This is a genomic window from Pseudoalteromonas rubra (genome assembly GCF_005886805.2).
GTDB classification, from domain to species: Bacteria; Pseudomonadota; Gammaproteobacteria; order Enterobacterales; family Alteromonadaceae; genus Pseudoalteromonas; species Pseudoalteromonas rubra_D.
Map to the genome: position 1 here is coordinate 57,672 of NZ_CP045429.1, position 57,671 is coordinate 115,342.

A 57,671-nucleotide genomic window follows, 5' to 3' on the forward strand; every position below is an offset into this window, starting at 1 on the left:
GTCATCGATATGCTGCTGGGGTTATGTCAGGCCAATGATGTAAATTACGCTCAGATGCTGGTGGATAAGTTCCTGTATATGATGCCCGAGGATCAGGCCACTTTGCGCGAATGTATGCGCTTGCCCAATCTGATGGATGCGTTTGTGGCAGCAGGGTCGCAGCATCACACCAGTGGCTGGTATCAGGAGGCGGTGAGTGCTTTTGTACAAGTGTGCAAACTACATGGCGATACCGCTATTCAGCATCATAATCAGCTGGTAGAAAAATACATTGCACAGCCTTCGGGCGATATGAATACGCAGCATCTGGACAAAGTCACCGCCAGTGGGCCACCTTTACCTGTGTTGCTGAACCAACTGGCTTTATTGCGAGACAAACGGGCGGCGGCAAAACGTGAAGATGTCTTTACCCGCTTTGATGATTTAAATACGCTGCGTCGCAGCATAGCAAAGGACACACAATGAAACAGGCCGATTTCTCGTTACCACAGGGCCATTATTTACTCAGCCACTCGGTAGGCCGGCCACTGAAGACGGCCAGGCAGGACTTTATGACGCGCTATTTTGACCCCTGGTCAGGTGATAATCATGAGCCCTGGTATCAGTGGATCGACGGCATACAACAATTTACCGCAGCCCTGGCACGGTTATTCAATAGCCAGGCGGAGTATTTTTGTCCGCAAAGTAACCTTTCCAGCGGCTTGACGAAGTGGGTAATGAGCCTGCCGGAAACAGGCAAGCAAACCGTGCGAGTGCTGATGAGTGAAAGTGACTTTCCCAGCATGGGCTTTGTGTTGCAGCAAGCCGTACCTGATGTTGAGATCCGCTTTATTCCTGCGGCGCTGGATATGTCAGACTTAAGCGTCTGGCAGCAGCATCTGGATGATGATATTGACTGGGTGTTTGTGAGTCAGGTGTACTCCAATACAGGGCAACAAGCACCGGTTGAAGACATTACCCAGCTGGCCAAAGCACAGGGCTGTCGGGTGATCGTCGATGTGGCTCAGGCAGCAGGGGTGATCCCAATTGACCTGTCAGCCAGTGCTGCGGATTGTGTGCTGGGTTCTTGTGTTAAATGGCTGTGTGGCGGGCCAGGTGCCGGGTTTATCTGGGTGAATCCCAGCATTATTGAGGTGTGTCAGCCTAAAGATGTCGGCTGGTTCTCACATCAAAATCCTTTGGAATTTGATATTCATCATTTTACACCCCATCAAACTGCGTTGAGGTTTTGGGGAGGCACACCGTCCGTGGCAGCCTATATTTTTGCCGCACACAGCATCCAGTATTTTGCTGAACTGGGGGTTGAGCAGGTGCGGGCACACAATCTGGCATTGCTGGCGCGTTTGCAGGCTGAACTGGCACCCTGGTACATTGCCCCGACGGATGCGAAGCGCTGCTCAGGCACGGCTATCCTCAATGTGGGAGATAAACAGGATAAGGTGCTGGCGGCGTTACGGGAGGCCGGTATCGCGGTCGATGCCCGTAAGCTGGGGATCCGTGTCTCTCCGCATATTTACACCACTGTGGATGACATCGACGTCTTTATCCGGGTATTCAAAAGCGCACTATCGGGATGAGATGTGGCTCAGCCCCAGCGCTTTTCTGGTCTTAGTTTTGACTGAGCGCCAGTGAGTCACCGGTTGTGTGGGCGCGCGCTGTAACAGCTGCTCAAAATCTATGTCGGTAAAGGCAATTTCACTGTGGTGTGCCAGCATCACAGTGTCAGGTTCAAGCTGTTGTAGTTTTAACAAAGTAGCACGGTACAGCCGGGGGTAAAACACCGGATAGGGTGGGATCAGCTTACCGCGCACCTCTACCATCACATCGGCAATATACACGGTACTGCGCTGTGCGTGGTAGAGACTAATATCCCGATCGGTGTGGCCTGGGGTATGCAGTACCTGCCAGTCTTCAAAGCCTGGTAATGAGGCCCCATCGGGCAAGTAGACATCTGGTTTGAGGGTGCGGGCGTACCAGAGATTTTTGCGCGCCTTGCGTTTGCGTCCGGCAACCCATAAGGCCAGTGCGATGTCCGACAAATGCATCAGCATGCCATCTATCCCCTGATACCATTGACCCGGACAATTTGCCGTGGCAATGTGCGCGCCGCTTAGCTTTCTTAATGTATGCGCCCCACCGGCATGATCCGGGTGCATGTGAGTGACCACAATGAGCTTGAGCTGATCGACAGGGCGACGTAATTCATCGGTAATAAACCGGCAGATCAGCAACACGTCTGCACGGCTGCAGCCATCCAGCAAGAGCAGCTTGTCAGGATACTCCACCAGGTAAATATTCTGAATATAGCCTTCGAGGGTATGGATCTTCATGAGTGTATTTTATTCGCACGATTTCATGTCATATAGGTAACACATCTGACCAGATAGGCAAAATGAAATTGTCGGCAGGGGCGTCAGCTTGTCATTTTTCCTTAACAATAAATACATTTTCTAGCGTGACCCATGAATATAATCATAAATTATTGTGCTTTGTTCGCTTTTTGGTCATGTGTTTCTGTTTCGGGTTTTCGTGAATCGCTGATGCTGGTACATTTGCGCCCAAATAATTTAACATTCAAGTGGTGTTGTTTTGGGTTGGTTTAATTTATGTTTTTTCTTGTTAGTGCTTTTTGTCGGTGTGCAGGCCGCCAACGCCCAGCAAACGTCCGGGTCTAATCAATACACGCCTCAATTACCCCCCCATGCCAGTGGGTTACATTTGAAAGGCAGCAGAGATCAGCTCAGCTGGGTCGCCGTTTCGGGTGCAACTTACTATTACATAGAAGCGTATCGCGGCTATGAGGTTTACCAGGCACAAATGAACAGGGCGATTGACGCAGGTATCATGGGCAACGGGAGAGACCCACTGAGCCAGACGAATGCCAGCAGTGCCCCTGTGCCGAATACCAGTGATGTTTTTACGCCGCGTTATCAAAGCTATGGTCGCAGCTATACATTAACTGCGCCATTCAGCGACGCCCGCTATTTAATTATTCCCTGCAACCATGTCGGCTGTGGGGCCGGCTTTGTCGCCCGGCAATACGATGCACAGGGTTATTATCTCAATATAGAATCATTCCAGACTGACAGTCTGACAGTACTTCCCTGGGAGCAGACGAAGCTGAGCTGGAAAGTGGCAGGTGCGCACAGTGTGAGCTTACTCAAAGACGGTCAGCCTTATCGCACGGGTTTGCCGGGTACTGGCAGTGAAATGGTTAAACTGGGTCAGAGTGCCCGCTTTACATTGCGTGCAGAAGGTCACAACTCTGGTATAACCGAAAAGCAGCTCCAGATCATTTACCATGACGTAGCAGATGCCGACACCGTTCATCAGGGGGTCTATTCTGTGCGTTTACAATCCATCGGACTTGATCCTGTGCCTCGTACCGTTATTGCCGTAGATGATAAATACCTATTTTTGACTGATAAGCGTAATGCACTGCACAAAATAGATCATAGTCAGGCACAAGCCAAAGTGGTCTGGACACAGCAGCTCAGCGGCAAAGTGCTTAACCAACCCTTGTCGTTCAATGGTTATCTGTACTTCGGGGTAAGCAGGTTAGATGGCAGCGGAGAAGTATGTCGGCTCGCTGTGCAATACTCTACCCGGGTGAATTGCAGGACGACGTCAGACGGTGTCATTGCCGGTGCCGTGATGGTCAAGCGGCAGGGGTTGACGGGTGTGCCCATCAGTGGTGCTTCGGGTGCCAGCCACCGGTTATCGGGGACGAACTTTACGCAACCGGGTTTTGATTCCAGCATCGTCTTTATTGACCGCAAGGGATTGGTCATGGAGTACGATGCGGCATTGAGCGGCTTATATCAAAGTGCTTACTTGCCTGCCCACATGCGCCAAAGCGACTACCTGGTTACCCCGTCGGTGGACACGCAGACACGCACCCTTTACCTTCCTTTTACCAGTGCCAGTGATGGTCACCGCAGTGTGGCGGCGATTTCAATTGATGACCCGAGCGTCTTTAATGACAATGGACCCACAGACCCCACTGATCCGATCAATCCCGACCCGATAGGCCCCGGTGGCCCAATCGATCACTTTTCTGTTCCCTTAAACCTGCCGTCAGAGCGCGAGTTGGCGCGTAGCATTCAAAATGCCGCCTATAACGACAACATGATCACCGTGGAATGGACACAAGACACAGGAGCGGGCAATGAGTAAGTTTACAAGCATCATATGGGGGATTTTTGCACTGCTTGCTAGTGGATCCGCTTTTGCCGGCAATTTAACGGAAAGAGAGATCAGAGACAGGGAAAAATACTGTACAAACAATACTTACACTAGACTCCAGCCTGAGGGAGGGGGCGTTATTGAAGTGCCGGTTCAGATAGTCGATAACCAGGGTGATGATCCGGGCCTTGGGGCAAACTTTTTCGAGTTGTCTTTGACAGATTTGACGGCTGGTAAAACGGCTATGCTGTTTGACCGGAGTAAGAGGGCGCATACCCATAATTATACGGCCAAGCTGTCCAAGCCTCATTTGTATAAGTTAAATGCACAGTACTTCTTCTGGAAAAGTAATGACACTGGTGGTAGCTCAGGTGGGAGTTCAGGAGGTGATTCAGGAGGTGATTCAGGAGGTGACTCAGGTGTAATTGGGCCTGTGTGTGACCCTAACAAAGAAAAATGTGACGATGTTGTCTCTGTCGGGCTTTCCTCTGAACCAGGAGAAGACAGTGTTTTTGAAACCACGGTTTTTTGTACCAACCTGATTTCCGTTTTGCCTCGAAAGTATCCGAATATAGCCTGGAGCAGTTCCGTTGAGGGAAAACAGCTGGCGTTGAGTGCCAGTGACACCGGTGAAGGGTACGAGCTTGAATCTCTGGATATCTGTTTACTGGACTCAGCAGGCAACTGTGAGCAAACACTTGTCTGTACCAGCAATACCACAGGACGATGCAGTGGCTTCAATAACAGCAACCCAATTACTGCCACTTTCCGCTATGAGCTGGGGTATGGGCAGAGCCGCAGATTCAGGGCAACGGCCACAGATCAGCATGGTTTATCCTCAACTTTTGAGTACCAATCTGCCACTATCACTGAAGACAACACCAGCTCAAGCGTCTCTCTGACACTGTATAACATGGACGGCCAGCCGCTGGAAAATGACGTAATGCTGTCTGGTGAGCAAGATATCATAGCCGTTGCGCATGTTCAGGACCAGGATGAAACGTCGGCCAACTGGCCCAGCTCAGCCACGCTGAAAGTAAATGCCAATAATGTTGCCCTGAACAATCGCACGAATTCCCTCACTTTAAGCACAGGGTCGCTGAATGCGCAGTGCTTCAAGTCTGGCAACGCAACGGTAAATAGAAGCGATACGTACTGTTATCGGCAAGTTCGTATCTCAAGCACGACTCGGTTTAAGGCATTAGCCGGAGGAGGGGAATCCAACGAGATTGCGATTAATGTGGCAACCCGGCCTAACCTGACCAACGTATCCCTCCGGGACGATGTCGTTTTGCCGGGTACCTCGCTTAAGCTGGCGTTTTCCGTGGTTGATGACAGTCAGGCTGTAAGTAAAGACCGAATTTCAGTGTGCTACATGCCGCGCGCAGCGTCGTCTGCCACGCTGACCAGCTGCGAAGGGGCCACTTCGGTGAGCAGCGCTTTAGTACAGGGGCAAAATAACACCTATACCGCAGAGTTCTCAGTGCCACAGCCCGGGCGTTACCACCTGTTAGTCCTGGTGAATGACAACTCCGGGTTAACGGATGCTCAGGCGCGCTCTTCGCTGACCTTTTCCACTATCCAAAGTGCGGGCGTTGCGCTGCATGTCCCGAACCCGGATGACCTTAACCCGTCCGAAGGGTTGCAGCGAATGCGGGGCACAGCGTTCGAAGAAGAGATCCTGGTTGGTGCATTAAGTTCTGAACCTGGTTATCTGTGCCGCGTAGCCTTGTTCAGTGAAGAGGCTGGTGGAGAGATTGCCAGCGCAGTCGTAGAGCAGGCATTACCCAACCTGGAAGATGACAATAACAGACTGGTCGCAAAACTCACCTGGTCACCTTCGTCACACCTGCCAAAAAACTTGAACGTAAAGGCCAGGGCTTATTTGCGACAGGGCAGTGTGTGTAGTGCCTCTACTGAGCGGGCCGTTGACAGTGTCGCGTCTTATTCATTTACACTGAATTCTGAGGTCCCCACGAACCCACAAGTGGTGCTGGAGCATGATGGCACTGCATCTCCGGGTGTGATCAAGATCACGCTAGCAAGGCGTGACGCAGATCATGCCAACCAGTATGAGCTTTACGAGTTTGTTGGCACCGCAGATCAAGCATGGGATCATGACCTGACAAACTGGCATCGCGCTGGGCCATCGCTCAGTGCAGACAACGTGCTGTTACAGCAGTTCGTGACAAAACCGCCTGTGGATCATAACAAACGCGCGGTGTACTGCGCTGTTGCTACCAATGAAGATCACACGGGGCCTAAGACATATAGTACGTCATACTGCGCTCAGACGACCATTCATAATCAGGGTGATGCGCCCCCACCGGCTTATTTTGATAACGACGACTATTATTTTGGCCCTTATACACTCAACATTGAATCCGCGTCGAATTATGCCAGCCAGGCTGATTTAGCGCTGTATTTTAAACTTGAGCGCAAATTGGCGGGCAATAGTGACTGGGAAGTATTGAACCAGCAACTGGAAGCCCGACCTTACAGTGCCAGCGCGCCTGAAGCACAATATGCGATCACACGGCCCGCCGCCAACCAGACGGTTACGTATCGGGTGACGGCATTTAACCGCAATGGTGCGCAGAGTGTTCAGAGTGCACAAAGTACTTTTTCTGTGCAGCACGTGAACGCAAAAATTGTCTCGGTTGTTCCCGGCAGTGGCGAGCGGGAATATGTGGTAACCGGTGTGGCGTTTGCCCCACAGGGCAATATCGTGTCGGTGCAACAAAATACCACCGGAGTCAGCCATCAGCTGGGTGCAGCTGACGTTACGTATATCGACAGCACCAGGCTCAGGGTGAAGGTCCCTGAGCCGATAGAGCAAGCCTATACGCAGGGTGGCTTTGTGGTGGGCATCAAAAATGCGTTAACCAATGCCAGTTACTCAACTTACAATGTAGATGGTACGTCTGGTGACGTGGCTGACCCTCTGAACTATACGCCCACCGTTGGCTTTAACGGACAGCAGTATTTGGGTAAAGGTAACGCGCTTTACGCCGAGAAAGATCTCCAAACCCAGTGGTTTCGCGAAACGGGCGGGCAGCTCAGCTCTCGCCCGATAGTAACGCAGTCGGGCATTGGCAGCGATGTGGTGTTTGCCGGATCGCAGGACCATCATATTTATGCCTGGAGCCAGATAGGCACCCAGTTATGGAAAACAGCCACGCGTGGCGCTGTTGAGGCCGAAGGTCTGGTGGTCGGTGACGACCAGCTCAGCGGTCAGTTATTTTATGGCTCAGCAGACGGTGCTTTATATGTGCTCAATGCCACAACCGGTGCCATAGACTATTTATACCAGCTTGGCGCTAAGGTGAGCCAGAAGCCCATGGTGGTTGGCAATCAGATCTGGGCAGTAACCGAAGACGGTCAGTTACATAAGCTTGACCGTCATGCCGCAGGTCTGCAACCGCTGCGCTGGGGCGACATGGACAACTCGCCTTTGCTGGATGCATTTACACAGGCGTTTCCCGCAGGCTGGACCCCTGGAGAGGATGTCGATGCGCTGTATTCATTGCTGCGTCTTGGCTATCTGGTTTTAGGCCGGGATCTGACCCGTCATGAATTGTCTTTTCTGGCTTATGCAGTGATACATCATAATGTCACGCTGTTGGAAGTTGCGGATGCAATGTTGGCATCAACAGAGGGTCAACAGCGCTTTGCTCCGTCATTGGATGAGACGCAGTTTTACGACCAGCTGATTAATCTGACGTATCACTTGTCGGCCAATGGCCTGGCGGGTTACGACAGAGCCTACTGGATCAACAGGTTAAAGACTGATCTGTCGCGGTCGCAGTTCTTGCTCGAAGTTCAGTGGTCGTCGGGCTATGCCGTTACCTATAATCAGGCAGTTGTCAGTACGCTGTATTACTACTATGGCCATTGTTATAAGGATGCCCTGTGTAACGACTGGGTTGACTCGGATGGCGACAACGTGAGTGACGTGGCAGAAACAGTGCTGGGAACCAATAAACTCGACCCCCGTGATGGCTTACTAAGTGCCCCTGACCTGACATTAACGCCCGAAGGCGCAGGCCGTATTAAAGCCGAATTTAGCTACGGCCGCGATCTGGCCAGGTTTAAGCTGGTGGATGTGGCCAGCAATACTGCACCAACCAGCCATGCGGCGGTAAATCGTCAGGCAGAGGCGGTGCTGGTCTATCCCAACGGCAGCCACCGCTTTTATGCCCAGGCTTGTATTGATGTGGCAGTGAATGCAGCTAACCCAAACAATACAACTGAATTCTGCTCTACGCCGTCGGCAGAGCAAACCATCACTGTGCTGGATAGCTTAGCGCAGGGTCAGATAACCCCGCATTCCCCACCGCTGGCAACCGCCAGTTTTGAACCGGCGAGTAGCAGTGCACTGGACACCCACTATAAGTATAGCTTCACAGCGGGCAGCTTCCGGGTCAACGAGCAAGGGGCGGCAACGTATAGCATTCCCATTGCATTACCACAGGGAATAGCCGGGGTAACACCTGAGGTGAGCCTCAATTACAACAGTCAGCAACCGGCATCGTCAGTGGCTCAGGGGTGGCAACTGTCGGCAGGCTCGGCCATTACACGCTGTCGTCAGACGCTGGCGCAGGACGGCGCATTTAAACCGGTTTCTATTGGTCTGGATAATGAAGATCGCTATTGCCTGGATGGTCAGCGGCTCATACTGATCAACGACAAAAAACACGGTAAGGTGGGTGCAGAGTATCGCACTGAAATGGACTCCCAGCAGCGCATTGAGATTGAGCCAGGAGAAGAAAGCTACAAGGTGCAGTTTGTTGTGTATGGTAAAGATGGCAGCAAACGTATTTATGGCGGCACAGACAATAGTCAGGCTGGGGGGGAGCAGCACCCGTCCAGCTGGCTGATACGACAGAGCATGGACAGTGTTGCCGCTGCGGGTGCTGCAACCGAGCCTGCCGCAAACGTCATCCAGTATCGTTATCGTCATGGCGGCTTAGCTGGTCGTCCGGACTCCGCGCTGGGGCAGCTGGAGACTGTGTTATCGAGCATTAATTATAGCGGATATACCGTGACCTTTAACTATCAGGCGGGTCCCGTGCGTAATCTGGCCTACAGCCTGGAGGCGGTGTCGCAGCCCATGCAGGCACAGGCAGAATTGACGGACATCCGGGTCAGCAAAGGTCAAACGCCACTGCATTACTATGAGTTACAGACGGAGCGTGGGGCCAATGGGGTGCGTCAACTCAAGCAGGTACGCCATTGCGACCGACCTGTGTCAGACGGTGATGCAACGTGCAAACAGCCTGTGACATTTGACTATGAGCAAACCAAAACCTATCCGGAGATGTCAGCCAGCCAGGCTCTGCTTGGTGTGGGTATGCATGAGAAAATCGTTGCGACCAGTATTCTGGACAGCAATGGCAATGGTGAGCCGGAGCTGGCGGCGCTGATCCAGCTGCAGGACACCTACCAGCATGAATTGTGCCTGATAAAGCGTGATGGTACCACCCAGTGTCAGGTGATAGACACGTATAACCGCGAAGACAGTGTCAGCATGATGCCCTTTGATCGTGAAGGAGATGGAACGCAGGGGCTGTTGATCCAGACCAAAAAGCCGCTTCATGGCGCCGACGTGAGCATCCAGTGGACATATTTTGTGTTTGATAAAACACCCTGGCAGAGCGGCTCTATAACGGGGAGTGACAATATAAAGGCGCTCCGCATTGGCGATGCCAATGGTGATGGCTTTGACGACTTAATGTATACCGACACAACAGCCTATCAGCAGCCTCGCCTGGTACTGAATGGCGATATTTCATTGGGTTATCACCAGGATATCCAGCGTAACCTGGAGAACGATGCTCCCTTTTACTTTATGGATATGGACTTTGACGGCAAGGCTGATCTGGTGACATCTGCCTGTTCATCTGGTGGCTGCAGTCAGGCCGGCAAGTACGACTTAGTCTTTATTTATTACAACCGCTACGACCCTGCCAACCGTAAGCATAAGTTCGAAGTGGGCACTAACTCATCTCAGCAGGTTGTACATAGCAGCCTGACACCGATGGATATCAACGGTGACGGGACGCTGGACCTGATGTACCAGAATCAGGATGACGACTGGGAAGTAGCGCTGGTTCGCCCGTCACTCGGAGCAGGACTGCGTTTTGATCGGGATGCGATTATCACCCTTACGCCCCCTGATAATGTCAACATTACAAGGGAAGTCGCTATCTGGGCCCCCCTGCTGGCCGATCTCAATGGCGACGGTCAAACAGAGCTTTATGTGACGGGTAAATCGACCACTGGCCCGCGAGAGTTTGGCTTGTATCGTTACGAGTTTGAGCCGGGCACCCGAACCTTTAACACGCCAACGGAGATGGCTTATCGGCTTGACCAGACACCAACGTCTGGCGCGATGGTGTTTTTTGCAGACATGGATGGTGACAGCACCCCTGAGCTGGTGGCGCAAAACCATCATCAGATCACCCAGTATGGCCGTACATATCAGCAGTTTGGGGCCGGGCGCCTGAGTACCATCACGCAGGGGATGGGCAATCAGACCCGGATTTACTATGGTGACATGTCCGACCCTGCTGTTTATCGCAAAGGTGATGAAGCGGTTAGCGCACAAATGCAAGCCGACAGTGACCTCAAAGTCACCGATTTGGCAGCCGGAGCCAGTCTGGTCCGTGAGGTGCAAACCAGTGCTCTGGATACGCAAACGGGCGACACAACGTTGAGCGTGACCTATGAATATGAAGGCGCGCGGGTGCAATTTGGTGGCCGTGGCTGGCTGGGCTTTTCGGCGCTGACCACCAACACCACCAAAGACGGTCTGCACATTGCTACTCGCACAGAGTACGAACAGGCCTTCCCGCTCACGGGTATGCCAAAGCGTACCACTAAAACATTGTATGTGGATGGCAGGGCACAGGTGCTGAGTGATGCCTATGACGACTACGCTGAGGTTGCTAAGCCCGGCTTAACAGGGACCTTTTATCAGGTTTACAATCAGAAAAGCCGTACTTGTAGTGCCCGTGTAAATACCGACAACTATTGGGCAGACGGGTATGATTGCAGCCAGACCACCACAACCCAGGATGACTATGGCAACGTGACCAAGATGGTGGTTGCTAAGTATCCGCATGATCAAAGTACTTTGGGAGATCTGGTTCTGCAAGAGCCTGTTACTGTGGTATCTGGTGTGACGACGTACAATAAATATGGCACCCCAGCAGAACAGGCGCTGGGTCGTTTGCGCGATGCGGTTGTGATACATGCCCGCGCAGGACAGGGCTATATCAGTCGTACCAGTCACTTCACTTACAAACAAAGTGGTGCGCTGGCAGGGTTGCTGGAAACCGAGATCGTGGAGCCCAATGGGGCTTGCGATGCCTACCTGAAAACCACGAATGGCTATGATGACTTTGGTAACCTCATCAGCAAGCAGGTGCAAAGTAAAGACGGTTGTTCAGAGTCTATCAACCGAACCAGCACCACGACCTATGACAGTGAAGGGCGCTATGTGGTGTCGCAGCACAATGGCATATTCACATCCGCGCAGGTGATATCGCGGAATAAGTATGGCCAGGTGACAGAGGCCCGCAATGCCGATGGGGTGTCGCAGTACACTTACTATGATGCGTTTGGCGGTGAGATTGGCAGCCATTCACCCAGCGGGGCACAGCAACGGACCCTGATGACGGACTGCCTGATTGGTGCGCCAGCCTACTGTGCATTTGCCAGTGCAACTTATGTGAATACTGAACTGGTCGCACGCACTTACTATGATCGCCTTGGCCGTGTGTTAGCTAAGGCGCGCCTGACGCCTAAAGGGCAGTGGCTCCAGGATACCACCCATTATGATAAGTTTGGTCGGGCTGTGGTTGTCACGCCGGCAGGCCATGCATCAACGCACACCTATTATGATGTGCTGGATCGCGTGATCCAGGTGGATGACCATCAGCTGGACTTAACGACTACTCAGCGGGTGGAAGATCGAACACTCACCGCGCAAGTGACGGCCACAAATGGCAGTGATATTCCGGGAGGAGCCCAAACGACCATCACCACACACAATGTGCATGGCGAGAAGCACACAGTAACGGATCAGACCGGTCAGGTGCTGACCTACAGCTACAACCGGCTCGGATTGCTGGAAACGGTGAAGTCCTCTGCCGAGGGTAATACTGCTCTTATCACCAACACCTACAATCTGATCACGGGCCGCAAAGAGCGCACTGAAGATGTTGACCGGGGCAACTGGCAGTACACCTACAATGCACTGGGCGAGCTGCTGACACAAACTGACGCCAATGGCGATAAGCAGAGCTTTGTGTATGACTACCTTGGCCGTAAAACACAGCTCAACATTAACGATGCGGTTGATAGCCAGTGGCACTATCACCCCAGCCAGCCCTGGCGTCTGGACAGCGAGCAACGCGGCAGCTGGGTACGGTCATACCTGTATGATCCGCTGGGGCGTCAGGTCGCATCGGTCACCGATCTGGAAAGCGCACTGAGCTGTAAAGATGAAGTCAGCTACGAGCCTGCCACCAAAGATGTGCGGATAACCGACGCACTGGCCTCAGTGCATGATGCTAAATGTGTTGTACAGCTGACCACCTTTGATGAATATGGCCGGGTGTTCCAGCAGTTTGATGACTATCGTCGTACCCGGGATCGCGGTCGCTTTGTAGAGGCCCGGGGCCAGCGTTTGTATTACAGCGCAGGCCAGGTGTACCAGAAGCAAGAAGCGCGCGAGGGGGATGCCGGGCAGCTTTACTATGTTGCCGAATCTGAAGACAGTGCCGGACGTGTGATTGGCTATAAAAAAGGCCACTTCAGCATGGTGGTGGGCTATGACAGCCGTGGCAACCTGAAGACGCTGGGCGTAGATGAGCACAGTGCTTACAGTCACATTCAGCAGCACAGTTACACCTTTGATGCGCTGGGGAATCTGACCAGTCGCGCCCTGACTGCGGCAGAAACTGCGACCACCTTTGGCTACGATGCACTGAATCGGGTGACGACGGTGAACGGTGAGGTTCGTTATGGCTACGATGCAAACGGTGACCTCACCAGCAAAGATGGCTGGACGCAAAAGTATGGCAAGGCAGGTGAACCTTTACATGCCATCTATGAGCGGGTTAAAGGGTCACAGACCGAAACCTTCCATTACGATGCCAATGGCAATCAGACAGGTGAAACGGTCTTGCTCAATGGGGTGTCGCAGGAACGCACGCTGACCTACAGCGCCCGTAACAAGGTGACCCAAATCAGCCAAAATGGCGAGGTGATAAACTTTGAGTACGACGCTAATAACCGCCGTTATAAGCGCACAGAAGGCAGCAAAACCATCTACTATGTTGGCGCGCTGGAGATTGTGGATGAAGGCGCCAGTGGTGAATTTGCCAATCAGCATTATGTGCGTCGCAGCATTAACGGCGATGCGGTGCAGACGTATCACCCGAATGGGCAGGCCAGCCTGCAATGGCTGTTTACGGACCATCAGGGCTCAGTGGTGGCCATTACCGACTATGCCGGTAAGTTCCTCAAACGCTTTAGCTATGACGTATTTGGTAAACAAAGTGAGATAGTCAGACCGCCCAGCAGTGATACCAGCTACACTCAATGGTCCGCAGCTACAATGGGGATCTTTACCCGGGTGCCTGCGAACAGCCGCAGTTATACGGGCCATGAGCCCATTACGCTGGGCGGCGATAACCGCATCATTCATATGAATGGTCGAGTGTACGATGCAGATACGGGCAGGTTTATGCAGGCGGATCCTTTTGTTCAGGCGCCTTCGAATTTGCAGAATTACAATGCTTATTCCTATGTGTTGAATAATCCGCTGTCATATACGGATCCGAGTGGTTATTTGTTTAAACCATTTAAGAAACTCCAGAGAAATGTGATCCGAGGTGCTGCGAAGGTGTTTGGCGCTGAAGCTGTCAATATTGTGGGTAGTATTGCTGCGTCTTTCTGTGCACCAGCCTGTTCAGCTTACTGGAGTTATGAATTCACCCGGGCGATGGGAGGGTCTTCTTCCCAGGCGTTTAGAGCTGGGATGATTGCGGCTGTTACTTCCCAGGCATTCAAGGCAATAGGCAACCATTTCAACAATTTGGGTAACTACAATGCTTTCCATGTAAATAGCAACTTATTGACGAAGTTTGGTGGTAACCTATTGACCTCAGGCCAAATCGCGGCACAAATTACAGCGCATGCTGTGGTTGGAGGGGTATCTTCCGTTTTGAGTGGCGGCAAGTTTGGTCATGGGTTTGTGAGTGCTGGTATAACCAAGGCTGCGGGTGGCGCATTCCTGCCTGGTGGCGCTGGCCTGAGTGCTACTCAGATAGCAAAAGGTACGGTAGTCTCGTCGATTATTGGTGGTACAGTCTCAGCAATTACTGGCGGTAAATTTGCCAATGGTGCTCGTACTGGGGCCATGCAGTATTTGTTGAATCAGGTTAATGAAAGCTGGAAGCAACGCTTTAATGGACTAAGTCCTGAAAGCAAAAAGTCTGAAATTGTTGAGCTTACAAGAAAACTGGCTGGGACAGCTTCCAATAACGTTGATATGTCTGGAGCGGTTTCCACTAAATTACCTACCTGGCTGTATAAAATGGTGCGAGGGTATAAAATTCACAGAGAGTTCTCAAACTTAATTGACTCAACGGGTATCGATGATTATAGAGGAGAAGGTCCAAGTTATTTACTTGGTTTTGAAACCCCGTGGGGAACTTTGAACTCTAGTCGACCAGATGCAACTTGGGGGCCAGAAGCTGAGCCACATTTAGCATTTGAGCTAAAAACGGGTTTACCAATACTCTACCCATATCAAAAGCTACAATATCAGAGAAACTTGCCCAGCTCCACTGAGTTGGTGTTGATTATGCCTGCGACAGGTGATTAGGAATGAAAAAGAAAATTATTACACAATTGACGAAGAACACAGATATATTTTCGGCAAGTTTTAAGAAAGACAAAACTTGGATGTTAGTATTCGAGCCATCAACTAAAAATGTGAGAAGTGGGGTTGGATTTAGTGAGTACTCGTCAGGTACAAAGTTTTTTTATTGGGTTTTTCCTGATGTTTGCTTTCCGTTTATTTTCCCTTACTCTCTACTGGGGAATGTAGATGTTTCAGACACAGATAGGGCCCACTTTTTGGGTAAAGGCTCTAGTCCGTCAGAAAGCGAGTTGATTGACTTCATTTTGGATAAGTGCAAGCTGGTTAGGGAAAGCTTAGCTTTGGATTATACAAGTTTGGTCGAATTTCTATCTGCCAACTATGATAAATTATCCAGTTTCGAAAAAGCTGATTATATTCTCCTTAGGTTTTATATTGAAAGGGATTTTATGTTAGTAAATGAAGCTGAAAAATTAGTTCCAAAGCTTAATTCACACAACCCTAAAACGATTAAATTTAGAGATTTTATTCAGCTGCTAAAGTCTCAGGAAGAATCCAAGATTATTAATGAAATAGAGTTGTTTAAGAAGGAGAATGAAAAAGTTTGGCAAGCTCATTTTGTTGAAAACTAATAGTTGTTGCTAGAGAGTTACAAGGATATATATGGACGCTCCAGCGATGTCAAGCCGAGTAGGCCTGAGGGGTAGCGAGTTTTCGTTACCCCGTTCGTTATGTTACTCGTGTTGCCACACCTGATGCTTGGTCCAGTCCGCTATAAATGAACTAGGGGAGTTAAGGTGACACCCATTCAAAATTGGCGCTCAGTGAGCGCCTGTTTTCTGTGCAACCACGCCAGTGCGGTGTGCAGTGGAAATCAGCGCTGGCATGCACAACTGATCAGCGGAGGGTGCATTTGCGGCCAGTCCCATCAGGTGGCTGTGCTGCCGAAATTGATGGCTCGCGCTGGCAGCCACTGCATAGTTCTACTTATTTGGTCTGCTTATAAGTTACAAGGACACCCACCCAAAGTCTTAGACATTCAGTCTGGGCTTTTGGATGGGGGATGAGATGGACGCGCCTAAATCGGCGTTAGTGCAAGTTACAAGGACACCCACCCAAAGTCTTAGACATTCAGTCTGGGCTTTTGGATGCAGTAAGTTACAAGGACACCCACCCAAAGTCTTAGACATTCAGTCTGGGCTTTTGGATGGGGGATGAGATGGACGCGCCTAAATCGGCGTTAGTGGACTACGCTGAATCCCAACGGAAGATACATGGACACCCACCCTAAAGTGGCGTTTGTAAGGTACGCCGTCTACCTTTAGGTAATGCTCAATGGATTGAGGATGCTAGATTATGCCAATGGCAAGGAAGAGGCAGGTCAGCCTATCAGACACTAAAAGTTACAAGGACACCCACCCAAAGTCTTAGACATTCAGTCTGGGCTTTTGGATGGGGGATGAGATGGACGCGCCTAAATCGGCGTTAGTGGACTACGCTGAATCCCAACACTTACAAACCAATCACGAGCCGTAAAACACAGCTCAACATTAACGATGCGGTTGATAGCCAGTGGCACTATCACCCCAGCCAGCCCTGGCGTCTGGACAGCGAGCAACGCGGCAGCTGGGTACGGTCATACCTGTATGATCCGCTGGGGCGTCAGGTCGCATCGGTCACCGATCTGGAAAGCGCACTGAGCTGTAAAGATGAAGTCAGCTACGAGCCTGCCACCAAAGATGTGCGGATAACCGACGCGCTGGCCTCAGTGCATGATGCTAAACGTAGTTATAAGCGTAGTTATAAGGACACCCACCCTAAACTGGCGTACGGAATGTACGCCGTCTACCTTTAGATAATGCTCAATGGATTGAGGATGCTAGATTATGCCAATGGCAAGGAAGAAGCAGGTCAGCTTATCAGACACTAAGTACTACCACTGCATATCCCGGTGTGTTCGCCGGGCATTTCTGTGCGGCAACGACCGCGTCACGGGCAAGTCTTATGAACATCGGCGAGACTGGGTTGAGGAAAAATTACTGACCCTTGCGAAGGTGTTTTGCATTGATGTGTGTGGCTACGCGGTGATGAGCAATCACACGCATATCGTGCTGTATGTAGATGATAAGAAAGCGCAGAGGTTAACAGATAAAGCAATCGTTCTTCGCTGGCATAAGTTGTTTAAGGGCAACTGGTTGACGCACAAATTCATCAATGGTGATGCGCTGAGCGAGTCAGAGCGCAATATGCTTGATGGAGACATAAGAGAGTTCAGAATACGCCTTGCGAGCATCAGCTGGTTCATGCGGGTGTTGAATGAAGACATTGCCCGCAAGGCCAATAAAGAAGATGGTTGTACAGGCCGGTTTTGGGAAGGGCGATTTAAGTCACAGGCCTTACTGGATGAAGCGGCACTGGCAGCGTGTCTAGCTTATGTTGACCTGAACCCAGTCAGAGCCAAAATGGCAGCGACACCGGAAACGTCTGATTATACTAGCATTAAAAAGCGTATTGAGTATGCACGACAAGGAAAGCAGCCTAAGAGCTTACTACGCTTTGCTGGTAACCCAAGAAAACACATGCCCAAAGGATTGCCCTTTGAGCTGACTTATTACATACAGCTGGTTGAGCTAACAGGCCGATGCATGCGTGCAGATAAGCGAGGTTGTATCAGTGATAGCCAGCCACTGCTGACACGATTGCAAATAGAGCCGGATAGCTGGCTCAAACTAACTACGCAGTTCACAAAGGTGTTTCATGGCGCGGTAGGGCGAAAGCAAGCGATGACAGATTACTGTGAGCACCTTCACAAAAAGCGACGCACCAACCTGACTCAGTGCGAGCGATTACTGGGTTAACACTTTTTCTTTTTCACCATTTCAACTTATCTAAGTTCAGGCCTGGATGCGCATTCGTATTGTCCGAATCTGATTATTCTTCAAGATTTCGTGTTTAAACATATGACTTTCACTGCTCAGAGCTTATAGGAAGCGCTGAATTTGATAGTCTTGCATTTCGACTTTGAAACTGCCCACAATTGGTCTGTGAATATACGGGTGGGTGTCTCCTGAAAACCTCAGTGCGAATTTCTGGTGGGTGTCCCTGAAAACTCTCGAACTCTTTTACATGCCATCTATGAGCGGGTTAAAGGGTCACAGACCGAAACCTTCCATTACGATGCCAATGGTAATCAGACAGGTGCAACGGTCTTGCTCAATGGGGTGTCGCAGGAACGTACGCTGACCTACAGCGCCCGTAACAAGGTTACCCAAATCAGCCAAAATGGCGAGGTGATAAACTTTGAGTACGACGCTAATAATCGCCGTTATAAGCGCACAGAAGGCAGCAAAACCATCTACTATGTTGGCGCGCTGGAGATTGTGGATGAAGGTGCCAGTGGTGAATTTGCCAATCAGCATTATGTGCGTCGCAGCATTAACGGCGATGCGGTGCAGACGTATCACCCGAATGGGCAGGCCAGCCTGCAATGGCTGTTTACGGACCATCAGGGCTCAGTGGTGGCCATTACCGACTATGCCGGTAAGTTCCTCAAACGCTTTAGCTATGACGTATTTGGTAAACAAAGTGAGATAGTCAGACCGCCCAGCAGTGATACCAGCTACACTCAATGGTCCGCAGCTACAATGGGGATCTTTACCCGGGTGCCTGCGAACAGCCGCAGTTATACGGGCCATGAGCCCATTACGCTGGGCGGCGATAACCGCATCATTCATATGAATGGTCGAGTGTACGATGCAGATACGGGCAGGTTTATGCAGGCGGATCCTTTTGTTCAGGCGCCGAGTAATTTGCAGAACTATAACGCTTATTCTTATGTGTTGAATAATCCGCTATCTTATACGGATCCGAGTGGGTATTTGTTTAAGAAGCTTCTTAAGGGCGCAATGAAGGCGACGGGAACGTGGCAAATGCTTCGCGCTATTGGCAAGGTTCCTTGGCTCAACACCGTGGTCACCATTGGCCTCAACTTTATTCCAGGCTGTCAGGGTTGGTGTGCCGCTGCGGCAACTGCGGCATATAGTGCAGGCTCTACCTTTGCTACTACGGGAAGTTTAAATAAAGGATTAACCGCTGGTTTGACGGCTGCTGCTATGCCCGGAGGTGGAAGTGCCGGTGCGATACTTGCGAGTGCTGCGATTGGAGGTGTTTCATCTAAGTTGATGGGTGGTAACTTTGGTCACGGATTCTTTGCTGCTGGACTGGGTGCTGCTGCTGGAAACATTGGTGGAGGGATCAGAAATCCGCTCGGAAAAATTGTGGTAAGTGCGATTGTGGGTGGAACGGTTTCAAAAGTAACTGGCGGAAAGTTTGCTAATGGTGCGTTCAGTGCGGCTTTTGCTGCAGCGATGAGAGCGGATTGGGGGCGAAAACAAAAGTATGATAGCTCGACTTCGGGCTCTCAAAATGACGGCTTCGTAAAAAACAAAAAACTAGCTTCGAAAGCCACAAAGTATGCGCAAGAGATGATAATGTCGATTGATGCTACCGTCAGTGGCAGTCCAGAAATCAGTCAATCAGATTTATTGAGCTATGTCGAATCAATTGAGAATCAGTGGACGGGTACGTATAAAAATGGCGATGGAGATGTATTAATGTTGGAAGTTAACCTAGAAGTTGTTGAGTCAGGTGGAGATATAAGTGTCTTACCTTGTGAAAAGTGTGGATACCGGCTAGTAGATGGCGGGCTTGCGTTAGTTCGAGGCATAGCTCTTCATGGTGGGAATGAAATGTGGTTTAGTAAAGAATATGGTGGTCAGTATACTGCGGCTCATGAGTTTGGTCATGTCCTTGGGTTTGATCATATCGGTAATCATCAATTAATGTCTGAAGGAGGCGGAGGAGGGAATGTTGCTAAGCCAAGCTTCTCAACCATTAAAGCTCTATTTGAGAATTACTAATATGAAGGTGTTAAGTGCATTACTTCTCTTCGCCTATTTTTCTTTTAATTGTAGGCTTTTATTTGCAAGTGAAACTGGGAGTTCAGATTACTTCCTTTATGAAAGTCATCCCATGGTTTCGTTTGACGGAGGGTGTATAGGGAGTAAGTTTGAGCAGATTAGAGGTAAGGCGAGATTTACTAGAGAGCTGTTTCCATTAACCTCCTGTGGAGGAAAACACAGTAAAGCGATTGTTTCATTCGACAGTTCGGTAAAGGAGAGTGAAATTAAGTTTGTTGTTAGCCTTTTGGTGGAGCTTGGGGTGTTAAGTAATAGTTATGGATATGATAGTAATGATTTTAAGTTCAAATTTCTTGAGCATATAGAAAATATCCGGGACTTTATGGGGTTAAAAGCTGATCAGATTAGTGTTTCAATCTATGAAAGATGGGAAGCAAAGAAAATAATATCTATTCAATATCATGATGGCTCAAAATTTATATTAACAAAGGTTTTAACGAATGGTTTAAATATTGAGTCGGTTTCTTCAAATCGACTCATGATGAACTAGGGGAGTTAAGGTGACACCCATTCAAAATTGGCGCTCAGTGAGCGCCTTTTTTCTGTGCAATCACGCCAGCGCGGTGTGCAGTGGAAATCAGCGCTGGCATGCACAACAGACCAGCGGAGGATGCATTTGCGGCCAGTCCCACCAACTGGTGGCACTGTACAAACTGAGTAATCACGCCGATGTGAACTGATCCCTAACGCTGGCTTTACTGAGCTATAGTCGAGTCAGGCCAGGTAGTAAGACATTCGCTTGAGGATTTTTTCGAGGTATAAGGTTGTACCAATTTGGTAGTCATGCATATCCTGTAGATCTTCGGTGAGCTTTCCCGCGAGTGAATGGTCAATGGATTTTAAAAAGGCCATTTTATGGTGATATGTGTCCTCAATTAATCCGATTTCGAGGGCCAGCTTTAACCAATAGTGATAGCACTGAATCGCTCCATCAAAATCGACGGCTTGTTTGGAGTAAAACCCCATTGGGACCAGATAAAAACTCTCATTATCTGATTCGTCTGCATTTAGCCAGTTAGCAATGCGATAATACAAGTCTGCCGCAATGGGTGAAAGTGGCAGTGTCATTGCCATTCGCATGAACATTTTTGTTGTTGATATCAGCTCAGTGCAAAGAGATGCGTATTCGGGATCGTGGACTTTCTCGAAAGTCAAAATAAGCAAGTAAGTGAGTGCATCCAGACTATCCTGCTCACTAAGTGCATGAACTGTTTTTCCATAAGGGTGCTTGCGTTTTATATTTCCTCTGGTTGTACGGGCAATACACTTAGAGGATATGGCCGGTGGCAATGACAGCAAAATAGAGTTAATGTTTGCTTCAGTATAAGGTGTATCTAAAAGTTGCCAGATTGGATGGCAAATAGTTGAGTACATTAAGTCAATTTCGATGTGCAACTGTTTTTGCAATTTCTGCTCAATGTTGCGAACAACGCCTTCTCTCCCGATCACTTCTCCGTCACGCTTTTTATAAAACAGCTTATTCAGGTTGTGCTTTTTGGTTAGAGCACTTTTCGAGCCGTCTTCTGCATATAGTAGCTTTTTGGTCACCTGGTAAGGGTTTTTTGATTCAGTGATGTTTTGAATAAAAGAAGCAAAGTAACGAGTCGCCAGGCTTTTGCTTGGTGGTGAAAGGCGTTTGTAGTCATGGAAGTTGAGCATAAAAAGTTGTGCATTTCAATGTACACAGTGACCTATAAAAGCAAAGTGAAGTTAAGTCAGTGATTTAGAGTTCATCGTTTATGAAAATCCATATCTTTAATCTAATAATAAGACCTTTGATGGTTTTTGCCAGCTTGACTAGGCTTACTCAGTTGCGTTTAGTTTACCTTTTAAGGGGGTTGTCTGTGAGTGAAGCGATTGACCCAGAATGTAAGGCGCTTGCACTGCAATTGGAGCAAGATTTACTGGGATTATACGGTAGCCCGATACTATCTGGTGAGCAGTTGAGGTTAGCCATGGGGTATAGAAGTGTTGAGGCACTTCGGCAGTCTATTGTTCGTAACACCATTCCTATCAAGATATTCACTATTCAAAACCGCAGGGGGCGTTATGCATTAACCAAAGACGTCGCACTCTGGCTGGCACAGCAAAGAACCGATTCAAGTGATACTTAACGTCTGGAGGTACTAAATGATTGTATAGTGTGTTTTATTTTTGCCGGAGCTAGAAAGCAGAAGGCCCGAGTTGGTCCCTCGAGCCCTATGTGTTGATTGTCGAGTTGTAGATACCGACTCCTCAATCCTAGTTCCTCACTGCACTTAGGTCAAGCTTTCTACTGCGAAGGCCGGGGATGCTTTGTGCTTGTTTTTTACATGAGGAAAGAAAATATGAGTTATTTAAAGCCACTAAAGCGGCGCAGGCTGGTGAAGCTAGTTTTAGTAACGCAGCACTCGAATAAAAAAATTGCTGGTATAGTCGGTGTTTCAGAAAATACCGTTAAGAGCTACCGGCTGAAATGTGAGCAAAAGTCCGTCAAGGTAGAAATGGTGGATGATGCCAATGACAGCGAACTTGCAAACATATTTGGTGTAGGTCGAAAGGTTTCCTGTTCAAGTCTTAAGTGTCCACCTTTAGACTGGGTTCATGATTTGATGCAAGAAAGGCATCAAACACTGATGCAAATTTGGCACTCTACTCGCCTTCAGGATCCTGAAAACTTTATCAGTTATTCTCAGTTTACACATCGGTACCGAGCTTATGTGAAAAAGCTGGATATCAGTATGCGACAAACATATTCACCCGGGGAAGTTGCCTTTGTTGATTTCGCAGGAAAACGAATTCAGATAAAAGATCCTGAGTCGGGCAAGTTAACTTGGGTAGAGATTTTTGTCTTAGTCTTGGGCTACTCGCAGTATATCTTTGCGTGTGCAGTCAATTCACAGAAAACAGAAAACTTTTGCCTTGCACAGCAAAAAGGATTTGAGTTTTTAGGTTGTGTACCGAGAGCAATTGTCCCTGACAACTTAAAGGCTGCCGTTATTAAAGCGGGTAAAGAGCCGCATCTAAACGCAGCATACGAAGAGTTTGCAGATCATCACGGAACGACGATTGAGCCTGCCAGAGTTAGAAAGCCGAAGGATAAATCACTAGGAGAGCTTGGCGTGTTGCTTGTAACCCGGTGGATTACAGTCGTTTTACGAAGAAGAACCTTCTTTAGCATTGAGGAGCTAAACAAGGAAATTGCTCGGTTACTTGTTGTGTTAAACAATCGACCGTTTAAACGATTTCCGGGTAGCAGGTATCAACGGTTTCACGAGGTAGAGAGAGCAGCGATGCAGCCGCTAAATAGCACGGCGTTTGAGTATGGGGCATGGAGTTATAACCGTACAGTCGGAAAAGATTATCATGTCGATATTGAAGGGCATTTCTACTCAATACCTTATCAGTTCAGACATGAAAAAGTGGATGTGAAAGTTTGTGCCGACAAGGTTGAGATCTATCAAAACCATGAGCACCTGACCACTCATAAACGCAGCTTTGTAGTAAATGGAACGACAACAAACAATGACCACAGACCATTTAACCATAAAAAGTATGCCCAGATGCACAAATCATTCTTTCTCGCTTGGGCATCCGGAATTGGTGAAGGGGCTATTAAAGTCGTCTCTGAACAATTCAAAAATAAGAGTGACCATTCGTCAAAGGCCTGTCAGGCCTGTGAAAAATTGAAAGTACTTGAGAACGATTTTGGGGTGACACGTTTTGAAAAAGCGTGTCAATGTGCATTAAGAATACACTCGCCAACTTACACAAGCATCAAGTCAATCCTACAGTGCCGCATCGATGAGCACGAAATGGTGGAGGAAGGGGGCGCGGGCAACCTGCCGGAGCATTCTAACATCAGAGGCCCAGAGTATTACAAAGGCCTAAGGGGGTCTCATGTATAAACAGCAGGTATTCGACAAGCTGGAAGGTCTGGGCTTAAGCGCTGCGGCAAAAAGGTTAGACTCAATCCTTTCTTCTCCGGATAGTGCTTCTCGACCTGTACTGGATATTGTTGCTGATTTGGCTGACGCTCAAGATGCTGAAAATATGAGGAAAAAGCTAGAGCGTATGTTGAAAAACGCGAAGTTGAAACAATCCAGTGCATGTATAGAAGACATAGACTATAGCCCTCAAAGAGGTATTGATAAAAAGCTCATCGAATCTCTGTGTGAATGCTCATGGATTGAAAAAGCTCTGATTATTATATTGTCCGGTAGTGCAGGTGCAGGGAAAAGCTGGTTGGCATGTGCATTAGCGAATAAAGCGATCAGAGAAGGCTTTAGTGCTTTATATAAACGATGTAGCTTTTTATACGAAGAATGGGAAATTGCCGCAAGAGACGGCTCAATATCTAAGGTCCGTAGGCAGCTCAAGCGACCGCGAGTAATAATCCTGGACGATTGGGGGATGACTCCTTTGAATGCCCGAAATAGGCAGGACTTGCTTGATATGCTTGAAGACAGAGCAGGCTGCGGCGCAATGATCATCACTTCCCAACTACCGGTTGAAAAATGGCATGAGTATATTGGTGAACCAACTGCTGCGGATGCCATCATGGACCGTATTGTACACCGGGCCCATATCATTCAGTTGCATGGCGAATCAATGCGCAAGCTCCACTCTCCTATCGCGGAGGAGAACTCATGAATAACATGACTCAGCCTGAACATATTCGGCAATTTGATCTGCAAATTCGTACGCAAACGCTGCCTTTACTCTGTGAGCATTACAGACAATCTTTTCAGGCGTCTGCACGGGCAAAACACTATGTACGGGAGCAACTTGGTGAGGCGTGTAGCCTGCCCGGGCAAACTATGCTGGGGTTTGCGGATCGCACTATGGGTAATCGCCTTCCAACGCCCCGCAGTGTAGAAGGGCAGCTGGTGCGTGGTGTTTTAAAACGGTTGGGCATCATCAGACCCAGTGGCCATGAAGTGTTGAGCGGGTGCGTCATCGTCTTTCTACAACAGGCCGAACAGTTACATGCGATATACGGTGAACGCATTGGCAGAAGGCGCAAAGGTGCGTTTCAGAGGTTGTGGATACCCCTGTCGCATGAAAACCTGAGCCAACCACTACCTGAGGGATTTAAGCCTGTATATGAGCTGGCGATGTGCCTGAGCCAATTCCAGCGGGAGGTGCAAGATGAACCCTCGAATTAACAGCGCCACACGACAGCTGCTTGATCGTAACGATCAGTACAGGATGGCCGATGGGTTGTCGCTGATGACCATTGACAAGCAGCGCAATAATCATGAGCTGTTCTTTGCCTGGCTGCACGCTCAGGGCATTGAAAGTGCGGAGCAGGTAACGAAAGCTTGTTTCGAGCAATACAAGGTCTACTTGTGTCGTCATATTAGCCCGAAAACACATGCACAGCTGAATGCCACAACGCGACGAAAACGTGCAGCAGACATTCGCACATTGTTCAAAGAGCTGGCCTATACGGGGCTCATTACTGAAGATCCTCTGGTGAGCGCCAGAATATCTAAGGCACCACGGCCCGTCGTGACCGCCTTTCTGAGCGAAGAAGAAATTGAATGGTTAATGTATCAGACCCGGGCATACGGCCTCACCGGCTTGCGCGATAGAGCCATTTTGGAGTGTTACTACGGCACTGCTGCACGACGTATGGAAGCCGGAAAGTTGCAGTTACAGGACGTACGGACTGACTCAGACAAATGCGCCATACTGGTCAGGAAAGGCAAAGGTGGTAAAGGTCGCTACACCCCTTTGTATCCCAGAACGGTATCCTGGCTGAACGCTTATCTGAACTTTGCCAGACCAAAGCTGGCGAAGCTGAATTCGGGGACTCACTTCTTTTTGGATAACCAGGGAAAACCGTTTAATGCGTCACAGCTAAGCAGGCTGGTAAAAAAGTATCTGTTGATGGCGGGTCTTGACGTTGGGGCTGCCTGTAATGTACTCCGGCATTCGGCCGCCACTCACTTGCTACAGCACGGGGCGGATGTGCGGTGTATTCAGGAGTACCTCGGACATGCCGACATTTCAACAACTCAGGTCTATCTGACCGTTACTCAGGTGCAATTAAGGGAAACGCTTAGCCGATGTCACCCGGCGGCCAGGTCGCAGGCAGTGGCAGACAGCAAGCTACATGACTATATCAGGGAAGATGTGTAGTTGAGACCGTGAGGTTTATGGACATTAACAGGAATTTATATCTCAATTTGTGATATTTTTGAGACATACCTCTTATCCTTATAATATACTTATCTCAAAATTCAGGTGTTTTGAGATAAGTATATGATTAAGCATCCACCGCATTTGACTCACACTGATCCACTGACCTGGATCACTGAGCATGCCCCTAAAGAGCTCTCCCGTTATTTTGATCACGCCTCCGTGGTTGATGACAAGGGGCGCTATCTGCACTATGACGAATTACGGTTTCGTCTGCCAAAAGGGCTGGAACTGGACATTGCCTGGAGCCTTATCAAGAAAGCCAGAAGTAAACAGCTGAGCCCCGTACTGCCACTGGATGAACCCGAGCGGCAGGCCCGCTTCTATCTGACACCGACCATGCAAAAGGCAATCTCAGAAGCTGACAGGCATGCAACCAGTGCCTCACTCGAGTATATGTGCAGTAAAGTAGGCGAAGAAAAACACTTTGAATATCTGCTTAATGACCTAATCGAGGACGAAGCCATTAGTAGCAGCCAACTGGAAGGGGCTGCGACCACAACAAAAGTGGCAAAAGATCTGCTCAAGCGAGCAAGAAAGCCAAGGACGCCAGACGAGAAAATGATCATTGGCAATTTTAAAATGATGCAATTTGCCTGGCAAAACCGCCACAAACGGTTGTCCATTGACCTTATTCAGTCCATGCACCAAATCGGTGTGGAGTCGATAGATGATGAAAAATACCACCCCGGCGCGTTCAGGCAGACAGATGATGTTGAAGTGGCTGATGCTGAGGGCAACACGGTACACACCCCGCCGCCAGCCAACCGAATTCACGAGCGGCTGGAGCAGTTTATTGCCTGGGTAAATCAGGACCATCAGGATGTCGAAAGCAGTCACTATTTACATCCACTTATTAAAGCAATCGTTATGCACTTTGTGATTGGCTTTGAGCACCCATTCAGGGATGGAAATGGCCGAGTAGCGCGCTCGTTATTTTACTGGTACATGTTCAAAAATGACTATGCGGCATTCAGGTATATAGCCATCAGCGTGCTACTTAAAGCAGCCCCTATCCAATATGGAAAAAGCTACTTATACACTGAAACGGATGACCTGGATCTAACCTACTTCATTGACTATCAGTGCAAAATTGTAGGTCGTGCGATTGGCGAATTTAAGCATGCCTATGAGAATAACCTGAGAGAGTCTGAAGCGTTCACCCGCTGGCTATGGGACTCGGGCCTGTTCAGTAAGCTCAGTGACAAACAAAAAACGCTGTTTATGGTGGCAAAAAGCGGTAAGACCAAGCAGTTTACAGCGGTTAATGTGAAAGAAAACCTGGGCTGCTCATACAATACCGCACGAGATGCCTTAAACGGCCTGGTTGAGCTGAACTTGTTTGAAAAAGAAAAAGCAGGCAAGGAGTGGGTATTCACAATGCGCAGCAAAACAGCAATTATTGAGAGCTGGGGGTAATTGGGGCCGAGTTAAAAATTAATTGTCAAGGAACAGAAATGAAAATTAAAAATAGTGCAAATACCGATCGAATTGGTGTGCAAATTACAGGCGGTCTTTTTGAAATAGCTGGTTATATTTTTAGAGAACAGAGCGTAAGTGATTATGGAATTGATGCGCAAATTGAAGTGGTTCAAGACGGAGAAGTAACGGGGAAACTGATCGCGCTCCAAATTAAGTCAGGTAAGTCTCAGTTCAAAGAAAAAACAGCTGAAGGATACATATTTAGGGGGGATAGAGAGCACCTTGATTACTGGCTAAATCACTCACTACCGGTATTGGTTGTACTATGTGATATCGATAACAAAGTTTGTTATTGGCAGGCCGTGACAGCTCAAAGCATTACCAGGACAAGGAAAAGCTGGAAAATGTTGGTTCCATTCTATCAGCGTATAAACCCAGGTATGGATGTGGATCTAAAAAGACTCGTTGACATATTTCCTGTTCATAAAAGCTTCACTGTTTCGGACATAGATGACGTTAGTCACGGAACGGCAAAAAGATATTCGCTAAGTATTATTTTAAATAAAGAGCATACTCAAGCCGAGATAATCGACGTGGTTCGAAGTGCTACAAAAGAAGCTCAGAATTTTGATTATCATAGGTCTTCATCACTTGGCGAACATTGGAGGCTGCAATCAGCCCATGTTGTTTGGTTGCATATTTACCCCAGTGCAGAGGATGCCAAAAATAACAATTTTTTATGTAGCACGGAATGGATTTCTGAAGCTCTGTCTGAAAGCGCTCGCCCTATGAGTCAAGGGGGAGAGTGTATAGGTGATGATATCAAGATAAGTTGGAACAATGCGTATTTGCAGTTCTCAGTATACAACGCTATCCATACCATGAATAAAGGAGATTTCATTAAGTCAGTTTTAGAGCTCACAGAGAAGACGAAAATTATTATGGCGACTACGATAGAGCTGCTAGAACAATTTAATAGGAGTGACATATCAACCGCTGAGTGGGTGGATGCAATGGCACTAAAATATGACGGTATGAATGATGTCTACATGGAAGGAATAAGTTTAGGGTTGTCGCCATTTGAATGCAAAGACCTAAGTATTAAATTCCAGTGCTTGATCGCAAGCGCGCACAACGTACATATTCTTTTTAATATGATAGACAAGTACACCATTGAGCAGTTGAAATTCAACGTCAATAGGCAGATTGAGTTGTATTCAAATGACCTTTTGGGTTTTGACTTTGAGCTTGATAAAGTGAGGCGCTGAGAGCTAAGAGCTAAGAGCTAAGAGCTAAGAGCTAAGAGCAATTTGCTGAATATGTCTTAACTTGATCTGTCAGATCGGTTTTTAGGGTTGAATCTAATCTGACAGTGAGTAGTAGCTTTGTGCCAGAAGCGGGACTATAGGCGTAACTCGTTTCAGCCCCATTACGAGTTACAGCCTTTCAATTACGAATTTGAACAGCTGTCCTCTGACTTTATTCCTTAGCACCATTAAAATAGCAATAAAGTTCGGCAAATTTGAGAATATCACTTAATCTTTAACCAATTATGCAATAACATGTTTTCTTAATTTAAAATCACTATATTAAATTCAAGGGACTAGTGATGAACTTGCACACGAACCTAAGAGGTCGACTTAGAAATACCTCTTTGCCAAGGAATCATGGCTTGATGCCAGTATTTGAGGCGGTTGTTAACTCTATTCACTCTATTGAAGAAAAAGGTAATACAGGCCAAGGCAAAATTACTCTAACCATTATCCGTGAACCACAAGGAGAGATAGATATTGGTGTTGGGTCGTGTGCGCCTATTCTTGGATTTAAGGTCTCAGACAATGGCTGTGGATTCAACAACGTAAACTTTAACTCCTTTCAGACCTTAGACTCTGACCATAAGATAGATAAAGGGTGTCGTGGTGTTGGCCGCTTATTGTGGCTTAAGGCATTTGACCAAGTAAGTGTATCAAGCGTCTTTTCTGAACAAGGCAGTTTTAGCTACCGTGAGTTCGCTTTTAATAGTAGTAAAGGTGTACATGACGATAAGGTTACATCATCAGAGCAGAATCAAACTGGCTCTGTAATAACACTTAATGAGTTTGATAAGGCGTACAGAAAAGCAGTCCCATCAGGTACTAAAACAATTGCCAATGCCCTTCTAGAGCATTGTCTGTGGTACTTTGTTCGTGAAGGTGGTGTGCCTCAGATCTTTGTTGAAGATGGTTCAGAAATCGTCAGTCTATATGAGTTGTTTGATGATCACATGCACTCGCAAGCAGCGCATGATCAGATTGAAATTCTTGGTGAGACGTTTGAGCTAACACACATCAAGTTCAGGGCTTCGGTTAATAAGAAGCACCAACTGTCTTTATGTGCTGCTAACCGCTTGGTAAAAGAAGAAGGAATTCAAGGCAAACTTCCGGGTCTTTATCAGAAGATCTCTGATGACTCTGGAGAGTTTGTTTATACCTGTTACGTATCGTCTAGGTTCTTGGACGACAACGTTCGGGCAGAACGAACGTCATTTGAAATAGCGGAAAGTTTTGATGGTCTCTTTGCTGACCAAGAGCTTTCACTAAAAGTAATTCGTGAAGGTGTTCTTAAGAGAGCACAATCTTATCTTGAAGATGTCCTAGAAAAGAATATCTCAGCGGGTAAGCGCAGAGTTGACGAGTACATCGTGACCCAAGCTCCTCGTTATCGTCCAATTACCAACTACATCGAAGAAAAAGACCTGATTATTGATCCGGATAAGTCTGATAAAGACGTTGAGTTACACCTTCATGAGCAGTGGTATGCCGTAGAGCGTCAGCTGCTATGCGAAGGTCAGCAAATTATGACTCCTAAGCGGAATGAGCAAGCGGAAGAGTATGAAGAACGTATCCAGAGCTATTTACAAAAAGTAGAAGACTTGAAAAAGTCCGACCTAGCTAATTACGTATCGCATCGTAAAGTGATAATCGATTTGCTAGAAAAGTCTATCGAGCGCACTTCTGATGGCAAGTATGCCAAAGAAGAAATCATCCATGAGCTAATTATGCCGATGAGAAAAGACTCGAGTGAAGTATTCTTAGACTCTTGCAACCTATGGTTAGTTGATGAACGTCTAGCATTTCACAACTATTTAGCATCCGATAAACCACTGTCTACTATGCCTATTGTAGATACTGACAGCGGTAAAGAACCTGATTTACTGGCTATGAACATCTACGATAATCCAATGCTCGTATCGGATAAAAAGTCGATGCCGCTTGCTTCAATTACCGTGGTCGAAATAAAACGTCCTATGCGTAATGATGTTAAGGCTGGAGAAGATAAAGACCCTATTGAGCAAGCTCTTGGCTACCTAGAGCGAGTGAGAGATGGTGAAACGAAAACACCTCAAGGTCGTCCTATTCCAAATGCTAGTGACATTCCGGGTTATTGCTATGTGATTGCAGACCTCACTCCCTCTTTGCTTAAGAGATGTAAGATGCTAGACCTTCAAGTGACTCATGACCATCTAGGTTACTTCGGTTACAACAAAGGCTTTAAAACATATATCGAAGTTATTTCGTTTGATCGCTTAGTTAACATGGCGAAAGAGCGTAATAAGGCATTCTTTGACAAGCTTGGCTTACCAATGAGTTAGCAAATTCCTCAGCAGTAAATAGGACAGTTTATCCGAGTTAATTGTAACTTAAAACACTAGTTTCGAGATGCGTCTGATGACAAACAGTTTCGATTGACAATGAGTGAGATAGATCTGGACTATCTCATTTCTGTCTAGAACGAGCTTGAACGATCATCCGACTTTCGCTCGCTGCTGTTTGTCAGATGAAGTTCAACTCTATTCATCGAAACTGTAAGCTCTGATATGAGTTAGAACAATTTTGCCTTTTTATTGGTTCGACACCTAAGCTCTATCGCAACTTTAATATTCTAGAAGTAACTAATCCTTCACTTTCATAAGCTGTCTAAGGTTGCACCCAAGATCACATTCATTCATATGAATGGTCGGATCTACGATGCAGATACGGGCAGGTTTATGCAGGCGGATCCGTTTGTTCAGGCGCCGAGTAATTTGCAGAACTACAACGCTTATTCTTATGTGTTGAATAATCCTTTGAGTTATACGGATCCGAGTGGGTATTTGTTTAAGAAGCTTACACAAATCGCTGGGTTTATGTCTGGTGGTATCGTGGGAGCGGTTATGGCCCACCAGATCCAGCGTTTTATTGCGAATAGTAAAACCCTATCGACATTGTATACAGCAGGAGCTGCGATTGTATCAGGTGCTGTATGTGGGCCATGTAGTATAGCAGTGACAGCTTATGCGTCAGCGCAGAATACCTATTATCAAACAGGGGATTTTGGAGCGGCTATAAAAGCTGGTGCATTGTCAGGAGCTTCTGCGACAGCATTCTTTGCAGTAGGGGGCGCATTTGAAGGAGTCAATACTGCATTTGGTAGCGCGGGCTATTTTGGTAAGGTTGCGGCACATGGTCTGGTAGGTGGTACCATGTCTGTGATGCAAGGAGGTAAGTTTGGTCATGGCTTTGCCGCGGCAGGATTTACACAGGCGCTTGCCCCTGCGATAAGTCGTATTCAACCTGGCGTTAAGGTCAGTCCAGTGAGGGTTGCGGTAGCCGCTTTGGTTGGTGGCACTGTTTCGAAAATCAGCGGAGGAAAGTTTGCTAATGGTGCTGTGACTGCAGCATTTTCGAGGATGTTTAATGATGATTTGCACGATGGGCTGTATCCATTCAGCAAAGAAGCGCAAATGGACGAAAGTCATCCAATTCCTGATGAAATTCTTGAGCTCTATGAGCAATACCAAGAGGGAAAATTCAAAAGTTTAGTCGGTGTAAATAAAGCCGCGGGAGAATCTGCTGAAGAGTATGTTGCATCTATTATGCGGGAAAGGGGCTACATTGTATTGGTCAAGGGTGTAACATTAAAAGTAAATGGAAAGATTAGATATCCCGATTTAACACTCTTGGATGGTAAGACGGAGGAATTGGTGTCATTCATGGAAGTAAAATTGAATAACTCCAGACTTATAGCAAGGCAGATTCGCAATGATAGGATGATTCAAACAGAAGGTGCCATAGTCACAAGAACTCCATCACCAACATTTTTACCTCTAGGTAAAATAGGGAAAACAAATGTCGAGCTCTTTAGGATTTACTACCAAGATCAAGATTGATGTTATGAAAAAGACAGAACTGAAAAAAATTGTTGAAAGTTATGGATTAAAAAAAGGTCCGTCGATTGATAGTTCTCTTATATATTTTTATGGTATCGATGAACGATACTCGATTGGTATAATTATATCTAACCATAAAGTTGGGGATGTACCTCAAGTTCAGTACGGTATTTATGATCGTGACCTTGCAAAGGTGTGGGGGAATGTTAGTGGCTTTGATATGGCTGAAGACTATTGTTTAACAATACAGCATTCATTGAACTATCGGGTTTTGCGAGATGGTAGAGTGCTGCCTATCGAGCAAGTTTTTGATGAAAAATTTTTTAGAGCTTTCATAGAAAGCTTTATAGAAAAAAAAGATGAGTTAGTTGAGCAATATGTTGCTTCTCTAAATAGCTTTAATTACCCAGAGCCACTAATTCCTGAAGAGAACTTTTTCGAAGCACTTACCAAGAACCAAGGCGTGTACTTTGGGTTTATGTTTAAGTTGTCTAACGGTGAAAGAGTTACGCTGGATGATATTGAAGTACAAAGAGATGAACTAAGAAAAACGTATGGACTAAAAGGGTTTATTAAGAGAGATTTAGCGCTTTTAGAAAGCTATATACAGAATAGCAATACATAGATAATACATAGATACATGGACACCCACCCAAAACCTTAGACATTCAGTCTGGGCTTTTGGGTGGGGGATGAGATTGCCGCGCCTAAATCGGCGTTAGTGGGCCACGCTGATAACCAACACCTGCAACTCAGGTTTGGACCTGCCGACCATTGGTATGTAAATTGATGGATTGAATGGACATCTGATGGATTGAATGGACATCCACCCAAAATCGTCGACATTCAGTGCGAATTTCTGGTGGGTGTCCCTGAAAACTTTTCCGGGAGGAGTCCAAACGACCATCACCACACATAATGTGCATGGCGAGAAGCACACAGTAACGGATCAGACCGGTCAGGTGCTGACCTACAGCTACAACCGGCTCGGATTGCTGGAAACGGTGAAGTCCTCTGCCGAGGGTAATACTGCTCTTATCACCAACACCTACAATCTGATCACGGGCCGCAAAGAGCGCACTGAAGATGTTGACCGGGGCAACTGGCAGTACACCTACAATGCACTGGGCGAGCTGCTGACACAAACTGACGCCAATGGCGATAAGCAGAGCTTTGTGTATGACGACCTTGGCCGTAAAACACAGCTCAACATTAACGATGCGGTTGATAGCCAGTGGCATTATCACCCCAGCCAGCCCTGGCGACTGGACAGCGAGCAACGCGGCAGCTGGGTACGGTCATACCTGTATGATCCGCTGGGGCGTCAGGTCGCATCGGTCACCGATTTAGAAAGCCTGCCTACTAATTTGGAAAGCCAACCGACTGATCCGGAAAATTCGCCTATCGTTCCAGAAAATCCGCGTAGCTGTAAAGATGAAGTCAGCTACGAGCCTGCCACCAAAGATGTGCGGATAACCGACGCGCTGGCCTCAGTGCATGATGCTAAATGTGTTGTACAGCTGACCACCTTTGATGAATATGGCCGGGTGTTCCAGCAGTTTGATGACTATCGTCGTACCCGGGATCGCGGTCGCTTTGTAGAGGCCCGGGGCCAGCGTTTGTATTACAGCGCAGGCCAGGTGTACCAGAAGCAAGAAGCGCGCGAGGGGGATGCCGGGCAGCTTTACTATGTTGCCGAATCTGAAGACAGTGCCGGACGTGTGATTGGCTATAAAAAAGGCCACTTCAGCATGGTGGTGGGCTATGACAGCCGTGGCAACCTGAAGACGCTGGGCGTAGATGAGCACAGTGCTTACAGTCACATTCAGCAGCACAGTTACACCTTTGATGCGCTGGGGAATCTGACCAGTCGCGCCCTGACTGCGGCAGAAACTGCGACCACCTTTGGCTACGATGCACTGAATCGGGTGACGACGGTGAACGGTGAGGTTCGTTATGGCTACGATGCAAACGGTGACCTCACCAGCAAAGATGGCTGGACGCAAAAGTATGGCAAGGCAGGTGAACCTTTACATGCCATCTATGAGCGGGTTAAAGGGTCACAGACCGAAACCTTCCATTACGATGCCAATGGCAATCAGACAGGTGAAACGGTCTTGCTCAATGGGGTGTCGCAGGAACGCACGCTGACCTACAGCGCCCGTAACAAGGTGACCCAAATCAGCCAAAATGGCGAGGTGATAAACTTTGAGTACGACGCTAATAACCGCCGTTATAAGCGCACAGAAGGCAGCAAAACCATCTACTATGTTGGCGCGCTGGAGATTGTGGATGAAGGCGCCAGTGGTGAATTTGCCAATCAGCATTATGTGCGTCGCAGCATTAACGGCGATGCGGTGCAGACCTATCATCCTAATGGACAGGCCAGCCTGCAATGGCTGTTTACGGACCATCAGGGCTCAGTGGTGGCCATTACCGATTATGCCGGTAAGTTCCTCAAACGCTTTAGCTATGACGTATTTGGTAAACAAAGCGAGATAGTCAGACCGCCCAGCAGTGATACCAGCTACACTCAATGGTCCGCAGCCACCATGGGGATCTTTACCCGGGTGCCTGCGAACAGCCGCAGTTACACGGGCCACGAGCCCATTACGCTGGGCGGTGATAACCGCATCATTCATATGAATGGTCGAGTGTACGATGCAGATACGGGCCGGTTTATGCAGGCGGATCCGTTTGTTCAGGCGCCGAGTAATTTGCAGAACTATAACGCTTACTCTTATGTGTTGAATAATCCGCTGAGTTATACGGATCCGAGTGGGTATTTGTTTAAGAAGCTTGGCAGCTTGTATAAAAAATACTGGCAAGGAACGATAGGAAATGCGTTACGCGCAATTGCACAAGTACCAGTGTTGAATGCGGCTGTTCAGATTGGGATTGGGATAGGTTGTGGTCCTGGCGCCCCAGCCTGTTTGGGGGCGTACAACGCAGCGCAAACCTACGCAGTGACGGGAGATTTTGGTGCAGCCTTGAAGAACGGTGCCATATCGGCGGCCTCTGCTTATGCTTTTCAGCAGATAGGTAAGCACTTTAAAGCTAAGTTCGGTATCAAGCCAGGTTCAAACTTATCATTCGCAGACTTGGAACTTGGCCAACAATTGCAATGGGCTGGAAGTCATGCACTTGTGGGTGGCGTCACTAGTGTCCTGTCAGGTGGCAAATTCGGACATGGATTTATTGCGGCTGGCTTTACTAAAATGGCCATGGGCAATGCCGGGTTTAATATGAATAACCGCGCATGGACGGCAATTGCAGGTAGAACGGCTGTGGCTGCTATTGTTGGCGGTACAGCGAGTGCTATTACCGGTGGTAAGTTCTCAAATGGCGCACGAACAGCTGCAATGATGCACTTGTTGAATGCTGAGGGAAGAGGCGCTTTTGAAGCGAAGCAACAAAGGAGAACGTTGGCTATTACAAAAGAACAAAGAAGGTTTGCAAAACTTGAAATGCGTAAAGAGTTCTGGGAATCAAGAGCTATAGCTGGAGATAAATTAGCCAAAGCAGCATTAAATATTGTTAATGATGAAGGTTTTTTTGAAAGAATAACTAATATAAGACTTCGTAATCATTTACAGTATTTCCATAGTGGAACCCCTGATATTACAGAGCATGATGTTGGGGTCGCTATAATGAATGCACATATTGAGGCTGTCGATTTTGACTTTAATAACAATATAGGTGAAATTCCAGGAGGACTGAGCTATATGCAAATCGATACTTACCACTATAAAGTCTTTGATCAATTGAATATAGATCGTTTTATATATGGCGGCTCTGTTGTTCCTGGGCCTATTAGTAATCTATTGTACTGTAACGGTTGTGATGCAGCGGGAGTGAGAATAGAATGAATAGGTGTTTGTTACTTACTCTGATTTGTGTGTTCTTGTATTCTTCCCTTGGATGTGAGTATGGTGAAGTAGAACTTGAGTTTGGAGGAAAGAAATACATAATTCCCAAGCGCTACGTAAAAAGTGTTAATACCGACTTCTCTAATTATAGCGCAGAGGGTATTGATATGGAGGGGTCAATTATAAGTCTCCACTTTGGTTCAGAAGAGGTTGTTAGATATATAAAAAGTTATAAGCCATTTACAAGTAAAGAGGGTGACTTTAAAAGCGTTTTTCAAGTGTTGGTGTATAAGAAAGAAAACGTCAGGCGTTTTTCTTCAGATTATTACGCCATGCTTGTAATGCTTGAAGGGGAGTTTAAAGGGGCAAGGGTACAAAAAGATATTAACTCTGGCTATTATTTGTTAACACCAAATGAGCGCAATCCATCGCGGCGCGTGTATTTTAAATCTGACCCAGAATCAGTTGATAGTATTCATGATAAGATTTCGCTTATCGTAGCTGAGTGTCAAGATATTCTACCTAGGTATAATTTATCAGATTGTATTATGACTCACCGTTCTAATGGACTATTTTTTCAGATTGAGGTTTCGGAAATAAACATTGCTTTGTCAAATCAACTGAAGCAGTTTGTAGAGTTAAAGATGGAGGAGTGGAAAAGATGAAGAAGTTACATGGACATATATGGACGCTCCAGCGATGTTAAGCCGAGTAGGCCTGCGGGGTAGCGAGTTTTCGTTATCCCGTTCGTTATGTTACCTGTGTTGCCACGCCTGATGTTTGGTCCAGTCCGCTATAAATGTGTTGCTCTGACATATATCCAGGGTGAGATCGCGAACATATTTTAAGCAATTAACATAGCGAGCCTTGCCTTAAAGCTTCAGATATGATCGTAAACTCTCTTTTTGGGGAAGGGGTTGAATGGGAAGGGGTTGAATGGACACCCACCCAAGTAGTTATAAGGATACCCACCCTAAACTGGCGTACGGAATGTACGCCGTCTACCTTTAGATAATGCTCAATGGATTGAGGATGCTAGATTATGCCAATGGCAAGGAAGAGGCAGGTCAGCCTATCAGACACTAAATACTACCACTGCATATCCCGGTGTGTTCGCCGGGCATTTCTGTGCGGCAAAGACCGCTTAACGGGCAAGTCTTTTGAACATCGTCGAGATTGGGTTGAGGAAAAATTGCTGACCCTTGCGAAGGTGTTTTGCATTGATGTGTGTGGCTACGCGGTGATGAGCAATCACACGCATATCGTGCTGTATGTAGATGATAAGAAAGCACAAAGGTTATCAGATAAAGCAATCGTTCTTCGATGGCATAAGTTGTTTAAGGGCAACTGGTTGACGCACAAATTCATCAATGGTGATGCGCTGAGCGAGTCAGAGCGCAATATGCTTGATGGAGACATAAGAGAGTTCAGAATACGCCTTGCGAGCATCAGCTGGTTCATGCGGGTGTTGAATGAAGACATTGCCCGCAAGGCCAATAAAGAAGATGGTTGTACAGGCCGGTTTTGGGAAGGGCGATTTAAGTCACAGGCCTTACTGGATGAAGCGGCACTGGCAGCGTGTCTAGCTTATGTTGACCTGAACCCAGTCAGAGCCAAAATGGCAGCGACACCGGAAACGTCTGATTATACTAGCATTAAAAAGCGTATTGAGTATGCACGACAAGGAAAGCAGCCTAAGAGCTTACTACGCTTTGCTGGTAACCCAAGAAAACACATGCCCAAAGGATTGCCCTTTGAGCTGACTTATTACATACAGCTGGTTGAGCTAACAGGCCGATGCATGCGTGCAGATAAGCGAGGTTGTATCAGTGATAGCCAGCCACTGCTGACACGATTGCAAATAGAGCCGGATAGCTGGCTCAAACTAACTACGCAGTTCACAAAGGTGTTTCATGGCGCGGTAGGGCGAAAGCAAGCGATGACAGATTACTGTGAGCACCTTCACAAAAAGCGACGCACCAACCTGACTCAGTGCGAGCGATTACTGGGTTAACACTTTTTCTTTTTCACCATTTCAACTTATCTAAGTTCAGGCCTGGATGCGCATTCGTATTGTCCGAATCTGATTATTCTTCAAGATTTCGTGTTTAAACATATGACTTTCACTGCTCAGAGCTTATAGGAAGCGCTGAATTTGATAGTCTTGCATTTCGACTTTGAAACTGCCCACAATTGGTCTGTGAATTTACGGGTGGGTGTCTCTTGAAAACCTCTGTTCTGTGCAATGACGCCAGTGGATTGAATGGACATCTGCCCAAAATCGTCGACATTCAGTGCGAATTTCTGGTGGGTGTCCCTGAAAACTCTGCTTTAGTAGTGTGCAATGTAGGTGAGTTGCAAAGAAAGGGTTGAATAAGAGAAGGGGTTGAATGGACATCCACCCAAAATCTTAGACATTCAGTCTGGGCTTTTGGGTGGGGAATGAGATGGACGCGCCTAAGTCGGCGTTAGCTGACCACTACAACCACTACACAGTCGCCTTGTGAATATACGGGTGGGTGTCTCCTGAAAACTTTCAATTGTCAATATTACGCAATCGATACAGATACACATAAAACTTCAGGTCCTTATTCTAAAGAACAAGTTATGGAAAATAAAGACTGGTTACCATTGAGTAAAGTTATGGCATCCGGAAAAGTCATGGAGCAAAGTAGTTATTGTAAGTTCAGTTTCTTAGTCAGGGCTATTAAAGCGATACCCATTCAAAATTAACCTTCGATGAGTACAAGTGCGCCCAAACAAAAGTTACATGGACACCCACCCAAAACCTTAGATATTCAGTCTGAAAAGTTACATGGATACCCACTCAAAACCTTAGGCATTCAGTCTTTGCTTTTGGATGGGGGATGAGATTGACGCGCCTGAATCGGCGTTAGTTGACCACTACACAGTCGCCTTGTGAATTTACGGGGGATTGAATGGACATCCACCCAAAATCGTCGACATTCAGTGCTAATTTCTGGTGGGTGTCCCTGAAAACTTTGTGGGCGTTAGCTGACCACTACAACCACTACACAGTCGCCTTGTGAATTTACGGGTGGGTGTCTCCTGAAACCACCGTATATTGCCAAAAATCACCATTACCAAACAGCAATACCAAGAGGAATTTAGTATGACTTCCCAAAAGGGAAACCTCCGTTCATTCGATAACACAGTAAAACCTCATGTCCAGGAAAACGCCTCTCAGGCAGGCACACCAGAGGACCTGTCGCGAGTACTAGACATTATTCAGGAGTCAGTTGCACCGATTACACAGAAAAGGGGCAACCCTGATGTGTCTAAACACAGTGATGTTCAAAAGGCAACCGATGCTATTGTCAAAGCCCGAAATGCACTAGAAAGTGCAAATTCAGATCTTAAACTGGCAGAGTTGGAGTTGTCGCTAGCCAAATATAATTTAGAGTCTGGCGAAGACATCCCATCGGCATCATTAGTAAAGGCAGTGAAAGACGCAGAAGAAAAGGTCGCCAAGAGAAAAGACGCTAAAAGTAAAGCAGAAATCGAACTACAGACCAAGTTAAACAACCTTCACGACATAATTAATAGCTAAGTTAGCAACAGAGATTAAAGTCAAAAGTGACCCTGCCGGTTTAACTCAGCTAGGTCACTTTACGGTGGGTTTTGTGATAGCTTAGACCGTTTCTAGTGACACACGGAGTGAAATGTGCTCAATATCGCACCGTAGGTTTAATGGAGGTTTAATGGACATCCACCCAATATCGTTGACATTCAGTGCGGATTTCTGGTTGGGTGTCCCTGAAAGCTCTCTCTGAGGAGTAAACGTGAAGAAATCTTTTTTAAATTACATAAAGAAAAGCGTTAATGGTGTTGCATATATAGCGAACGAAAAAAAAGGCCCTATTCTAGGCTTTGAAAAATCCAATGAGGACTTGTTGAAAGGGTTTCAACTTTATAAAAGCCCACGAGGCGTAAGCGTATTGTACTGGTTTTTCCCTATGATACAGTTGCATAGTGATAAATTGATGGGGTTCTTTGGCTTTATTCCTTATTCTGGACGACCTGAAAGAGGGGATCTATCTCTGATTAGCAAAGATAAATATAGCGAAGAAGAAATTAGAGATGTAATTGTGGAAACTATTTTTTTAAATAGAGAAGTCGTGGATAAAACATCTACTTTAAGAGAACTTGCCTTTTTGCTAGAGAATAAGTTTGAGTCAAATTTATCTAGTCCAATTAACGCAGCGAATTTTTCCACTCTATGTTATGCAATTGGCGAAAGAGAAAAGGCTAAAAAATATATCTCAGCAGCATACAGCAGTTCAAATGAGAGGCATGTTGCACATGAAAAAATATGTGAATTTTATAATGCATTGACCAATGAGAACTGGCCTAAGGCCGATGAGCTCATTGAGATATATAAGAAAAAAAACCTAGAGGTTGCTGTAAAAAATAGACTTTTTTACTGGCAGTAAAAGAGTTACAAAGATAAGAAATTAAAGTTACATGACCATCTACCCTAAAGTGGTGTACTTCAATCTAGAAAATAGGGGTAGGTGTCCCTGAAAACTCTATCGACTTGTTGGTCCGGCTGGAGTGTGACATAAAATACGGCATTGCCTTAGTCGAGAGGTTAAAAATAAATGAAGAAAACGCTTTGCTCACTTGTCTTTTTTACCTTATTGGGGTGTGGAGATCCTGCTCCCCAAGAATTACTGAATGATTATTATCTATCATCTACTAACTCGAGTAATACTTATATTACAAAAGGGGCTAGCATAGTGATAAGGTCTGATGTCGTTTATACAGAAATAAAGGGTGACTTTATTATTGGAAAAAGGATTTTTTCTGACTATCCAGATCATAATGATAGAAATGAAGATGAATTGGGTTATTTCTTCATAAATACAAAAACTGGAGAGGTAAAATTAGGCTTGGAAGAAAAGGGCGTAGAGTTTATTGAGCATCTAAGGTAACTTAAGTTAGTTTTGGGAGCACCCGGCCCAAATGGATCTTAAAACTGCCCACAATTTGGCCTGTGAATTTACGGGCGTTTGTGAAAATAAACGGTTTACTAGGAGGTAATATGGGGAACCCTCTGGGAGTTGTTCTCTTAATTGTTGCAGTTGGATTTTTTTTGTATGGTGCAAAATGTATGTTGCTTTTTTTCACCGGGTTTTGGGGGAAGAAAGAGCTAACAGGAGGCTTCCTGTTAAAAGGTATTGTTTCACTCTTCGCTGCATTTTTCATATTCATTGTTATAACTAGTAACTCGGAATACTTTGAATTGAAGCGCACTGAGCCTAATTCTGTTAGGTTCAAGGCATAGCAGCCCTTGTGTTTAAATAGTAGTTTGTATCAAACATCCACCTCCAAGGCAGCTGCAACAACCTTAAAGATGAGCATCAGGAAAAACAACCGGGCGTCAGGCAACGCCCAGCTAGTTCTAACTTAACCTACCGCTTAAAAATCCCTCTCATCGGGCCTAACAGGTTATTAGGGTCGAACCAGTTTTTCAGTATTTTCAGTAAAAACCACTTTCTGTGGTAATGCTTTTTCCAGTCTTTTGAGCTCATGGGGATAGCACCCACCGGATACTGGAAGCCGCCTAGCGCCCGTGCGCCTTCATAAATGCTTCTGTTGGCCTGGGTGAGTTGTTCAACCCGCTCGGGTGTGGGTGGAATGGCGGTGCGCATCAAGGAGAAGTAAACAAACTTGTCTTCTTCGGGGACGCTGAAAAACAAGCTGCCAAACGCATCTCTTTGCTGCATCGACATCAATACCGGGCCTGCGACGTCATTAGGCGGTGTATTGGCCAGGGTATCTTCGATAAATGCCTGGGCTTTTGATGCGGGGATCAGCAGTGGGCACCAGGGGTGGGGCAATGTCCAAAGTCCGGCCGCTTTGAGTTGTTCAACCACAGGTGCCAAACGGTTCAGGAACGTAAAGTAAGGGAGGTCCTGGATCACCTCTTCTCCATACACAAAGTTTAAGCCATCGAGTAGCTCGGCATCCACGGGAGGGGTATCCGGTTCAAAGTACTTAGCCAGTTGCATGACATAGCGCCAGCCACCGGCTGGATCGGGCTCTGCGCCACCCTGAACGCCATCAAAAATCCCTTCGTCCAGCAAGCGTTGATTGTCATTTAAGTAATGCGCTAAGTCATCATAAACCAGTTGGTAGGCTCTGACCTGGCTGGGAGCTAGCTCCAGCTCAAAGCCAGCCTCTACAATGATACCGAGCTGACCCAGCCCACCTTTCATTGAATGGAATAGCATGCTGTTTTGGTATGGCGAACAGGTGAGTAAGCGCCCGTCACCGGTAATGACTTTGAGGTGGCAGATATTATCGGCCATACAGCCATGTTTGAAAGACTGCGCACCCAGGCCGCCCACGGCCAGGGTTCCGCCAACACTCAAATCAACAAAGTCCGTGACTATCGGTAACCCCAAATTGAGCGGTACGGTTTTGCTGAGTAAATCAATCCAGCGAGCGCCAGCCTGGGCAGTAATTTGTTGATTATTAACGTCGTAGACATCCGATAATGTCACCATGTCAATGACAACACCGCCCTGGGTTTGCGTTTCTCCATTGGTAGAATAGCCTTGCCCTTTTACCGCCACTGTTAAATCATGCTGGTTGGCAAATTGGACCATCTCGATGATGTCCTGATAGGTGGCTGGTTTTAAAATCGCCCGAGACACATAGTGATGAATGTGGCCAAAATCGTCGGCGGCTTCGCTGAGGCTGGTTTCATCTGTGATCAGTTCCCCTTCGAACACCGGAAAGTTACTGGCAAACACCTCGGGTGGTAAGGTGAGTAAATCAGTTTCATTTGCCCAGCTTTGACTTTGCAAGTTAAACCCAACAACCAGGCTACCTACCCCTATTTTCTTAATAAAGTCTCTGCGAGATGACTCTTTAATCATACATCCTCCTTATATTACTGACGCAAAACGGCATGCTTAAAATCCGATTTGGCAGTGAGAAACTCGCGCTTAATGCTGGCCCGCATTCAGTGGTTGCTACCCTGGTATAGTGACAGCTGCTTACATGTGTTTACTCCTGACACAGAGCCTCAGCGCTTGGTAAATATGTGTATTGGATATGTTCCGTACCATTAACTGTCTGAAATCAGTCAAGTCCTGCATTAGCGGTACTCACCTGACCATGTGCAGCGGACTGGGTTTATTTAACGCGTCAGCCGCAATATCACTATATCAACATAAACATAAAATTTACAAGTTTTTAACCAAAAGGTGAGCTGATAGCGCAAGGATGGGGAGAGACTGGAGCGGTCTGTGCTAACGCCCTGTGCATTGCATCAGGGCGCCAGGCAGGTAGAATAGGTGTTACAGCTTTATCAGACCACAGGTTCTAGTACTTCTTCTGGCCTGCCATCTTGTGTGACTTTACCGTCTTTAATTTCAATAATGCGATCCATCATAGCGAGCACGTCATAAGAGTGCGCAACCGAAATCACGGTTTTACCCTTCATTAGTGTTTTGAGAGACGCGATAAACTCAGCTTTAAGCACCGGGTCCAGGGCGCTGGTTGCTTCGTCCAGTAAGAGGATCTTTTTATTTCTGAGTATTGCTCTGGCCAGTGCCAGACGCTGTCGCTGGCCACCAGACAGTTGCCCGCCATTTTCACCAATAAAGGCCGATAAGCCTGTGCGACCCCGGGCGTCAGTGTAGTTTTCTACAAATGTCAGAGCATTGGCCTGTGCCAGTGCCTGTTTTACAGCATCCCGGCTGACGTTATTCAAACCAAACGCCACATTCTCATAAATGCTCTGATTAAACAGGCCGATATCCTGGTTCAAAAAGCTAATCTCACTACATACTTTGTCTGTTGAGTAGTCTTCGATGTTTTTACCATCAATATAAATCGCGCCTTCTTCAATTTCGTCAATGCCGGCAAGCATATTAAGGAGCGACGATTTACCCGCACCGGAAGGGCCGATGATCCCGACTTTTTCACCGGCTTTGATTTTTAAAGACAGATCGGTGAACAACGGCGCTTTGTTTTCATAGCCAAACTCCACCTGTTTGAATGTGATTTTCCCGTTCGGGACATTAAAATTGCCTTCGTCTTCTATGGGTTCTACATCTTCCAGAAATTCGTTGACGACCTCTCTGCCCACCGTAACCTGACCCCAGGAGACAAAGAAGGCATCAAATTCGTCCTGGCACCATTGTGACAGCGATATCACCCGGTAAACCAGGGCAAGCACCATGGAAAATTCACCAATTGAGATACTGCCTTGCATCCACAGTTGCAAACACAATGCACCCGTACCGACCACTAACAGGCCATTTAGGAGCCCAACCACAGAGGCAAAGTTAGAGAACACACGGAATTCCTTTGCCACCACTCTACGGTGTCGAGTGGCCCATTTCTCGGCAAACTGTTGTTCATAGTCGGCGTTCGAGAGCATTTTTACAGTGCGGATACGTGCAAAACGCTCGGTGAACTTTCCGGTGATCTGCGCGCAACTTTCTGCTTCGAGTCGGTTGGTGGTTTTGGCTTTGGGGATCCATTGCCCCAGTAGCATAGCCAAAAACAGACCGGTCCAGACAAGGAAAGGCAGTGCCAGCCAGCCGTCAATGTTACCGACGTAAAACAGCAATGCCCCCAGAAACGCCAGTAAAAACCCGGCAAAACCACAAAACTGTAATACCACATCGATAATCGCCTCGGAGGTATCCACAATGACAATGGCGGTTGAGCCAGGATCATCTTCTTCGTGGTAACTGGCAGGAGAGGCAATCAGAGTGCGATACAGTTTTATGATGGTATTTTTTTGCAGGTTTGGTCCGAGTAACTGATGAAACACCAGGTTTTTAATTAGGGTGATGGTGGGGATCACCACGGCGATGGCTACCGCGACGAGGGCCAGCGTGTGCCCTTTGTCATTGAGCTGTACGCTGCCGCTTGCGCTATCCAGCCAGTCGACTAAGTCGCCTAAAAAGTCGAACGTCACAATCTGTAACAGGCCGCCAAACAAAGAAATAACAAAGGCGATGGCTATCCAGCCAGAGAACTCTTTGGCGCACTGACGAATAAACGGCAGGTTGTGCTCTGCTGGTGTTAACTGGCTGTCAAAGGTGTCTTTGTGACCTAATTTTTCAAATAGCTTAAATAATGATTTCATTGTGTTGTGTGGCACCTGGGCGGATCGGGTTTTGCTCTGGCAGTGTTGCCGGAACCTGGCACAAATAAGCCACTGGCACGATGACAGGGTGTCGTGACAGTGGCTCTGAGTGTGATGGTAATTTACCTTTATGTCATGCAGGAGAAAGGCTTACTCGTCATCGTCACTCTGATTGGACGTTGCCGGGGTGTAGTCATCCCAGTCACCGGCTTCTGGCATCGACAGCTCATCCACATTTTCGCATTTCACAGCCTGATTAACGTAATTTCGCATGTCTTTTGACAGGAAGAAAGCACCAAAGTGGGCCTCAGGTGAATAGTATTTAGTGTGAATGTCGGCCTGGGTAAAGCGTGATTCCAGCTCTTCAAGTGATAGCGTGTCTATGGTGCCATTGCGTGTTGCCCAGATAAATGCATGAGAGCCGCCAAAATAGTCGTAGCAGCCACCCATATAAATGCCCGCAGGGTTGTTAAACGCCTGGGTCAAACGCGACACCATAGACTGCATCATGTAGGGTTCAAAGTACGGTGTGCCACCTTGTGCGACCAAAATCCCGTCCGCCTTAAGTGCGGTTAGGCAATTGCCAAAGAAAGATTGGGTGAACAGAGTTTCTGATGCGCCGCCATCCGGATCTGCTGCATCCAGGATGATGAGATCAAAGCAATCACTGTACTGAGAGATGATCTCTGCACCATCCCCAATGCGCAATACAAATCTGGGGTCATCAAATGCGCCGTTGTTGATCTCGGGTAAAAACTCGCGGCTTAATTGAATGATTTGTTCATCAATGTCTACCATCACAACGTTTTCGACGCTCTTATGCTTTAAGACTTCACGAGCACTGCCGCCGTCTCCGCCACCCACAATTAGCACGTTTTTAATGTTGCCGTGAAACAGGATTGGGACATGCGCCATCATTTCATGATAAATGTGCTCACCCTTGGTGGTGACCTGAATACCGTCGTCTATGCGCATTACTTTACCCAGGTGACGGGTTTCGAAGATGCTGACATCCTGGAACTCGGTTTCTACGTCGACCAAATCTTTCTCTGAACGAAGTGCAATGTGAACACCACTTGTCATTTGCTCGTAATGCCAATTAATCTTAGTCATGTGCGTGAATACTCCGTTGTTATGCGGTTTTAAGGGTTGCGTGTAACTGGTTATCTAACAGGGGCTGAAATGCTCCGGTGCGACTCACAGAGCCACCCCGGGTGAGGGTATTAATGACCATTCGGCCCGGCTGAAAACACGCCTCTATCACTGGCAGACACAGTTCAGGCTGCGCTTCACCACACATAAAAATGTCCATGGCAGCAAAGTTGTACTCCGGCCAGGTGTGAATAGAAATATGGCTTTCGGCCAGAATGATCATGCCCGACACACCGCCGTTGGTTTCAAATGGGTGTAAATGGGTTTTCAAAATGGTGGCGTTTGCAGCGTTGGCACACTCAATCATCATCTTTTCTATGTGCGCTTCACCTATCAGGTTAGAAGCATCAAACAGGTCGACAATAATGTGCTGACCCAAAGGGTAAACCGACTGTGACTCTGGTGAGGGGATAGTCATATGTTTCCTCAGTGCTGTGTGATTGCCGCTTGAGTGGCCAGGCTTTGCCCAGTGAAACAAGCATGTTGTGAATGCAGACATTCCATCATTGAAATGTGCAACGAGTGTGGAGTCAGGCATGCATGCTGAAGCAGACGGGTTAGTATGCGGCAAGTGGTTATTACAGTTCTTATTAAAAACACAGTGCGCTCAGCAGGTTGTGACTTCAAAAAACAAGCGACAAGCACTGAAAAATGGCGCGTTGTTTTGACTTGGTGTTTAAATATAAGTCTGACAATGGAGGGAACGCGATGAATCGTCGTCGAAGGTTACACTACAGAGGAGTACTGTAATTCAAAGCTTTTATCCTGATTGTTTCTATTCTTATCATATTAATTGCACCAACGATTGAATGTGATGCGCTGGAAGAAACAAAAAAATATAAAGTTGACCTGGATACATTAATCATAAAGGATGTCGTTGCGTTGTACATGGGAGCAAACGGCACTGGCACATCCAGCTTGAGCGACCAGTAAGTAATTAGAAGGTAGTTCCAATGAATAAGAAACTGTTGCTATTGAAGCTTCCAATGAGCGTTGCGATCGTGCTTAGTACAAAAGGTGGTTACTTTTTAGGTGTGCCTCTTTTTGCTATTTATTACTTTTTATTCTATCGAAAGGTTATTGAATCGAAAGAATTTACTGAGCATGACAAAGGGCTTTTTAAAAAAACGCCCTATTGCATCGCTGTTGCCGCGCTTGGTGGAGGTTTAGAAAGCTTGTTCATATACGGGATTGCAGGCGTATGGTACGTGTACTATTTATTGAGTATCGACCCAGAAGCTTCTGATGAAAAACAACATCACTGACACCTGTTTAACACAAGCGCTTATCGAGTGTTTATTTGTGCAATAACGCCTGAGCGATGTTCACAAGAGAGAGGGATTCGCTATCGGGCATAAAAGCCGCCGTATAGGCGGTTCTTTTAAAAGCAATGGCGTGTGCACAAGAGTGAGGGATTCGTTTTCGGGCATAAAAAAACCGTCCACAATGGGACGGTTCTCTTAAAAGCAATGGCGGAGAAGGAGGGATTCGAACCCTCGATAGGGCTACAAACCCTATACTCCCTTAGCAGGGGAGCGCCTTCAGCCACTCGGCCACCTCTCCGGCGCAAAAACTTAAAAATGGCGGAGAGATAGGGATTTGAACCCTAGATACGCTATTAACGTATGCCGGTTTTCAAGACCGGTGCTTTCAACCACTCAGCCATCTCTCCATGGGCAAAGATAATACTTAGCGAATTTAGCGCTGTAAATAGTTTTTGAATTGTTTGCTTAAATTTTGTGCGGATATGTGCAGTTTTTTACGACTTTGGCCGATTTGTGGTCGATTCGGTGTGTTTTATGATATTGAAATAGGTGTACAGAGATGGGAAGTGAGCATGATCGGTTGGGGAGATCATGCTCGAGACAGACTTACTTATACATAACCACCTGACTTAACATCAGTTGTTTACCCATGTTATTTAACCAAGCCGTTAGTTTAAAGCGACGCTTGATAACTGGCGCTTCGACTGTGTTTAGGGTGGTTTGCGTGTTGCTGCACGCTGCAGCTGAATTAAGCATGTCTGACTCCTCAAAATTTTAATGTAATGTTTGTCTGTATCGACATGGTTATTTTGCGTGCATTGTGGCTAAAAATAAAACGATAAAAATTGCTGGTGAGAGATTAGAAAAACTAATGTAAAATGTGTTTTCTATTCATTTTATAATCTTTCAATTGGTTTTTTATTCACTTGTTCGAATAGCTGGTTTTGTATTTTTTATCACTAAAACAGTGGCTTGTTGTTTTTTCGCTGTTTTTGTTGATGTTGTTGTGGGTAATTATTCAGATAAGTTGATTTTGTTATTTTGGGGGTTGTTTGTTAGTTGTATATAAACCGGGAAGTGGGCGGAAATTGCAACGCCATGTACGTTGGTTACGCGCGCAGGCTGAGCAACGCCAGATCACCCTCAGCTGGTATGAGACGACCGGGTTTTATGGCCGGGACAATGAGGCGATCCGTTTGCTGCTCCAGACTGAGTCATCGGTGGTGGTGGTCGGGGGCGATGGGACCATCAACCTGGTTGTCAATGCGATGTGTGGAAAGTCGGCTCAGCTGGCATGTCTGCCAGCAGGCACGGGCAATGATTTTTGCCGTCAGTTTGGTTACACAGAAAAGCAATGGCGTGAGACGGTCTTTTCATCGCACAGTATCGCATTGGACCTGGGCGCAATAGGCGAGCGCTGTTTTGTAAATATTGCCGGAGTGGGATTTAATGCCGACGTTGTGCAAAGCCTGCGAGGACAAAAGTATGGCGGGGCACTGAGCTATGTCTGGGGCGGCCTTAAACAGTTGTTTTGTGCGCCAACTATTGAGCTCAAAACGGCTCAGGGCAGGGGCTTAACACAGGGCATGATGTTACTTTTGGCCAATGGCCGTTTTTTTGCTGCCGGGCTGCAACCTGCACCTTTAGCACAGTTGCAGGATGGTCAGTTGGAGTGTGTGTGGTTTTCTGCCAAAACCTGGTGGCAGCGGCTGATTGTGTTTGCGGCGATGCTGGTGGGATGTCATCAGCGCTTACCCTGGGTGCACCGGGAAAAGCGCACCCAACTGGATATTGTGACGCCGGGGCTGGCCGTGGAGGCAGACGGCGACCTGGTGGCAACAACGCCGGTGACGATCCGCAGCCTGCCTGGGGCCATACAACTCAGGAGTTTGCCCGGGACGGCGTCGTCGGGCTGAGCCAGGCGCGAATACGCTGGTACGGTGTGAGTACGATGGCGTTACCAATCAGGACCAAAGAGAATCCGATAAAGGTGTTGAGTTGCCAGACAAACCCTTCAAACCAGGTACTGAGTGTCACTGCGACCAGCGGAAATAGCACAATCAGGTAGCTGGCTTTTTCCGGGCCAATGTTTTTTAGCAAGTGGAAGTAACAGGCAAACGCGATCACTGTGCCAAACACCGACAGGTACAATAACGACCCCCAATATTGCGCATCGGCCTCAATACTAAACTGTAATGGGCTGAACGCCACATAACCGCCTAAAAATAGCGCGCTATACAGCATACCCCAGGCATTCCCCTGCAACACCCCAATCTGGCGATTGGAATTACGCACACTGACCATGTTGCCGAGCGAGGCGATAAACATACCAGCCAGTGCCAGCAGTAACCCGATGAAAGCGTCGCTGTTGAGATCGGCATTGACCAAGTCTTGCCAAAATAAGCTGACGATGCCACCGAGCCCCAGTGCTGCACCAAGGTAGATGCGGCCCGCAATGGGCTTGGCAAAAAACAATCGGGTATTGACGATATTAGCGACCAGTAATAGTGAAAAGGCAATGGAAGCCATTGCGGAGGTCAGGCTGCCTTGCGCCCAGTACAGGAAGAGGTAATTTAAGCCAAAGTTACCCAGTGCCAGCAGCATAAAGAAGCCATGATCCGTGAGTGAGTATCGCATCGGCGGGCGTTTGATCAGCACATAACACCACATGCAAGCAGCAGAGATTGCGAAGCGGTAAAACAAAGAGACCACTTCGTCTACCGTACCCAGCTGGAATTCGATCGCCAGCCAGGTGGAGCCCCAGATCAGGACGGTAATCGTATACAGAAAAACGTTATTCATTCTTTTAACTCACAAGAAGGACTAGTCAGCGTGGCCAGTTTAGCGATATATTCTGTACATGCTAGATACAAAAAATGTGTTTTTATACCTGTACAGATGAATCATACGACTTTAAAGCCTGGTTACTTATATCAGCAAGTGATTACCGTAATACGTGACATGGCCGAACAGGGGTTGCTCAACCCGGGCGATAAATTACCGTCGCTAAGGGCCATGGCAAGCCGGTTGCGGGTCAGTATTCCCACCGTTCAGCAGGCTTACCAGCACCTTGAAATGTCGGGTCAGATTGTGGCGCGTGAGAAGTCGGGGTATTTTTTGCAAGATGGTCAACAGGCGGCGACACCACAGCGCAGCAAATTACCGGCTAAGCCTGTGATGGTAAACAAGCAGCAGCTGATTGAACACGTGTATGAAGGGATCCATTTGTCGGATGTTGCCCCGCTGGGGCTGGCAAACCCCGTTGCAGCGTCAAGCCCGCAACAGGCGCTGGCCAGAAGTATGCGCCAGGCAATGCGACAGGCTCAGGCGCGTATGCTGGACTACGGAGCCATTGATGGCCTGAAGATGCTTAAAGCACAGGTGGTGCAATATTATCTGGCATTGGGACTGACGGTGAATAGTGATGAGCTGATCATCACCAATGGTGCCCAGGAAGCGATAGCCATTGCGCTACAGTGTGTCACTCAACCCGGAGACATAGTGGCCATTGAGTCACCTTGTTACTTTGGGATTGTTGAGCTGGTCGAAAACCTCGGTCTGAAAGCGATCGAAATTCCCGTTTGTCCGGATGATGGCATTTGGCTCGATGATCTCAGTGCCGCTCTGGCACGGCATCCGATCAAGGCCTGTCTGTTCTCAACCAGTATCAATAATCCACTGGGCAGTCAGATGCCTGAATCTCGCATGCAGCAGTTGTTGCAGCTGCTCCGTGCGCACGATGTGGTGCTGATCGAAGATGATGTATATGGAGACCTGTATTTTGGTGAGCAAAGAGTCAGGCCTGCACAGTGCTTTGCTCAACCGGGTGAGGTACTGACCTGCTCGTCGTTTTCTAAAACGGTGGCGCCAGGCTATCGTGTTGGCTGGATGCTGGCAGGGCCACACAGCGCCCGGGCAAAGCGCTTTAAGCGGGCACTGAGCTGCTCTGCACCTATGATGAATCAATGGGCACTGGCAGACTTTATGGCCAGTGGTGAGTTTCAGCGTCATTTGCGACAACTTCGTAAGCGCCTGTTTGATAATAAGCAAAAGATGCGCCTGGCGGTTCAGAAGTATTTTCCTGACCATGTTCGTGTCAGTGATCCCAAAGGGGGATGTGTGTTATGGCTGGACCTGGGGGAAGAATATGACGGTGGGCTGTTTTTTCAGCTGGCCCTGCAGGCGGGGATCAGTGTCGCACCCGGTGCGATATTCAGTGCGTATGAGCGGTACCGAAGTTGTGTGCGGATCAGCTACGGTTTACCCTGGTGCGATAACATGGAAGGTTATGTTCGCACCCTGGGTGAGTTGGTAGCTCAGGCAAAAAAGCAGCCACACATGAAATAAGTAGTTAGCTTAGACAAGTGTGGCTGACTGCACAGGGATAACCGGGGCTTAGCGATAAGCGAATAACTGATACCCTTTCATCTGGGGGATCATTGCACTGAGCTGTGACTCCTGCTCTGCGATGGATTTGAAGTTGCCACACAAGGCATCAGCCTGCTGTTCCAGCAAGTCTGCCTGATATGCGATTTTTTGTTCAATCTCGGTACCCAGATTTTCCATCCGTTGCTCGAACCGCGCCATATCGCCACCTGAGCTGACCATTTCAGATCCGATAGCAACCAGCAGGCTGCCTATGGATTCCATCATGGCACCTTCAACGGCTTGCTCTATTTTTTCTTCAAACTGATGCTCAAAGTGTTCACCAAATTCATTAAAGGTTTGTTCACCCATCACGAAAGTACCTTGCTGATAAAACGCGCCTTCGATTTCAGTGTGCAGCTCATCCATCAGGCCTGACAGCGACTCGAAGCCATGCAGATTAAAGGCACTGGCGACTTCCTCAATGGCAACGCCGGCCAGTTCCACGCCTTGCAATGCAATACTAGCGACTTTGGGCAGTTCGCCTCTGAGGGTATCCGCATATGCTTGCATGGCCACGCGTTCATCCTGGCTCAGTGACACGGGTTGATCCGCGATATAAAGAAAGCCCTGAGCATCTATCATCAAAGGCTGACCTGAGCCGTTTTTGATGTACACCTGATCGGGCGTAATGTGTACGTCGTTTTTAAAATCGACGGCACATTCATCTGTGCTGACAGAAAAGTGGCTATCTGAATGGGCAGCGACCTGAGTGGACAAAACCAGAGTTGAAGCAAGCAGCATGGTTTTCATAATGTGTTCCTTGATGTGTTGATGACCAGTATGAAATAACAAGAACAATGCCACTTTATTATGTTGTTGATAGATAATGGGTTTTGTCATTTTTATCTCTGAGGTGCGGTATCACTTTGTCGGTAATATGACCAAAAAGTGGTGGTTTTAACCAGAGTGTTGCGTGGGGAAGTTGGCAATAAAAAATTTTTATCGTATGGATAAAAAAGACTTGCTTTTCAGCGCCTGCATTTAGCGCTAAATACTAACTTATGCAGCGTCATCATAGTGTGAACTGCTGGACTATTTTGCATAATTAAGTTTGGAGCTCATCGTGGGTAAAACATTTTCCTATGATCCGTTAGATGATGATTATGAAGACGACTTTGGGTCGTTGGATAAAGAACTACAGGCACAGCAAAAGAAACAGGTGAAACGTCGCCTGGATGATTATCTGGAGCAAAAACGCCTGAAGCGCAATCTTGGCGAGGACGATTTAGACTTTTTAGATGACTGAACCTGAGTGGCTACTTGGTTAGGAGCTAGGTGCACATGATATGTGCGCCGTGATACAAGGTAAAATCATAAGGCAGCAGAGGCTGCCTTATTGCTATTTACTGCTTAGTCTTTAAATGAGTTGTGGCAATCTTTACAGCCTTTCGCCCAATTCTTAAATGCCGCGCCAATGACTTTTTTGTCGCCTGACTCTGCTGCAACAGCCAGCTTTTGTGCGTAGTCTGCAAAAGCTTGTGCTTTTTTATCAAACGTTGCTCTGTCAGACCAGATGGCCGGCAGTGCGTCTGTTGCCCCCTTGTCTGAACCTGCCGGGAAGGCTTCCCATGGCATCGCTGATAAATGCGCAGCGTTGTTAGCACGTTGTTTAAAACGTTCAGCATCAAACGGGACTTTACCTTTGAGCATGTCACCCATATCACCAATCTGATAACGGATCAGTTGAAATGCCGCTTTACGGTATTCGATAGCGTCTTCTGGTTTTTCGAATAGTGAGCTTGCCTGTACATTTAAAGACAGTCCGGTTAATAAACTTGTTAATAATAGTGTAGTTCTCATTTCGACCCCTTAATTAAAAAAACTGCCTCTTTTCTATGCCTTTACAAAAGATATTGCAAGTCTCTTAGACGAGTTCGGAATTATGAACTACCTTTGATAATCAAATTGTGTGTATTTTGTTCATCTTGCTTTACAACAGCCTCAATATGACAACATTATTGCGGGTTGGTTTACGTTCGTTTACAGTTTTAAAGTCCTTTATAAACAGTTAGTTGTGTGGCAAGTTGTGATTTGAATGAAAAGTTTGTAACTTCTTTGTTTGTTTAATATTGTAATTAACAGGCGAGTCACACTATATTGATGGGCGAATCTACTCTCTAAAACTAAAAGAAACATCTTTTACACAACAAGTCCTAGGGGAAACTATGGCCAAGTATTCATTTAAAGCCACCGCGGTAGCATCTGCTGTCTCAGGTGCATTGATGGCAGCATCTGCAACGGCTGCAACCGTTCAGGTTCAACCAAGCACATCACTTAAAGTCAGCCAGGTTGCATTCGAACAAGGCAACACCGCTGAAGCGCGCACCAACGCATACCTAGTCGTTATGAAGCAAAACACGGCTGTAGATCTGGTTGCTAAAGGCGTATACAGCGAAGCAGCAGCAAAGCATACATTTGCTAGCGTACAGGCTGCTCAGTCTAACCTAAGACAGCAAATTCAACAGCTTGACTCAGGTGCTAAGGTACTTGGCGCAACTAAAGTACTTGCTTCTACTCTGATTGTTGAAGCATCAGACAGCACACTAGATAAGCTACGCAACAATGCTGCCGTTGAGCGCATTTTACCACTGAGAGATTCTCGACTGTTTGTTGAAGAAAGCTCAGGCTACATTGGTGCTGACTCAGTAAAACAAAACCTGGGCGTAACTGGTGAAGGCGTTAAAGTTGCTGTACTAGATACTGGTATCGATTACACGCACAAAGTGTTCAATGAAGCGGCTGGTACCGTTGAAGCGTATGAAGCTGAAGCGGCTGATCCGACAACAGTTGCTTGGCCACAAGGCCAGGTAAAAGGTGGTTATGACTTCGTTCGTAACGACGCTGACCCGATTGAAGATGATCCAAGATTCCGTGAAGGTGCGACCGAACTGACTGACCATGGTACGCACGTATCACACGATGTAACGGGCATTTCACCTGACGTTGAATTATATGTGTATTCTGTATGTGGCGGCGGCTGTACCTGGGCTGCACAGATCAGTGCACTTGAAGCGGCAATGGATCCAAATGGTGACGGCGACATCAGTGACCGTGTAGACCTGATGAATATGTCACTGGGTGGCGAGTTTGGTAACACGTTTACTGGTGATGGTACACAATACCTTATTCAGCGTGCAGTTGAGCTGGGTACTAACATGATCATCGCGGCTGGTAACGATGACGACATTCCATTCCGTGTTGGTGGTCCAAGTACAACTCCTAACGCGATGTCAGTGGCTTCTTTGACTCACCCGACACATGAGCGTTTGTTCGGCGAAGGCTCTATGGCAGGCTCTGAAACTGTGATCCAGCCTGCAAGCTTTGGTCCGCAAGAAGCATTCAGCTTCACACAAGATGACGCTGAGCTGGTTTATCCAAGCGAAAATCAAAATGGCTGTGACCTGGAAGGCGGTGCGAATCCGTTTGATGCGATGGACTTCACGGGTAAAGCGGTACTGATCGACCGTGGTGCTTGTGCGTTCACAGAAAAAGTACTTAACGCACAGGAAAAAGGTGCAGTACTTGTACTGATTGCGAACAACAACGATGATGGCACCCCTGCTCCTATGGGTGGTGGCGATCCAGAAGTAACTATTCCATCTGTAGGTATTAACTATGATGCAGGTGATGCCCTTAAGAACCAACTGCGTGATGGCGCGGCAACCTACAGCGTAAGCGGTGTGTTGAAAGCAACTACTGGCGGTGTATCTAGCTTCTCTTCACGTGGTCCTTCAATGGATGGCCTGTTGAAGCCGGAAATCGCGGCACCAGGTTCAGATATCCTTGCTGCCTACCCAGGCACAGGTGATCAACTGATCAGAAACTCAGGTACGTCTATGGCGAGCCCGATTGTAGCTGGTGCAGTTGCGCTGATGAAAGAAGGTCGTCCTGAGCTGGATGCATTTGAAATCAAAGCGATGCTGATGAACACCGCAGACCTTAATATTCACGTTGATTCACTGCATGTTGATCCTGAATCACCATTAGCACCAATCAGCCGTATCGGTGCCGGTCTGGTAGATGTTGAAAAAGCGATGGCTTCGCCGGTTGCTGCATGGAGCTGGATTTCTGAATATGAAACAAATCAAGGTGCATTGTCGTTTGGTTTTGATGTGCTTGAAGAAGTTACAACTTATACCAAAACAGTTGAGCTGAAGAACTTCTCTGATAAGCATAAGACTTATAACCTTCGCATCGAAGCGCGTTATGACAATGACGAAGATACAGGTGCGCTAAGCTGGGAATACCCAGAGGAAGTGACTGTTCCTGCGGGTCAAACGATTGCGTTTGACGTATCTGTGACAGTTGATCCTGCTAAGCTACCTGAGTGGGGCATGACTAACCCGCTATCAGCTGATGACCTTGGCCCTCGTACTGCTGCGTTGACCTTGTCAGAAATGGACGGTGCGCTGGTATTTAACGACGTTGAAACTGAAGGTGACCACGATCTACACATGGTTTACCACATGTTGCCTAAAGCGCATGTAGGCCTCGATCTACACCATGAAATGGTTAATGGCGAGCCGATGCTGGTTGCAATGAACAACGGTTACAGAACAGTTAACCCACTGGCAGATCAGCTAGTTGCTGTTGGTGAAGAAGCAAGCGAAGAAGAAAAAGCCTTCAACATCCTGGGTACAACGTTCAATGTGTTTGCCTCAGAAGGGTGTACAGATACAGGTCTATTCTTCACGGCATCAATGAAGTTACGTGATGATGTGACACATCTGCGTCAAGCTGGTTATCAGATGAATCTTGATACCAACAATGACGGCACTTTTGACTATGCACTATCGATTTACAACGATGTAGGTCGTAGCGCTGCTGTACCTGGTCGTGGTCGTACAGTATCAGGTCCAATTGTAGATGGTGCTCCATCATGGCAATTCTTGACGCCGATGTACCACGAGACAGGCTCAAGCACGGTTACCTTCGCTGGTTGTACCGATCTTATTGGTCTGACT

Annotated in this window: 39 protein-coding genes and 2 tRNA genes (2 of these 41 cut by a window edge); 29 read left to right on the top strand and 12 right to left on the bottom strand. The window is 47.3% G+C overall.

Annotated features, from left to right (window positions below):
• Positions 1-465, top strand: the final stretch of a protein-coding gene (locus tag CWC22_RS00245; RefSeq protein WP_138539797.1) for a PrnB family protein. 720 nt of this gene lie to the left of the window's left edge; the window shows 465 of its 1,185 coding nt (coding positions 721-1,185); its start codon lies beyond the left edge, outside the window; the stop codon is at positions 463-465.
• Positions 462-1,577, top strand: coding sequence for an aminotransferase class V-fold PLP-dependent enzyme (locus tag CWC22_RS00250; protein WP_138539798.1), 1,116 nt, complete (start codon positions 462-464; stop codon positions 1,575-1,577). The genes CWC22_RS00245 and CWC22_RS00250 overlap by 4 nt, the downstream gene beginning before the upstream one ends.
• On the opposite strand, the gene CWC22_RS00255 is transcribed toward CWC22_RS00250, so the two are convergent.
• Positions 1,566-2,330: an MBL fold metallo-hydrolase gene (locus CWC22_RS00255; protein WP_138539799.1), complete on the bottom strand. Its 765-nt coding sequence runs from the start codon at positions 2,328-2,330 to the stop codon at positions 1,566-1,568. The genes CWC22_RS00250 and CWC22_RS00255 overlap by 12 nt on opposite strands.
• Before the next feature lie 286 nt (positions 2,331-2,616).
• Here CWC22_RS00255 and CWC22_RS00260 point away from each other — a divergent pair, with 286 nt between their 5' ends.
• The 6 genes from CWC22_RS00260 to CWC22_RS00285 all read left to right on the top strand — a co-directional run bounded on the left by CWC22_RS00260 (position 2,617) and on the right by CWC22_RS00285 (position 20,551).
• Positions 2,617-4,176, top strand: coding sequence for a hypothetical protein (locus tag CWC22_RS00260; RefSeq protein ID WP_138539800.1), 1,560 nt, complete (start codon positions 2,617-2,619; stop codon positions 4,174-4,176).
• Entirely contained in the window at positions 4,169-15,085 is a 10,917-nt protein-coding gene (locus CWC22_RS00265) for an RHS repeat-associated core domain-containing protein (protein WP_195879840.1), read from the top strand. The genes CWC22_RS00260 and CWC22_RS00265 overlap by 8 nt, the downstream gene beginning before the upstream one ends.
• A gap of 2 nt (positions 15,086-15,087) precedes the next feature.
• Entirely contained in the window at positions 15,088-15,714 is a 627-nt protein-coding gene (locus tag CWC22_RS00270) for a hypothetical protein (RefSeq protein ID WP_138539865.1), read from the top strand.
• 1,254 nt (positions 15,715-16,968) lie between these two features.
• Positions 16,969-17,940, top strand: coding sequence for a transposase (locus CWC22_RS00275; RefSeq protein WP_195879841.1), 972 nt, complete (start codon positions 16,969-16,971; stop codon positions 17,938-17,940).
• A gap of 234 nt (positions 17,941-18,174) precedes the next feature.
• Positions 18,175-20,001, top strand: coding sequence for an RHS repeat-associated core domain-containing protein (locus CWC22_RS00280; protein ID WP_195879842.1), 1,827 nt, complete (start codon positions 18,175-18,177; stop codon positions 19,999-20,001).
• Positions 19,949-20,551, top strand: coding sequence for a hypothetical protein (locus CWC22_RS00285; protein WP_138539671.1), 603 nt, complete (start codon positions 19,949-19,951; stop codon positions 20,549-20,551). The genes CWC22_RS00280 and CWC22_RS00285 overlap by 53 nt, the downstream gene beginning before the upstream one ends.
• A gap of 224 nt (positions 20,552-20,775) precedes the next feature.
• Here CWC22_RS00285 and CWC22_RS00290 read toward each other — a convergent pair whose 3' ends face one another.
• The gene (locus CWC22_RS00290; protein ID WP_138539672.1) at positions 20,776-21,720 is read right to left on the bottom strand and encodes a hypothetical protein; all 945 of its coding nucleotides are present in this window, start codon (positions 21,718-21,720) and stop codon (positions 20,776-20,778) included.
• A gap of 185 nt (positions 21,721-21,905) precedes the next feature.
• On the opposite strand from CWC22_RS00290, the gene CWC22_RS00295 reads away from it, so the two are divergent.
• The 16 genes from CWC22_RS00295 to CWC22_RS00370 all read left to right on the top strand — a co-directional run bounded on the left by CWC22_RS00295 (position 21,906) and on the right by CWC22_RS00370 (position 41,681).
• Positions 21,906-22,175, top strand: a complete 270-nt coding sequence (locus tag CWC22_RS00295) for a hypothetical protein (protein WP_230090601.1) — start codon at positions 21,906-21,908, stop codon at positions 22,173-22,175.
• Positions 22,176-22,388: 213 nt separating this feature from the next.
• Positions 22,389-23,948, top strand: a complete 1,560-nt coding sequence (gene istA, locus CWC22_RS00300) for an IS21 family transposase (RefSeq protein ID WP_171045151.1) — start codon at positions 22,389-22,391, stop codon at positions 23,946-23,948.
• Positions 23,941-24,693, top strand: coding sequence for an IS21-like element helper ATPase IstB (gene istB / locus CWC22_RS00305; protein ID WP_138539674.1), 753 nt, complete (start codon positions 23,941-23,943; stop codon positions 24,691-24,693). The genes istA and istB overlap by 8 nt, the downstream gene beginning before the upstream one ends.
• On the top strand, positions 24,690-25,208 hold the full coding sequence (locus CWC22_RS00310; protein WP_138539675.1) for a hypothetical protein: 519 nt from the start codon (positions 24,690-24,692) through the stop codon (positions 25,206-25,208). Before istB ends, CWC22_RS00310 begins: the two co-directional genes overlap by 4 nt.
• Positions 25,192-26,187 (top strand): tyrosine-type recombinase/integrase, encoded by a 996-nt coding sequence (locus CWC22_RS24525; protein ID WP_138539676.1) that lies wholly within the window; start codon positions 25,192-25,194, stop codon positions 26,185-26,187. The genes CWC22_RS00310 and CWC22_RS24525 overlap by 17 nt, the downstream gene beginning before the upstream one ends.
• 123 nt (positions 26,188-26,310) lie before the next feature.
• Positions 26,311-27,666, top strand: a complete 1,356-nt coding sequence (locus tag CWC22_RS00320) for a Fic family protein (RefSeq protein ID WP_138539677.1) — start codon at positions 26,311-26,313, stop codon at positions 27,664-27,666.
• 38 nt (positions 27,667-27,704) lie between these two features.
• Positions 27,705-28,937: a DUF4365 domain-containing protein gene (locus tag CWC22_RS00325; RefSeq protein ID WP_138539678.1), complete on the top strand. Its 1,233-nt coding sequence runs from the start codon at positions 27,705-27,707 to the stop codon at positions 28,935-28,937.
• 407 nt (positions 28,938-29,344) lie between these two features.
• On the top strand, positions 29,345-31,300 hold the full coding sequence (locus CWC22_RS00330; protein ID WP_138539683.1) for an ATP-binding protein: 1,956 nt from the start codon (positions 29,345-29,347) through the stop codon (positions 31,298-31,300).
• 396 nt (positions 31,301-31,696) lie between these two features.
• Positions 31,697-32,857, top strand: coding sequence for a hypothetical protein (locus tag CWC22_RS00335; protein ID WP_230090603.1), 1,161 nt, complete (start codon positions 31,697-31,699; stop codon positions 32,855-32,857).
• Positions 32,858-32,861: 4 nt separating this feature from the next.
• The gene (locus CWC22_RS00340; protein ID WP_230090604.1) at positions 32,862-33,482 is read left to right on the top strand and encodes a hypothetical protein; all 621 of its coding nucleotides are present in this window, start codon (positions 32,862-32,864) and stop codon (positions 33,480-33,482) included.
• A gap of 193 nt (positions 33,483-33,675) precedes the next feature.
• The gene (locus CWC22_RS00345) at positions 33,676-36,726 is read left to right on the top strand and encodes an RHS repeat domain-containing protein (RefSeq protein ID WP_195879843.1); all 3,051 of its coding nucleotides are present in this window, start codon (positions 33,676-33,678) and stop codon (positions 36,724-36,726) included.
• An 8-nt stretch (positions 36,727-36,734) separates the two neighbouring features.
• The gene (locus CWC22_RS00350; RefSeq protein WP_138539834.1) at positions 36,735-37,391 is read left to right on the top strand and encodes a hypothetical protein; all 657 of its coding nucleotides are present in this window, start codon (positions 36,735-36,737) and stop codon (positions 37,389-37,391) included.
• A 377-nt stretch (positions 37,392-37,768) separates the two neighbouring features.
• Entirely contained in the window at positions 37,769-38,740 is a 972-nt protein-coding gene (locus CWC22_RS00355) for a transposase (RefSeq protein ID WP_195879844.1), read from the top strand.
• Positions 38,741-39,859: 1,119 nt separating this feature from the next.
• Positions 39,860-40,297 (top strand): hypothetical protein, encoded by a 438-nt coding sequence (locus CWC22_RS00360; RefSeq protein WP_138538827.1) that lies wholly within the window; start codon positions 39,860-39,862, stop codon positions 40,295-40,297.
• Positions 40,298-40,529: 232 nt separating this feature from the next.
• Positions 40,530-41,180 carry a hypothetical protein gene (locus tag CWC22_RS00365; protein ID WP_138538826.1) on the top strand — a complete coding sequence of 217 codons (651 nt, stop codon included), beginning with the start codon at positions 40,530-40,532 and terminating at the stop codon, positions 41,178-41,180.
• A 168-nt stretch (positions 41,181-41,348) separates the two neighbouring features.
• A complete protein-coding gene (locus CWC22_RS00370) occupies positions 41,349-41,681 on the top strand; it encodes a hypothetical protein (protein ID WP_138538825.1) in 333 nt (110 codons plus the stop codon).
• A 480-nt stretch (positions 41,682-42,161) separates the two neighbouring features.
• Here CWC22_RS00370 and CWC22_RS00375 read toward each other — a convergent pair whose 3' ends face one another.
• The 4 genes from CWC22_RS00375 to speD all read right to left on the bottom strand — a co-directional run bounded on the left by CWC22_RS00375 (position 42,162) and on the right by speD (position 47,432).
• Positions 42,162-43,634 carry an FAD-binding protein gene (locus CWC22_RS00375; RefSeq protein WP_138538824.1) on the bottom strand — a complete coding sequence of 491 codons (1,473 nt, stop codon included), beginning with the start codon at positions 43,632-43,634 and terminating at the stop codon, positions 42,162-42,164.
• Between the two features lie 434 nt (positions 43,635-44,068).
• Positions 44,069-45,862 (bottom strand): ABC transporter ATP-binding protein, encoded by a 1,794-nt coding sequence (locus CWC22_RS00380; protein ID WP_138538823.1) that lies wholly within the window; start codon positions 45,860-45,862, stop codon positions 44,069-44,071.
• Positions 45,863-46,012: 150 nt separating this feature from the next.
• The gene (speE, locus tag CWC22_RS00385) at positions 46,013-46,975 is read right to left on the bottom strand and encodes a polyamine aminopropyltransferase (protein WP_138538822.1); all 963 of its coding nucleotides are present in this window, start codon (positions 46,973-46,975) and stop codon (positions 46,013-46,015) included.
• 19 nt (positions 46,976-46,994) lie between these two features.
• Positions 46,995-47,432 carry an adenosylmethionine decarboxylase gene (gene speD, locus CWC22_RS00390; RefSeq protein WP_125564193.1) on the bottom strand — a complete coding sequence of 146 codons (438 nt, stop codon included), beginning with the start codon at positions 47,430-47,432 and terminating at the stop codon, positions 46,995-46,997.
• Positions 47,433-47,967: 535 nt separating this feature from the next.
• Here speD and CWC22_RS00395 point away from each other — a divergent pair.
• The gene (locus CWC22_RS00395) at positions 47,968-48,279 is read left to right on the top strand and encodes a hypothetical protein (RefSeq protein ID WP_138538821.1); all 312 of its coding nucleotides are present in this window, start codon (positions 47,968-47,970) and stop codon (positions 48,277-48,279) included.
• 205 nt (positions 48,280-48,484) lie between these two features.
• Here CWC22_RS00395 and CWC22_RS00400 read toward each other — a convergent pair.
• The 3 genes from CWC22_RS00400 to CWC22_RS00410 all read right to left on the bottom strand — a co-directional run bounded on the left by CWC22_RS00400 (position 48,485) and on the right by CWC22_RS00410 (position 49,035).
• Positions 48,485-48,577 (bottom strand) — tRNA-Ser (locus tag CWC22_RS00400).
• A gap of 18 nt (positions 48,578-48,595) precedes the next feature.
• Positions 48,596-48,686 (bottom strand) — tRNA-Ser (locus CWC22_RS00405).
• Between the two features lie 199 nt (positions 48,687-48,885).
• On the bottom strand, positions 48,886-49,035 hold the full coding sequence (locus tag CWC22_RS00410) for a hypothetical protein (RefSeq protein ID WP_155946211.1): 150 nt from the start codon (positions 49,033-49,035) through the stop codon (positions 48,886-48,888).
• Positions 49,036-49,331: 296 nt separating this feature from the next.
• On the opposite strand from CWC22_RS00410, the gene CWC22_RS00415 reads away from it, so the two are divergent.
• A complete protein-coding gene (locus CWC22_RS00415) occupies positions 49,332-50,195 on the top strand; it encodes a diacylglycerol/lipid kinase family protein (protein ID WP_138538820.1) in 864 nt (287 codons plus the stop codon).
• Here CWC22_RS00415 and CWC22_RS00420 read toward each other — a convergent pair.
• Complete coding sequence (locus CWC22_RS00420) at positions 50,161-51,081, bottom strand: DMT family transporter (protein WP_138538819.1); 921 nt, start codon at positions 51,079-51,081, stop codon at positions 50,161-50,163. The genes CWC22_RS00415 and CWC22_RS00420 overlap by 35 nt on opposite strands.
• A 96-nt stretch (positions 51,082-51,177) precedes the next feature.
• On the opposite strand from CWC22_RS00420, the gene CWC22_RS00425 reads away from it, so the two are divergent.
• Positions 51,178-52,626 carry a PLP-dependent aminotransferase family protein gene (locus tag CWC22_RS00425; protein ID WP_171045096.1) on the top strand — a complete coding sequence of 483 codons (1,449 nt, stop codon included), beginning with the start codon at positions 51,178-51,180 and terminating at the stop codon, positions 52,624-52,626.
• A gap of 48 nt (positions 52,627-52,674) precedes the next feature.
• On the opposite strand, the gene CWC22_RS00430 is transcribed toward CWC22_RS00425, so the two are convergent.
• Positions 52,675-53,457 (bottom strand): DUF2884 family protein, encoded by a 783-nt coding sequence (locus tag CWC22_RS00430; RefSeq protein WP_138538832.1) that lies wholly within the window; start codon positions 53,455-53,457, stop codon positions 52,675-52,677.
• Between the two features lie 313 nt (positions 53,458-53,770).
• Between CWC22_RS00430 and CWC22_RS00435 the strand changes: the two genes are divergently transcribed.
• Positions 53,771-53,953 carry a PA3496 family putative envelope integrity protein gene (locus CWC22_RS00435; protein WP_125564184.1) on the top strand — a complete coding sequence of 61 codons (183 nt, stop codon included), beginning with the start codon at positions 53,771-53,773 and terminating at the stop codon, positions 53,951-53,953.
• Between the two features lie 104 nt (positions 53,954-54,057).
• On the opposite strand, the gene CWC22_RS00440 is transcribed toward CWC22_RS00435, so the two are convergent.
• Positions 54,058-54,507, bottom strand: a complete 450-nt coding sequence (locus CWC22_RS00440; RefSeq protein ID WP_049864369.1) for a c-type cytochrome — start codon at positions 54,505-54,507, stop codon at positions 54,058-54,060.
• Between the two features lie 365 nt (positions 54,508-54,872).
• Here CWC22_RS00440 and CWC22_RS00445 point away from each other — a divergent pair, with 365 nt between their 5' ends.
• Positions 54,873-57,671, top strand: partial view of a S8 family serine peptidase gene (locus CWC22_RS00445; RefSeq protein ID WP_138538817.1) — the 5' portion only. 1,272 nt of this gene lie beyond the right edge of the window; only the first 2,799 of its 4,071 coding nucleotides appear in the window; the start codon lies at positions 54,873-54,875; its stop codon lies beyond the right edge, outside the window.

Coding starts and splice junctions, on each gene's coding strand:
- CWC22_RS00250 (WP_138539798.1), top strand. CDS start 462: ATGAAACAGGCCGATTTCTCGTTACCACAGGGCCATTATTTACTCAGC.
- CWC22_RS00255 (WP_138539799.1), bottom strand. CDS start 2,330: ATGAAGATCCATACCCTCGAAGGCTATATTCAGAATATTTACCTGGTG.
- CWC22_RS00265 (WP_195879840.1), top strand. CDS start 4,169: ATGAGTAAGTTTACAAGCATCATATGGGGGATTTTTGCACTGCTTGCT.
- CWC22_RS00270 (WP_138539865.1), top strand. CDS start 15,088: ATGAAAAAGAAAATTATTACACAATTGACGAAGAACACAGATATATTT.
- CWC22_RS00275 (WP_195879841.1), top strand. CDS start 16,969: ATGCCAATGGCAAGGAAGAAGCAGGTCAGCTTATCAGACACTAAGTAC.
- CWC22_RS00285 (WP_138539671.1), top strand. CDS start 19,949: ATGTTGCTAAGCCAAGCTTCTCAACCATTAAAGCTCTATTTGAGAATT.
- CWC22_RS00290 (WP_138539672.1), bottom strand. CDS start 21,720: ATGCTCAACTTCCATGACTACAAACGCCTTTCACCACCAAGCAAAAGC.
- istA (WP_171045151.1), top strand. CDS start 22,389: ATGAGTTATTTAAAGCCACTAAAGCGGCGCAGGCTGGTGAAGCTAGTT.
- istB (WP_138539674.1), top strand. CDS start 23,941: ATGTATAAACAGCAGGTATTCGACAAGCTGGAAGGTCTGGGCTTAAGC.
- CWC22_RS00310 (WP_138539675.1), top strand. CDS start 24,690: ATGAATAACATGACTCAGCCTGAACATATTCGGCAATTTGATCTGCAA.
- CWC22_RS24525 (WP_138539676.1), top strand. CDS start 25,192: ATGAACCCTCGAATTAACAGCGCCACACGACAGCTGCTTGATCGTAAC.
- CWC22_RS00320 (WP_138539677.1), top strand. CDS start 26,311: ATGATTAAGCATCCACCGCATTTGACTCACACTGATCCACTGACCTGG.
- CWC22_RS00325 (WP_138539678.1), top strand. CDS start 27,705: ATGAAAATTAAAAATAGTGCAAATACCGATCGAATTGGTGTGCAAATT.
- CWC22_RS00330 (WP_138539683.1), top strand. CDS start 29,345: ATGCCAGTATTTGAGGCGGTTGTTAACTCTATTCACTCTATTGAAGAA.
- CWC22_RS00335 (WP_230090603.1), top strand. CDS start 31,697: ATGCAGGCGGATCCGTTTGTTCAGGCGCCGAGTAATTTGCAGAACTAC.
- CWC22_RS00340 (WP_230090604.1), top strand. CDS start 32,862: ATGAAAAAGACAGAACTGAAAAAAATTGTTGAAAGTTATGGATTAAAA.
- CWC22_RS00345 (WP_195879843.1), top strand. CDS start 33,676: ATGGACATCCACCCAAAATCGTCGACATTCAGTGCGAATTTCTGGTGG.
- CWC22_RS00355 (WP_195879844.1), top strand. CDS start 37,769: ATGCCAATGGCAAGGAAGAGGCAGGTCAGCCTATCAGACACTAAATAC.
- CWC22_RS00360 (WP_138538827.1), top strand. CDS start 39,860: ATGACTTCCCAAAAGGGAAACCTCCGTTCATTCGATAACACAGTAAAA.
- CWC22_RS00370 (WP_138538825.1), top strand. CDS start 41,349: ATGAAGAAAACGCTTTGCTCACTTGTCTTTTTTACCTTATTGGGGTGT.
- CWC22_RS00375 (WP_138538824.1), bottom strand. CDS start 43,634: ATGATTAAAGAGTCATCTCGCAGAGACTTTATTAAGAAAATAGGGGTA.
- CWC22_RS00380 (WP_138538823.1), bottom strand. CDS start 45,862: ATGAAATCATTATTTAAGCTATTTGAAAAATTAGGTCACAAAGACACC.
- speE (WP_138538822.1), bottom strand. CDS start 46,975: ATGACTAAGATTAATTGGCATTACGAGCAAATGACAAGTGGTGTTCAC.
- speD (WP_125564193.1), bottom strand. CDS start 47,432: ATGACTATCCCCTCACCAGAGTCACAGTCGGTTTACCCTTTGGGTCAG.
- CWC22_RS00395 (WP_138538821.1), top strand. CDS start 47,968: ATGAATAAGAAACTGTTGCTATTGAAGCTTCCAATGAGCGTTGCGATC.
- CWC22_RS00410 (WP_155946211.1), bottom strand. CDS start 49,035: ATGCTTAATTCAGCTGCAGCGTGCAGCAACACGCAAACCACCCTAAAC.
- CWC22_RS00420 (WP_138538819.1), bottom strand. CDS start 51,081: ATGAATAACGTTTTTCTGTATACGATTACCGTCCTGATCTGGGGCTCC.
- CWC22_RS00425 (WP_171045096.1), top strand. CDS start 51,178: ATGAATCATACGACTTTAAAGCCTGGTTACTTATATCAGCAAGTGATT.
- CWC22_RS00430 (WP_138538832.1), bottom strand. CDS start 53,457: ATGAAAACCATGCTGCTTGCTTCAACTCTGGTTTTGTCCACTCAGGTC.
- CWC22_RS00440 (WP_049864369.1), bottom strand. CDS start 54,507: ATGAGAACTACACTATTATTAACAAGTTTATTAACCGGACTGTCTTTA.